This window comes from Pseudomonas sp. WS 5532 (assembly GCF_012985445.1).
Classification (GTDB): domain Bacteria; phylum Pseudomonadota; class Gammaproteobacteria; order Pseudomonadales; family Pseudomonadaceae; genus Aquipseudomonas; species Aquipseudomonas edaphica.
Map to the genome: position 1 here is coordinate 1 of NZ_JAAQWK010000013.1, position 57,671 is coordinate 57,671.

Annotated in this window: 46 protein-coding genes (1 of these 46 running past the window's edge); 31 read left to right on the forward strand and 15 right to left on the reverse strand. The window is 60.4% G+C overall.

What is annotated here, in order from left to right:
* Positions 1 to 257 precede the first annotated feature (257 nt).
* From HBO23_RS21180 to HBO23_RS21190, 3 genes are all read right to left on the reverse strand, one after another.
* Entirely contained in the window at positions 258 to 1,904 is a 1,647-nt protein-coding gene (locus HBO23_RS21180) for a SulP family inorganic anion transporter (protein ID WP_170039589.1), read from the reverse strand.
* Positions 1,894 to 2,511, reverse strand: coding sequence for a ParB-like protein (locus HBO23_RS21185; protein ID WP_017136633.1), 618 nt, complete (start codon positions 2,509 to 2,511; stop codon positions 1,894 to 1,896). Before HBO23_RS21185 ends, HBO23_RS21180 begins: the two co-directional genes overlap by 11 nt.
* A 125-nt stretch (positions 2,512 to 2,636) precedes the next feature.
* On the reverse strand, positions 2,637 to 3,914 hold the full coding sequence (locus HBO23_RS21190) for a serine/threonine transporter (RefSeq protein WP_170039592.1): 1,278 nt from the start codon (positions 3,912 to 3,914) through the stop codon (positions 2,637 to 2,639).
* 415 nt (positions 3,915 to 4,329) lie between these two features.
* On the opposite strand from HBO23_RS21190, the gene HBO23_RS21195 reads away from it, so the two are divergent.
* The 7 genes from HBO23_RS21195 to HBO23_RS21225 all read left to right on the forward strand — a co-directional run bounded on the left by HBO23_RS21195 (position 4,330) and on the right by HBO23_RS21225 (position 11,132).
* Positions 4,330 to 4,830, forward strand: a complete 501-nt coding sequence (locus HBO23_RS21195) for a DUF4822 domain-containing protein (protein ID WP_170039595.1) — start codon at positions 4,330 to 4,332, stop codon at positions 4,828 to 4,830.
* Positions 4,831 to 4,887: 57 nt separating this feature from the next.
* Positions 4,888 to 5,334 (forward strand): hypothetical protein, encoded by a 447-nt coding sequence (locus HBO23_RS21200; protein ID WP_138453228.1) that lies wholly within the window; start codon positions 4,888 to 4,890, stop codon positions 5,332 to 5,334.
* A gap of 255 nt (positions 5,335 to 5,589) precedes the next feature.
* Positions 5,590 to 6,114, forward strand: coding sequence for a cysteine hydrolase family protein (locus HBO23_RS21205; RefSeq protein ID WP_170039598.1), 525 nt, complete (start codon positions 5,590 to 5,592; stop codon positions 6,112 to 6,114).
* Positions 6,115 to 6,210: 96 nt separating this feature from the next.
* The gene (locus HBO23_RS21210) at positions 6,211 to 7,161 is read left to right on the forward strand and encodes a 2-hydroxyacid dehydrogenase (protein ID WP_170039601.1); all 951 of its coding nucleotides are present in this window, start codon (positions 6,211 to 6,213) and stop codon (positions 7,159 to 7,161) included.
* Positions 7,162 to 7,251: 90 nt separating this feature from the next.
* Positions 7,252 to 9,144 (forward strand): pilus assembly protein TadG-related protein, encoded by a 1,893-nt coding sequence (locus HBO23_RS21215; RefSeq protein WP_170039604.1) that lies wholly within the window; start codon positions 7,252 to 7,254, stop codon positions 9,142 to 9,144.
* Between the two features lie 130 nt (positions 9,145 to 9,274).
* A complete protein-coding gene (locus HBO23_RS21220; protein WP_170039607.1) occupies positions 9,275 to 10,342 on the forward strand; it encodes a phosphotransferase family protein in 1,068 nt (355 codons plus the stop codon).
* Between the two features lie 22 nt (positions 10,343 to 10,364).
* Positions 10,365 to 11,132, forward strand: a complete 768-nt coding sequence (locus tag HBO23_RS21225; protein WP_170039609.1) for an SDR family oxidoreductase — start codon at positions 10,365 to 10,367, stop codon at positions 11,130 to 11,132.
* Positions 11,133 to 11,275: 143 nt separating this feature from the next.
* Here HBO23_RS21225 and HBO23_RS21230 read toward each other — a convergent pair whose 3' ends face one another.
* Complete coding sequence (locus tag HBO23_RS21230; RefSeq protein WP_170039612.1) at positions 11,276 to 11,905, reverse strand: DNA-3-methyladenine glycosylase I; 630 nt, start codon at positions 11,903 to 11,905, stop codon at positions 11,276 to 11,278.
* A gap of 217 nt (positions 11,906 to 12,122) precedes the next feature.
* Between HBO23_RS21230 and HBO23_RS21235 the strand changes: the two genes are divergently transcribed.
* The 3 genes from HBO23_RS21235 to HBO23_RS21245 all read left to right on the forward strand — a co-directional run bounded on the left by HBO23_RS21235 (position 12,123) and on the right by HBO23_RS21245 (position 14,938).
* Positions 12,123 to 13,448, forward strand: a complete 1,326-nt coding sequence (locus HBO23_RS21235) for a C4-dicarboxylate transporter DctA (protein ID WP_169986452.1) — start codon at positions 12,123 to 12,125, stop codon at positions 13,446 to 13,448.
* Positions 13,449 to 13,532: 84 nt separating this feature from the next.
* Positions 13,533 to 14,234, forward strand: a complete 702-nt coding sequence (locus HBO23_RS21240; protein WP_017136644.1) for a FadR/GntR family transcriptional regulator — start codon at positions 13,533 to 13,535, stop codon at positions 14,232 to 14,234.
* Positions 14,235 to 14,251: 17 nt separating this feature from the next.
* Positions 14,252 to 14,938, forward strand: coding sequence for a GntR family transcriptional regulator (locus HBO23_RS21245; protein ID WP_170039615.1), 687 nt, complete (start codon positions 14,252 to 14,254; stop codon positions 14,936 to 14,938).
* Between the two features lie 195 nt (positions 14,939 to 15,133).
* Here the strand turns inward: HBO23_RS21245 and HBO23_RS21250 are convergent, their stop codons facing one another.
* The gene (locus tag HBO23_RS21250) at positions 15,134 to 20,002 is read right to left on the reverse strand and encodes an NAD-glutamate dehydrogenase (RefSeq protein WP_017136646.1); all 4,869 of its coding nucleotides are present in this window, start codon (positions 20,000 to 20,002) and stop codon (positions 15,134 to 15,136) included.
* A 470-nt stretch (positions 20,003 to 20,472) separates the two neighbouring features.
* On the opposite strand from HBO23_RS21250, the gene HBO23_RS21255 reads away from it, so the two are divergent.
* From HBO23_RS21255 to HBO23_RS21300, 10 genes are all read left to right on the forward strand, one after another.
* Positions 20,473 to 22,191 carry a DUF6543 domain-containing protein gene (locus HBO23_RS21255; RefSeq protein ID WP_170039618.1) on the forward strand — a complete coding sequence of 573 codons (1,719 nt, stop codon included), beginning with the start codon at positions 20,473 to 20,475 and terminating at the stop codon, positions 22,189 to 22,191.
* A gap of 126 nt (positions 22,192 to 22,317) precedes the next feature.
* A complete protein-coding gene (locus HBO23_RS21260; RefSeq protein ID WP_017136648.1) occupies positions 22,318 to 22,668 on the forward strand; it encodes a hypothetical protein in 351 nt (116 codons plus the stop codon).
* A 279-nt stretch (positions 22,669 to 22,947) separates the two neighbouring features.
* Complete coding sequence (locus HBO23_RS21265) at positions 22,948 to 23,907, forward strand: MoxR family ATPase (protein ID WP_003174327.1); 960 nt, start codon at positions 22,948 to 22,950, stop codon at positions 23,905 to 23,907.
* 5 nt (positions 23,908 to 23,912) lie between these two features.
* Positions 23,913 to 24,845 (forward strand): DUF58 domain-containing protein, encoded by a 933-nt coding sequence (locus tag HBO23_RS21270; protein ID WP_017136649.1) that lies wholly within the window; start codon positions 23,913 to 23,915, stop codon positions 24,843 to 24,845.
* Entirely contained in the window at positions 24,842 to 25,336 is a 495-nt protein-coding gene (locus HBO23_RS21275) for a DUF4381 domain-containing protein (protein WP_017136650.1), read from the forward strand. Before HBO23_RS21270 ends, HBO23_RS21275 begins: the two co-directional genes overlap by 4 nt.
* Positions 25,329 to 26,417, forward strand: coding sequence for a VWA domain-containing protein (locus HBO23_RS21280; protein ID WP_170039621.1), 1,089 nt, complete (start codon positions 25,329 to 25,331; stop codon positions 26,415 to 26,417). Before HBO23_RS21275 ends, HBO23_RS21280 begins: the two co-directional genes overlap by 8 nt.
* Positions 26,414 to 28,153, forward strand: coding sequence for a tetratricopeptide repeat protein (locus HBO23_RS21285; RefSeq protein ID WP_099549322.1), 1,740 nt, complete (start codon positions 26,414 to 26,416; stop codon positions 28,151 to 28,153). Before HBO23_RS21280 ends, HBO23_RS21285 begins: the two co-directional genes overlap by 4 nt.
* Positions 28,150 to 29,790, forward strand: a complete 1,641-nt coding sequence (locus tag HBO23_RS21290; protein ID WP_170039624.1) for a BatD family protein — start codon at positions 28,150 to 28,152, stop codon at positions 29,788 to 29,790. Before HBO23_RS21285 ends, HBO23_RS21290 begins: the two co-directional genes overlap by 4 nt.
* A 627-nt stretch (positions 29,791 to 30,417) precedes the next feature.
* Entirely contained in the window at positions 30,418 to 30,717 is a 300-nt protein-coding gene (locus tag HBO23_RS21295; protein WP_170039627.1) for a hypothetical protein, read from the forward strand.
* A 616-nt stretch (positions 30,718 to 31,333) separates the two neighbouring features.
* On the forward strand, positions 31,334 to 31,633 hold the full coding sequence (locus HBO23_RS21300) for a hypothetical protein (RefSeq protein WP_170039629.1): 300 nt from the start codon (positions 31,334 to 31,336) through the stop codon (positions 31,631 to 31,633).
* 303 nt (positions 31,634 to 31,936) lie between these two features.
* On the opposite strand, the gene HBO23_RS21305 is transcribed toward HBO23_RS21300, so the two are convergent.
* Complete coding sequence (locus HBO23_RS21305; protein ID WP_170039632.1) at positions 31,937 to 32,857, reverse strand: hypothetical protein; 921 nt, start codon at positions 32,855 to 32,857, stop codon at positions 31,937 to 31,939.
* A 271-nt stretch (positions 32,858 to 33,128) separates the two neighbouring features.
* Here HBO23_RS21305 and HBO23_RS21310 point away from each other — a divergent pair, with 271 nt between their 5' ends.
* Genes HBO23_RS21310 through HBO23_RS21320 form a run of 3 tightly spaced genes read left to right on the forward strand, consistent with a single transcriptional unit; the run spans position 33,129 to position 38,595 of the window.
* Entirely contained in the window at positions 33,129 to 34,370 is a 1,242-nt protein-coding gene (locus tag HBO23_RS21310; RefSeq protein ID WP_138449805.1) for an exonuclease SbcCD subunit D C-terminal domain-containing protein, read from the forward strand.
* Positions 34,367 to 38,005, forward strand: a complete 3,639-nt coding sequence (locus tag HBO23_RS21315; protein WP_170039635.1) for an AAA family ATPase — start codon at positions 34,367 to 34,369, stop codon at positions 38,003 to 38,005. The genes HBO23_RS21310 and HBO23_RS21315 overlap by 4 nt, the downstream gene beginning before the upstream one ends.
* Entirely contained in the window at positions 38,002 to 38,595 is a 594-nt protein-coding gene (locus HBO23_RS21320; RefSeq protein WP_170039638.1) for a glutathione S-transferase, read from the forward strand. The genes HBO23_RS21315 and HBO23_RS21320 overlap by 4 nt, the downstream gene beginning before the upstream one ends.
* Before the next feature lie 126 nt (positions 38,596 to 38,721).
* Here the strand turns inward: HBO23_RS21320 and HBO23_RS21325 are convergent, their stop codons facing one another.
* The 3 genes from HBO23_RS21325 to HBO23_RS21335 form a co-directional block, all read right to left on the reverse strand.
* Positions 38,722 to 38,901 carry a hypothetical protein gene (locus HBO23_RS21325; protein ID WP_017138150.1) on the reverse strand — a complete coding sequence of 60 codons (180 nt, stop codon included), beginning with the start codon at positions 38,899 to 38,901 and terminating at the stop codon, positions 38,722 to 38,724.
* Positions 38,902 to 39,057: 156 nt separating this feature from the next.
* Complete coding sequence (locus HBO23_RS21330; protein WP_170039641.1) at positions 39,058 to 40,233, reverse strand: lactonase family protein; 1,176 nt, start codon at positions 40,231 to 40,233, stop codon at positions 39,058 to 39,060.
* Positions 40,220 to 40,516, reverse strand: coding sequence for a DUF5629 family protein (locus HBO23_RS21335; RefSeq protein ID WP_099549315.1), 297 nt, complete (start codon positions 40,514 to 40,516; stop codon positions 40,220 to 40,222). Before HBO23_RS21335 ends, HBO23_RS21330 begins: the two co-directional genes overlap by 14 nt.
* A gap of 186 nt (positions 40,517 to 40,702) precedes the next feature.
* On the opposite strand from HBO23_RS21335, the gene HBO23_RS21340 reads away from it, so the two are divergent.
* The gene (locus tag HBO23_RS21340) at positions 40,703 to 43,669 is read left to right on the forward strand and encodes a DUF6543 domain-containing protein (protein WP_170039644.1); all 2,967 of its coding nucleotides are present in this window, start codon (positions 40,703 to 40,705) and stop codon (positions 43,667 to 43,669) included.
* A 102-nt stretch (positions 43,670 to 43,771) separates the two neighbouring features.
* Here HBO23_RS21340 and HBO23_RS21345 read toward each other — a convergent pair whose 3' ends face one another.
* A complete protein-coding gene (locus HBO23_RS21345; protein WP_017138146.1) occupies positions 43,772 to 46,147 on the reverse strand; it encodes an RND family transporter in 2,376 nt (791 codons plus the stop codon).
* A gap of 15 nt (positions 46,148 to 46,162) precedes the next feature.
* Positions 46,163 to 47,200 carry a YCF48-related protein gene (locus HBO23_RS21350; protein WP_170039745.1) on the reverse strand — a complete coding sequence of 346 codons (1,038 nt, stop codon included), beginning with the start codon at positions 47,198 to 47,200 and terminating at the stop codon, positions 46,163 to 46,165.
* Positions 47,201 to 47,500: 300 nt separating this feature from the next.
* Between HBO23_RS21350 and HBO23_RS21355 the strand changes: the two genes are divergently transcribed.
* The gene (locus tag HBO23_RS21355) at positions 47,501 to 48,616 is read left to right on the forward strand and encodes a Gfo/Idh/MocA family oxidoreductase (RefSeq protein ID WP_170039647.1); all 1,116 of its coding nucleotides are present in this window, start codon (positions 47,501 to 47,503) and stop codon (positions 48,614 to 48,616) included.
* Between the two features lie 35 nt (positions 48,617 to 48,651).
* Here the strand turns inward: HBO23_RS21355 and HBO23_RS21360 are convergent, their stop codons facing one another.
* Entirely contained in the window at positions 48,652 to 50,277 is a 1,626-nt protein-coding gene (locus HBO23_RS21360; RefSeq protein ID WP_170039649.1) for a methyl-accepting chemotaxis protein, read from the reverse strand.
* A 234-nt stretch (positions 50,278 to 50,511) separates the two neighbouring features.
* Here HBO23_RS21360 and HBO23_RS21365 point away from each other — a divergent pair, with 234 nt between their 5' ends.
* From HBO23_RS21365 to HBO23_RS21375, 3 genes are read left to right on the forward strand one after another with little or no spacing between them, the layout of a single operon-like run.
* Positions 50,512 to 51,939: a nucleobase:cation symporter-2 family protein gene (locus tag HBO23_RS21365; RefSeq protein ID WP_170039651.1), complete on the forward strand. Its 1,428-nt coding sequence runs from the start codon at positions 50,512 to 50,514 to the stop codon at positions 51,937 to 51,939.
* 13 nt (positions 51,940 to 51,952) lie between these two features.
* On the forward strand, positions 51,953 to 52,414 hold the full coding sequence (locus HBO23_RS21370; RefSeq protein WP_017138141.1) for an LEA type 2 family protein: 462 nt from the start codon (positions 51,953 to 51,955) through the stop codon (positions 52,412 to 52,414).
* Positions 52,415 to 52,419: 5 nt separating this feature from the next.
* Positions 52,420 to 52,971 (forward strand): GNAT family N-acetyltransferase, encoded by a 552-nt coding sequence (locus HBO23_RS21375; RefSeq protein WP_138454087.1) that lies wholly within the window; start codon positions 52,420 to 52,422, stop codon positions 52,969 to 52,971.
* 108 nt (positions 52,972 to 53,079) lie between these two features.
* Here the strand turns inward: HBO23_RS21375 and HBO23_RS21380 are convergent, their stop codons facing one another.
* On the reverse strand, positions 53,080 to 54,006 hold the full coding sequence (locus tag HBO23_RS21380; RefSeq protein WP_138453733.1) for a carbon-nitrogen hydrolase family protein: 927 nt from the start codon (positions 54,004 to 54,006) through the stop codon (positions 53,080 to 53,082).
* Between the two features lie 81 nt (positions 54,007 to 54,087).
* Between HBO23_RS21380 and HBO23_RS21385 the strand changes: the two genes are divergently transcribed.
* On the forward strand, positions 54,088 to 54,996 hold the full coding sequence (locus HBO23_RS21385; protein WP_017138138.1) for a LysR family transcriptional regulator: 909 nt from the start codon (positions 54,088 to 54,090) through the stop codon (positions 54,994 to 54,996).
* Here HBO23_RS21385 and HBO23_RS21390 read toward each other — a convergent pair.
* Positions 54,989 to 55,243, reverse strand: coding sequence for a hypothetical protein (locus HBO23_RS21390; protein ID WP_170039653.1), 255 nt, complete (start codon positions 55,241 to 55,243; stop codon positions 54,989 to 54,991). The two genes, HBO23_RS21385 and HBO23_RS21390, sit on opposite strands and share 8 nt — an antisense overlap.
* A 163-nt stretch (positions 55,244 to 55,406) precedes the next feature.
* Between HBO23_RS21390 and HBO23_RS21395 the strand changes: the two genes are divergently transcribed.
* On the forward strand, positions 55,407 to 55,727 hold the full coding sequence (locus HBO23_RS21395; protein ID WP_017138137.1) for a DUF883 family protein: 321 nt from the start codon (positions 55,407 to 55,409) through the stop codon (positions 55,725 to 55,727).
* Between the two features lie 33 nt (positions 55,728 to 55,760).
* Here the strand turns inward: HBO23_RS21395 and HBO23_RS21400 are convergent, their stop codons facing one another.
* Positions 55,761 to 56,798: an Ldh family oxidoreductase gene (locus HBO23_RS21400; protein WP_170039655.1), complete on the reverse strand. Its 1,038-nt coding sequence runs from the start codon at positions 56,796 to 56,798 to the stop codon at positions 55,761 to 55,763.
* A 183-nt stretch (positions 56,799 to 56,981) separates the two neighbouring features.
* Here HBO23_RS21400 and HBO23_RS21405 point away from each other — a divergent pair, with 183 nt between their 5' ends.
* A protein-coding gene (locus HBO23_RS21405; protein ID WP_170039657.1) for a DUF6543 domain-containing protein crosses the window boundary here: on the forward strand, positions 56,982 to 57,671 show its 5' end (the start). It continues 4,455 nt past the right edge of the window; the window shows 690 of its 5,145 coding nt (coding positions 1–690); it begins with the start codon at positions 56,982 to 56,984; the stop codon falls past the right edge of the window.

Here is a 57,671-nt window from a genome sequence, read left to right on the forward strand (position 1 = left end):
TGGTCTGTTCGACGTCTATTTCTGCCATCACTTTTTGCGAACAATCGACATTAGTAAGCCTGATTATGGTCAATAATGTGTCCACCATGTCCCCGCACATGTGTCAACCATGTGTCCGGTCCGTACATGTCTTTACAAAAGTGACCCGCTGTAAGAGCGGAACCAATAGAAGCCGTTACCGCAGCAACGGATATGTACACCACCAACAACCCGCCATCGCAGGCAAGCCAGCTCCCACATTTTTTGATCATTGGCACTCACGGCCTGGCGTGCAACGCCAACTGCACCGCACCATCAACACTCAAGGCACTCAGCAAAACCTGTGGCGCAACGGCTTCGGGCAAGGCTTGCAGTACTTCCATCGCCGCATGCCGCACCCGCGCCAGTACCAGCCGCTTGCCCTCCCCGTGCACCTGCGCAAAAAACGCCGCCAGCGCCTCGATACTGGTGCCGTCAAGGTCGGGCGATTCTTCCAGGCTCAACACCACCGCCTCGACCGGCGACTGACGCATCAAGCGCAACGCCGCGCCCAGGATGCGTTCGGCATTGGCGAAAAACAGCGCCTCACTGGGCCGCACAATCAGCAAGCCAGGCACCTGCACCGCATCCGCATGGTGTTGACGGTCAACAAAGTCATGACTGTCGCCCAGGCGCCCCAGCACTTGAATATCCGCCGAAGACATCTGGCGCAGCATCAACACTACGCTGATCGCCACCGCCACCAGCAAGCCATCCAGCACGCCCAGCACAAGCACTGCCGCCACAGCGCAGATCACCAGCAACCGGTCGCGGCGCCACAGGAAGTAACGGCCCAGGGGTTGCAGGCTCAAGCCACGGCCCAGCGCGTAGATGACGATGGCTGCCAGCACCGGCTCCGGCGTTAACGCCACATACGGCAGCACCGTCAACACGATCACCAGCACCACCAGCGCCGCAACGATGCCCGCCAGGCGCGAACCGGCGCCGGCAGCCTCATTCGCCGACGTGGCCGAATAGCCCGCGCCGGCGGGCATGCCGTGGAACAACCCGGACACCAGGTTCGCCGCGCCCAGCGCCAACAGATCGCGATTGGATGAAACCCGGTCGCCATGTTTAAGTGCGAACGAACTGATAGAGCCGTAGGACTCCGCATACAGGATCATGACCAAGGCAAACGCCAACTCGCCCAGGCGCAACCAATCCGCGAACGGCAGCACGGGAAAGTGCCCCAGCTCCAGGCGCAGATCAATCATGCCGATCAAGGCCACGCCATGGGCCTGCAAGCCCAGGTACTGCCCGGCAACAATCCCCAGGACCACCACCAGCAAGCCGCCCGGCAAGCGCGGGATTCGCGCGCACAGCCATAACACCGCCAATGCTGCCGCTGCGACCAGCGCCGCCGGCCAGTTCCAGTGCGCTAATTGCTCCAGTAACTGCGGCAGGAAGCAGATCAGGTTGTTATCGGTCAGGTGTACGCCCACCACACTGGCCAGTTGCTTGAGGATGATGGTCAACGCCAGGCCGAAGGCAAAACCGCGCAACACCGGCTTGGCGATAAACGACGTCACACCGCCCAGCTTGAACAAACCGGCCAACACAAACAGCACGCCGGTGATCAGCACCAGCCCGAAGGCCAGGGACAGTCTCAGCGCCGGATCATCCCCGGCCAGGCTGGCGGTAGCTGCCGCCAATACCGCCGCAGAAGAGGAAGTGGCCGAGACAATTGCAAAACGGCTGGTGCCCAACAGGCCGTAGCACACCAGCCCGGCAAACAAGGCGATCACACCGGCCTGCGGCGGCAACGCAGCGATGCTGGAATACGCCACAGCCTCCGGCAGCAGTAACCCGGCGATGGACAACCCGGCCAGGATGTCCTGGGTACGATTGGGGGGTACGGCAACGGGCGTAACGGTTTCAGTTTTCAATCGGCCCAACCCATCCTGGCAAATAACGAGCTTCCTGGCTGCGCGCCAGAGTCATGGCCTTGCCCAACAATTTGGCATTTGGCTGGCTGACAACATCGCTGCCGATACGGCTGCGAAAGAAGTCCGCCCACAAAAACTCGCTGAACGGTGTTGCGTCCTTGGCGTAACCGCCGGCGGTACGCAGCAGGCCGGCAAGGCTGCGGTAAGGGTCGTCCTGCAGGTCGGTTATCTTGCGGGGAATGGCCTCATAGGTACGCCGCAAACCGCGCGCGTCGTAGGGGTGGACCCATTGATTGAATGCCATGACATTCCAGAAGGTGCTGCGCTCCACGAAAGACAGGTCCTTGAGCATCAGCAGCGACACACTCTTGACCTCTTCCAGAATCAAAGCCATACCGAAGTGGTGATGGTCGGTGATGTAGTAGCGCTCGTCCGGCCCCAGCACACAAGGGAACCAGTGCTTGTCGAGGGCGGCGGCGCGCTCCTTGCGCTTGAGTTTGGTCCAGGCGTCGCGCTTGGCAGCGACTTCCGCCATGCCGACCGTCAATTGTGTAGGGTGCAGTTTTTCCAGCTTGCCTGTGACCAATTGCGGGCGGGGCCGAGCCATGGGTATCTCCAAAGGGAACCAACACGTCGACAGCTTAGCCCTCATTGGCATGGGGATTTTTTCGGACACAAAAAAAAGCCGATTCACGCAGTGCGCGAATCGGCTTTGTTACCCGGCGTCTGTCATCAGGACAACAGCGAGTAAACCAACGCAGTAATCGCGACCAGGCCCACCGCAGTGACAAACACATTGGATGCTTGCCCACGGTACTTGGCCATGGCCGGCACCTTGCGGATCGCGTACATCGGCATCAGGAACAGGATCGACGCGATGATCGGGCCGCCCAGCGTTTCAATCATGCCGAGAATGCTCGGGTTGAGCGTGGCGACCAGCCAGCACACTACCAGCATGAACGCGGCGGTCATGCGGTCCAGGGACTTGGCAGCCGGACGACGCCCGGTTTTCAATACCAGCCCCTTGAGGCCTTCACTGGCACCGATGTAGTGGCCCAGGAACGACTTGGCAATCGCCACGAACGCAATCAACGGCGCGGCGAAGGCGATGGTCGGGTTGTCGAAGTGGTTGGCCAGGTACGACAGGATCGACAGGTTCTGCGCTTTTGCTTCGGCCAGCTGTGCCGGCGACAGCGTCAGCACGCAGCTGAACACGAAGAACAGCACCATTACCACCATCAACAGGTGCGCGCGGCACAGGATCTGCGAGCTGCGCTCATCGGCATTGGCGCCGTACTGGCGCTTCTGATCAACCGCGAAGGCCGAGATGATCGGCGAATGGTTGAACGAGAACACCATCACCGGAATCGCCAGCCACAGGGTATTGAGCAGCGCGGACGGCGCCGGGACTTCGCTGGCAGTGCTGAGGATGCCGCCGGTCCAGTGCGGGATGAGGTACACCGCCAGGAACAGCAAGGCGACGATGAACGGATACACCATCAGGCTCATGGCCTTGACGATCACTTGCTCGCCGCAACGCACCACGGCCAGCAAGCCGAGGATCAGCACAAAGGCCAGGATCGCCCGTGGCGGCGGCATGATGTGCAGTTGGTGTTCCATGAAACTGCTGACGGTGTTGGTCAGGGCCACACTGTAGATCAGCAGGATCGGGAAGATGGCGAAGAAGTACAGCAAGGTGATCAGTGCACCGGCCTTGAGGCCGAAATGCTCTTCAACCACGTCGGTGATGTCAGAGCCGGCACGGCCGGACAGCACGAAGCGCGTCAGGCCACGGTGAGCGAAGAACGTCATCGGGAACGCCAGCAATGCCAGGATCACCAGGGGCCAGAAGCCGCCCAGGCCGGCGTTGATCGGCAAAAACAAAGTACCGGCGCCAATGGCGGTGCCGAACAGGCCGAGCATCCAGGTGGTGTCCTGGCGGCTCCAGCTTGTGAGGGTTGCAGGTGTCGTTGCATAGCGTTCGTCGACGCTATTGGCCTGATCATTCATCCGGTCGGATCTCCGCATTTACACGGCCGGGGCGAGTCAGAAAAACCTGACAGGCAGCGCCTCGACCATAGAAGGGGCCGGATTGTCCGGGATTCTCTCGAATAAGCAAAGACTTAGCTGAGGAATGGTTGAGCGGCGCAGCAATTCAAGGAGGGTGGCGGACGGCAGCTTTCGTGGGCTGCGAAAGGTTATGGCGTTGCCAAAAATCCGTCAAAAGAAGCAACTTCCAAGAAGTATCCGACATTTAAAGCAGACACAGCCTACATCTAAATAATATTTCCACTGAGATAGACCATTAACTATTACAAGACCATACATAACCATTGAGCCGCCGCCAGAGCACACACTAAGATCGCCGCGTCCCTCGCACAAACATCATGCCGCGCTCTTAGCCAGCAGCCTCAGGAATTCAAGAATGAAAACACTCAGTATTGTATTAACTGGTCTGTGTCTTATCGGCCTATTTAAATCCAGCGAAAGTTACGCAACGCCAACCGTGCCTGAACGGGATATCCAGGCGCTGGCCTCTTCCCCACAATGGTTGACCACCAAAGTCTATATCGAGGGTGCCCCGGATAAGGATGTCAAGGCCAACTACCCCGGTGTGGTGGGCATTTCAATGTGGGACCCACAGCGCAACCGTTATGAGTTCTTCTATGCTGACACCGGGCTTTCAAAATACGCCGATGGCGGTGGCGGCTACTTCCTCGTCACAGGCGACCAAAATACCCATATTCTGGTGCCCGATGTGGGACCGATCAAAACCGTGGTCAGGCGACTGGAAAAACTGGATAAGAACGAGTTCACCTACTCGCGCGAAGTACCTCGCGACATGATTGCCAACAACCCTCCTGTTCGAATCTATGTCGTCCATGCGCCTTATATCGGCCCGATAAAAACTGCGCTGTCGAACTAGTCAGCCCTCACGCCTGACGCTACGCCGCTTGAATTAATAGACTGCAAGGTGCCCAAGATGAAGCCATGTAACGCCCTCACATCATTGTTAATACCTGTGCTGTTGACTGTTGCTCTGTTGCCCGCAGCAGCCACTGCCAACACCGCCGCTCCCTCCAGCGTAAGCACTGTGGCGGCCACAGCTGATAACGCCGTCATGTTAACGGTGTTTCTCAAACATGATCAGTCGCGGCCCTTGAGCGAGTTGAAGACACAATTGGCGAAGCAAGCCTTTCACAAGGTATTTCCTCCTGCCGGGGTTGAAGTGGTCAGTTGGAATGTCACCATGGGCATCGGACAGATCGTCGTGCTACGCCTGCCGGCTTCGCGCCTGGTAGAGGTCAATCTGGCGATAGAGCGCACTGCCTGGGGTGCCTACACAACAGAATTCTATCCTACCTACGATTTCAGGCCGATCGCGCAAGCAGAGCAAATCCAGGCGCAGCAGGCGGATTCTGCCCAATAATGGCAGTGTGGCGGCGGCCCTTTGAGGAAGCTATGGCAGCGCCGTTGACAGCCACGCGCCCGCCCCAGCATGATCGAGCCATGAATCTCATTCAGCGCCGCCTCACCCGCACCACCACCACGACCGCTTATGGCGGGTCGGGCGGTGGCTGTGGGTGCGAAAGCTAAAAACATCCCGAAACACCCCAAGGCCCCGCCAGCAATGGACGGGGCCTTTTTCTTGCCCCGCCCGCTGGCCACTGCAAGGAGCAAGACCATGGCTAACGCCCTGTTGATCATCGATATGCAAACCGGTTTATACGACGGGCCGCAACAGCCCTTCGAGCGTGAGCGCGTGCTGGGCACCATCAACCAGCTTATCCAGCGCGCACGCAGGGCCAACGTGGCTATCTTCGTCGCTCGCCACACCGGCCCGGCAGGTTCGCCGATCGAAGCTGGCAGCCCGTTATGGCAACTGTGGCAAGGCCTCAACGTCGACGACGTTCACGATCACCTGTTCAACAAAACCCGCCCCAGCTGCTTCCTGGGCACTGACCTGGCGCAACAACTGGCGGCGGCACAGGTCGATGAATTGGTGGTGGTCGGCATGAAAACCCAGTTTTGCATCGACACCACGTGCCGAGTAGCGGCCGAGCTTGGGTTTTCGGTGATACTGCCCGAGGACGCTCATACTTGCATGGACACCCCGACCTTGCCGGCCAAGGCGATCATCGAGCATCACAATGCGACCTTGGCGGGGGCGTTTGTGAAGCGGGTGAAAGCTCAGGATGTTGAGTTCTAGAACTGCCTGTGCGGGATTTTTTCTGACCGAACAAATCGTTCCGTCTTACAAATCCCGCATACTCCTCCTATCAAACCCTTCAGGAAGAGCCTTCCGATGTCCACCACTGTTCTGGTCCTGGTTGAAACCATCAACGAATACCTGCAAATCATCGAGAGTAACGACTTCCATGTGATTCTGGCGCCGACACCGGCCGAGCGTGCCCAGGCGATCAAGGCCCACGGCGCGCAGATCAAGGCGGTACTCACCCGTGGCCCGCTGGGGTTGTATGCCGAGGAAATCGCGGCGCTGCCGTTGCTCGAGATTATCTGCGTGATCGGCGCCGGCTATGAACACGTGGACCTGCAAGCGGCGAGCAATCGCGGGATCGTGGTAACCAACGGCGCCGGCGTAAACGCGCCGTCAGTGGCTGACCACGCCATGGCGTTGCTGTTGGCACTGGTGCGTGGCATTCCCCAGACTGACGCGGCGGTGCGGCGCAGCGAATGGCCCAAAGTGATGCGCCCTTCCCTGGGCGGCAAGCAACTGGGCATTCTCGGTCTCGGCGCAGTGGGCATGGAGATTGCCAAACGTGCCGCCCTCGGCTTTGGCATGGAAGTGAGTTACCACAACCGCCAGCCCCGCGACGATGTGGACTACACCTATTGCGCAACCGCCGTGGAGCTGGCGCGCACCTCGGACTTCCTGATCCTGGCCACGCCGGGCGGGGCCAGCACCCGCCACCTGATTGATCGCCATGCCCTGGATGCGCTGGGGCCGAACGGTTACCTGGTGAACATCGGACGCGGCAGCGTGGTGGTGACTGCGGACTTGGTGGCTGCGCTGGAGCAACGGCGTATCGGCGGTGCCGCGCTGGATGTGTTCGACGATGAACCGAAAGTGCCCGACGCCCTCAAGCGGCTGAGCAATACCGTGCTCACCTCCCATGTCGCCGGCCTGTCGCCGGAAGCGGCCCACGACACCGTGCAACGCGTGGCCGATAACCTGGTGGAATATTTCGCCGGCCGCCCAGTGCTGACACCGGTTACCCTGCCGCCGCGCAACTAGTAGCGATTAGCCAGCGCCGACGCAAAACCTGACTACACTGCTTGCGGGGATGCTCAGGACGTCGGTGCAGGACCGGCGAAGGAACGCACAATGATTGGCCATGGACTCGGCCCGGCCCGCCAACGCGGCGCCATCGGCCTGATAGGCGCGGTAACCCTTGGTATTGCGCTGCTGTTTCTGCTGCTGGTGGTCGACAGCGGTCGCCTGTACCTGGAGAAGCGCAAATTGCAGCGTGTGGCCGATACGGCTGCGCTGGAAGCGGTGAGCCGCAGCGGCACATGCGCGGCGCCCGCTAACAATGCCGCACAATTTGCGACCGAAAGCGCCGCACGCAACAACTTTAGCCTTGACGACAATCGCACGCTGGCGACCGCCTGCGGCACCCTGGCCACCGGCGCAGATTTTATGCGCACGTTCAGCGCCGACCCGAGCAAAACCGATGCCATCCGGGTGATTGCTACCCATCGCGTGCACACCAGCCTTGCCCATGGCTTGCTCACGCTGTTCTCGGGCCAGCCCGTCAACCTGACAACGCTGCTCAGCGCCACCGCCGTCGCCGCCGCCCCCACCCCAACGGTTGCCCAGCTCACGGTTCGCAGCACCTTGTTAACGGTGGACAGCACCCAGTCTGTCGCCCTCAACGCCTTGATCGGCGGCCTGCTGGGCGGCAAGTTGCAGTTGGACGCAGTCGGCTGGAATGGGCTGCTCAATACCGATATCAGCTTGCTCAAGTACCTGGATGCGCTGGCCATCCAATTGAAAGTCAGCGCCGGTAACTACGACCAACTGCTCAAGACCGACGCCACTGTAGGCCAACTGATCCAGGCGGCCATTGATGTGCTCAAGCTGGGCGGTGACGCGGTCAAAGTGGTGATCAACAACCTGGAAGCCATCAAGCTGATTGCGCCGGGCACGCAGATCCTGCACCTGGGCGACCTGATCAATATCCAGAACGGCACCGACAAAAGTGCGCTGGATGTGAACCTGCAACTGTTCAACCTGATCCAGGGCTTTGTGCAGCTGTCGAACAAGGCCAGCGCAGTTGCCGTGGAGCTGCCGGTGGATGTGCTGGGCCTGCTCGGCGTGACCGTGTCGACCAAAGTGATCGAGCCCGGGCAGGTTTCCAGCATCGGCAACCCCAAGGATATCGCCAAGCAGCCCATTTATGTGCGCACCGCCCAGGTGCGCACTTTGATTTCGGTAAAACTGCCGATCGTCACGCTGGTGAATAACCTGCTGGGTGGCACGGTGCAAGCGCTCAGTGACCTGCTGGGCGGCCTGTTTGGCTTACTCGATCCCAATTGTTGCCTGGTCGTCAGCCTGGAAATCGGCGACACCCTCGACATCGCCCTGGAAGCCGCTGGCGGCAGCGCTATGGTCACTGGCTACAGTTGCGACAGCGGCAAAAAGTCGTTGTCGGTACTCGGCGAAACCTCGGCATTGCGCGCGATGATTGGCCAGGTTGACCCCAAGAATCTGTACTCGTCCACAGAAAAACTCAAGGTAGACGAGTACCCGGTGGTGGATATCGGCACTAAAACCTGCAAGCGCGGCACCGGCGTGTGTAGCGACAGGCAGGCCTTTGCGGCGGGCGGCCTGGGCATCCGAATCGACAGCGACGTGTTGAAAACCCAGCGTGCGCACACCTACACCGAGCCGCCCGCTATCAACCAGCAACCGCTCTATTACGCATTCGCCAGCTCGAACGCGGTCAGCAGCCTCAAGCAAACACTCACCGGCATCCAACTGATCAACCACCCGCCCAAAATGGCCAGCCTGTTGGGCGCCGTGTTGGGCCTGGTCACGGGCGTGGTCAACGGCTTGCTCACCACCCTGGGCGGCTTGATTGCCGGGCTGCTCGGCCCGCTGCTCGACCCCATCGTCAACAACCTGCTCGCCGGCCTGGGCATCGACCTGGCAAAAGTCGAAATCGGTGCCAATTTGTCGTGCAACCCCGGTGGCCGGGCCATGCTGGTCATTTGAGCACATCAGGCCCGCTGATCATCGTCCAACACGCTAACCTATTAAGCCGCCCCGACCTTGTCGCTGGGCGGCGGTGCGCATTAGATTAGCCAATAGTCCAAGGCCTTTAGAATAAGCAGAAGGGATAAGCATGGCGCTTAACGACCAATCGACCCAGATTCGCCCCGGCGAAGAACTTGATGCCAGCCTCATCGATCCCTACCTCAAGGCGCATATTCCGGGCCTTGCCGGCACGGTCAAGATCAGCCAGTTCCCCGGTGGCGCATCCAACCTGACTTACCTGCTGGAATACCCTGGCCAGGAATTCGTGCTGCGCCGCCCGCCATTTGGCCACAAAGCCAAGTCCGCCCACGACATGGGCCGCGAATACCGCATTCTCAATCAGCTCAAGGACGGCTTCCCGTATTGCCCCAAAGCCTATGTGCACTGCCTTGACGAGTCGGTGATCGGCGCCGAGTTCTATGTGATGGAGCGCGTCAACGGCATCATCCTGCGCTCTGACCTGCCGGCCGAACTGGGCCTGGACGCGGCCAAGACCGAGGCGCTGTGCAAGAGCTTTATCGATAAATTCGTCGAACTGCACCAGGTCGACTACGCTGCCTGCGGCCTGGCCGACCTGGGCAAGCCCGAAGGTTATGTAGCACGCCAGATCCGCGGTTGGAGCGACCGCTACGAAAAAGCCCTGACGCCCGACGCACCCAGCTGGGAAACCGTGCGCGCGTGGCTCAACGACAAGATGCCGGCCGACCACCCGACCTCCAGCATCGTGCACAACGACTACCGTTTCGACAACGTGATCCTCGACCCGCACAACCCAATGCAGATCATCGGCGTGCTGGACTGGGAACTCACCACGTTGGGCGACCCGCTGATGGACTTGGGCAACACCCTCGCCTACTGGATCGAAGCCGCTGACCCTGCGCCCGTGCAACTGATGCGCCGCCAGCCCAGTAACGCGCCGGGCATGCTGACTCGTCGCCAATTCGTCGACTATTACGCCGAGCGCTCCGGCATCCAGATCGATAATTTCGACTTCTACTACACCTACGGCCTGTTCCGCCTGGCCGGCATTGTGCAGCAGATCTACTACCGCTTTTTTCACGGCCAGACCCAGGACAAACGCTTTGCGCAGTTCATCCATATGAACAAGCTGCTGGAGCAAATGAGCCTGAATGTCATCGCTAAATCAGCCCTCTGACTACAAGAGCAAGGAACCCAGCATGTCCAAGACCCACCTGTTCGACCTCGACGGCAAGATCGCTTTCGTTTCCGGCGCCAGCCGTGGCATCGGTGAAGCCATCGCCAAGCTCCTGGCCCAGCAAGGCGCCCATGTGATCGTCTCCAGCCGCAAGCTCGAAGGCTGCCAGCACGTGGCCGACGCGATCATCGCCGCGGGCGGCAAAGCCACCGCCGTGGCCTGTCATATCGGCGAAATGGAGCAGATTACCCAAGTGTTCGCCGGTATCCGCGAACAGTTTGGGCGCCTGGATATCCTGGTTAACAACGCTGCAACCAACCCGCAATTCTGCAACGTACTGGACACCGACCTGGGCGCCTTCCAGAAGACCGTTGACGTGAACATCCGCGGTTACTTCTTCATGTCGGTGGAAGCCGGCAAGCTGATGCGCGACAACGGCGGCGGCAGCATCATCAACGTGGCCTCGATCAACGGCATCTCCCCGGGCGTGTTCCAGGGCATCTACTCGGTGACCAAGGCCGCCGTGATCAACATGACCAAAGTGTTTGCCAAGGAATGCGCGGCGTTCGGCATCCGTTGCAACGCCTTGCTGCCGGGCCTGACCGACACCAAGTTCGCCTCGGCGCTGGTCAAGAACGACTCGATCCTGAAGGTGGCCCTGGCGCAGATCCCGCTCAAGCGCGTAGCCGACCCGAGCGAGATGGCCGGTGCGGTGCTGTTCCTGGCCAGTGATGCGTCCAGCTACACCACCGGTGTGTCGCTGAATGTGGACGGTGGCTTCCTGTCCTGACCTGACCTTCCAGGCACCGCAAAATCCCTGGGGTAGCAAGCTTACTGTGGCGAGCAAGCTTGCTTGCGCTGGGGTGCGAAGCGCCCCCAAAAATCGGGAGACTGCTGCACAGTCCAACGGGAGCAAGCTCCCTCGCCATACACTCAAGGGCGCTTGAACTGTTGGCGTAGCGCCTCTATGCGCGGGCGGCAAACGCAGCCCTCCAAGTGATCATTGACCATCCCCATCGCCTGCATCAGCGCGTACATCGTGGTGGGGCCAACAAAAGTCCAGCCGCGCTTCTTCAAGGCTTTGGACAAACGCAGCGACGCCGGTGACGTCGGGTTGCCGGTCCAGTAAGCCATGTCCACCACCGCCGGGCGTTCCTCTGGCGTGGGTTCAAACGCCCACAACCAGCGCGCCAGCGAACCGGTTTCGTCCACCAACTCACAGGCCCGGCGTGCGTTATTGATGGTCGAGACGATCTTCGCGCGGTTGCGCACGATGCCTGGGTCGTTCATCAGCCGCTCAATGTCGGCCTCGCCGTATTGCGCAACGCGGCGAAAATCAAACCCTTCGAACGCCGCCCGAAACTGCTCGCGCTTACGCAAAATGGTGATCCACGCCATGCCCGCCTGGAAACCTTCCAGGCAAATTTTCTCGTACAGCTGGGTATCGTCTGCCACCGGTACGCCCCACTCGTGGTCGTGGTAACGCGGATATTCAGGTGCGGCAGTGCGCCAGGTGCAGTGCGTCAGCCCTGCTGCGTCGGTGGTCAGCCCGGGTCTATCCATGTGTCACCTCGCCAATCAAGGCGCGGATGATAAGCGAAAAAAAATATTACCTGCCAACCGCTCAAGCATCACCCTTACCGACCAACTGGTCAGACCGGGACCTGACAACCGTCGAATATTTACTTGTGATTTGAAAAAAACCCAGCGTAGACTGGCCGCGCACTGGACATACCGGTAAGACCACAACAATTAAGCCCTGGAACCACCAGGGCACCGAATAGAGATCCCTCCCATGCTCAGATGGTGCTCGCGTTCGATTTTCCTGCAAGTCGTGATTGGCCTGATGTTAGGCGTTATCTGCGGCCTGGCCCTTCCCGAATTCTCCTCACAACTCAAACCCCTGGGTGACGGCTTTATCAAGCTGATCAAAATGCTGATTGGCCTGATCGTATTCTGCGTGGTGGTCAGCGGGATCTCCGGCGCCGGCGACCTGAAGAAGGTCGGACGCATTGGCTTGAAGTCAGTGATCTACTTCGAAGTGCTGACCACCGTCGCCCTGGTGATCGGCCTGATCATGGCCTTCAGCACGGGTATCGGCCAAGGCGCCAATATTCACTTGGAGCAACTGTCGTCCGCCGGTCTCAATGAGCTGGCCGACAAGGGCCAGCACATTCGCGGCACCAGCCAGTTCCTGATGGACCTGATCCCCAATTCGGTGATCGGCGCCTTTGCCGACAACAATGTGCTGCAAGTGCTGCTGTTTTCGGTGCTGTTCGGCAGCGCGCTGAACCTGGTGGGCGAAGCCGCTTCCGGCATCTCGCGGCTGATCAACGAGCTGAGCCATGTGATCTTTCGCATCATGGGCATGATTGTGCGTCTGGCGCCGATCGGTGTATTCGGCGCCATCGCCTTTACCACCAGTACCTACGGCCTGGATTCGCTGCAACACCTGGGCAGCCTGGTGGGTTTGTTCTACCTGACCTGCTTTGCTTTTGTCGGGCTGGTGCTGGGCCTGGTGATGCGTTTGTCCGGCCTGCGCATGCTGCCGCTGCTCAAGTACCTGCGCGAAGAGCTGCTGATCGTGATGGGCACCGCCTCCTCCGACGCGGTATTGCCGCAGATCATGCGTAAACTCGAGCACTTGGGCATTGGCAGCTCCACCGTCGGCCTGGTGATTCCGACCGGTTATTCGTTCAACCTCGACGGTTTCTCGATCTACCTGACCCTGGCCATCGTATTTATCGCCAATGCCACCGGGACACCGCTGTCGATGACTGATTTGCTGACCATCCTGCTGGTGTCGTTGATCACCTCCAAAGGTGCCCACGGCATTCCGGGCTCGGCGCTGGTGATTTTGGCGGCCACGCTGACCGCGATCCCGGCAATTCCGGTGGTGGGGCTGGTGCTGGTGTTGGCGGTGGACTGGTTCATGGGCATCGGCCGCGCGCTGACTAACCTGATCGGCAACTGTGTCGCTACCGTGGCCATTGCCCGTTGGGAAAAAGACATTGATATCCAGCGCGCCAACAAGGTGCTCGATGGCGAGCAAGGGTATGCCTTCCAGGCCAAGAAGCCGGTGCTGCCGGCGCATCAGGAATTCTAGCAATACGATCCAACTGTGGGAGCTGGCTTGTCGGGTCCCACATGGAATCGCGACCCTATTGGCAACATCCAAGGAGACGTAGACGTGATCAGCACTTCAACCGTCGTCAACTCAGTCGTAGAAAAACTGCGCGCCGCACTCAAGCGGGGCCAGTGGCGCCAGGGCGACATGCTCCCCGGCCAGCGTGAACTGGCCGAGCAGATGGGCATCAGCCGCCCGAGCCTGCGCGAAGCCGTGATCGTGCTGGAAACCCTGGGCCTGGTGCGCTCGATGCCCGGCAAAGGCGTGGTCGTGCTGGAAACCAGCGTCAGCGAGCCACAGTCCAGCGATGCCGTGGCCGACGCCAGCCTCGAAGATATCCTGCAACTGCGCTACACCCTCGAACCCTTCATTGTCGGCCTGGTGGCCCAGTCCATCAGCAGCAAGGAAGTCGGCCAATTGCGCCTGACCTTGATGGACATGCGCGAAGCCCTGGATGCCGGCGACGCCGAAGCGGGCATGAACGCCTACATCGGCTTTCACGAAGAGCTGTTCGCGCTGACGTCCAACCCGATCTTCCAGAACGTGGTGCAACAAACCAGCAACGCCCTCAAGCAAAGCGCCCAGGTACTGCGCAATTCACCCGAGCACTTGGCCGAACGCCTGCAGGAAAACGACGCCGTGGTGCGCGCCATCCGCAACAAGAACAGCGCCCTGGCCAGCGCCGAAATGCGCCGACATATCCTCCAGGAAGGCCTGCGCATGGGCATTCGTTTGAATATCCCGGACGACCATCTGGGCAGCTGATTTTTTGGAGACCGACCATGAGCGCCCCCGCCCTGCAACGCAATGCCGTCCTCCCTGCCCTGCGCCTGGTTGGCGGTAAAAAACTTTCGGTGGATGACATCTACCCACGCCTGTTCGATGCCATCCTCGAACAACGCATCGCCCCGGCCAGCCGTTTTACCGAAGAGAGCCTGGGCGAAACCTTTGGTGTGAGCCGCAGTGTGATTCGCCGTGTGCTGGCCAAGCTGTCCCATCAGCAAGTGATCATCCTGCGCCCCAACCAGCGTGCCCAGGTGGCGGCGCCGGATGCGCAGCAGGCGCGTCAGATTCTGGAGGCGCGGCGGATGACCGAGATCACCGTGGTGCAGTTGGCCTGCGCCCAAGCGACCACCCCGCAGATACGCCAGCTGCGCGAGTTGATTGCACGGGAGCGCGACTGCATCGTACGCGACCAGCGTGGGCCAGCGATTCGATTATCGGGGGAGTTTCATCTTCAATTGGCGCAGATGGCAGGCAACGCACCGTTGGCGCAATTCCTCAACAGCCTGGTGCCGTTGACGTCATTGATCATTGCGCAATATGAGGCGAAAGCCTGCACCTACTGCGCCTGGCAGGAGCATCTGGGGATTGTCGATGCGGTGGAGCAACGCGATTCAAGTGGCGCCGTGACCCTGATGACTCAGCACCTGGATCATCTGGAAAGCAAATTACTCAAACACCACTGAGTCCAAGTGGATGAACATCAAACTGTGGGAGCTGGCTTGCCTGTGATAGCGGTGGGTCAGCAGCCTTCCTGTTACTGAAAGACCGCTATCGCAGGCAAGCCAGCTCCCACATTGGGTGTGTGGGGTTTGATGAATGTGGCGCCAACAAAAAGCCCCCGCATCTTACGATACGGGGGCTTTTGTTTTACCGAGGGATCAAGCCGGTTGCAGCACCGACTGACCGCTCAACGCCAGGTCGAGCAACTCACGGTTGGCGACCGCATACATGGCGTAGTCCGTGCCGACTGCTGCACGGATTTCGACCATCATTGCGCGCCAGCGATCGGCCATGTCCTGGTGCTGCTCAAGCCACAGGGCCACGCGGGCTTCCATGTCTTGTGGCGCGTCGGCCATTTGCAGTACCGAGATGGTGATCGCCCGTTGCTGCCAGTCCACATCGTCGCGGAACGCTTCGCGGGCCTGGGCCTGCCAGTTGTTGGCCACCGGCAGATCGCTGATCTGCTGCAGGTACCACGGCAGGTCCAGCGCGCTGCCGACGGCGAAGTAGGCCTTGGCCACTTCGGCGGCGTCATGCCCGGTCACGTCGGCGGCTTCGATAATCGGCAGCAAGGTGTACAGGTGAGTCGTGCCTGCAACCATGCGCGCCAACAATTCCGGTACGCCGGCTTCGGTATAGGCCTGGTAGCGGTTCTGCCAGCCTTCGCGGGTCGGGCCTTCCAGCAATTCGTCGAGCTTGAGGCCCAACGCCGCCAGGTGCGGACCGAAGTGCGCGGTGTCGCGGCCAGCGTCCTGCTCGTTGCGACGGCTGCGCAGGAACCAGCGCGTGGCACGACGGCCCAGGCGCATCAGCTCATCCATCAGCTCCAGTTGCACGTCGGCGGACACCTGGTGGTCCAGGGCTTCGATCTGACGGAACCAGTGCGGGAGGTGGAAGATGTCACGCACGATCACGTAAGCACCGGCCACGTTCGCCGGGCTCATGCCGGTCGACTCTTTGAGTCGTTGAACGAAGGTAATGCCCATGTGGTTGACCAGGTCGTTGGCGATCTGGGTGCTGACGATTTCGCGCTTGAGGCGGTGACGGCGCATGGCTTCGCCGAACTTGGCCACCAGGCTCGGTGGGAACGCGGTCTCCATGTCACGGGTCAGGTAGTCGTCATCCGGCACCAGCGACTTGAGCAGGGCTTCCTTGAGGTCGATCTTGCTGTAGGAGATCAACACCGACAGCTCAGGACGGGTCAAACCCTTACCGGTGGAGGCACGCTCCACAAGCTGCTCTTCGGTCGGCAGGTACTCGATGGCGCGGTCCAGCTTGCCACGGCCTTCCAGGTCGCTCATCAGGCGCTTGTACTCGGCAGCACGCTCGTAAGCCTTGCGCGCGGCCAGGGACAACGCCTGGGTCTGCTTGTAGTTGTTGCCCAACACCAGGTTGCCGACTTCGTCGGTCATGCTCGCCAGCAGCTGGTTTCGCTGCTTGTCGGTCATGTCACCGGCCTGCACCACTTCGTTGAGCAGGATCTTGATGTTCACTTCGTGGTCGGAGCAGTCCACACCACCGGCGTTGTCGATGAAGTCAGTGTTGGAGCCGCCGCCATTGAGGCCGAATTCCACACGGCCCAATTGGGTCATGCCGAGGTTACCGCCCTCGCCCACTACTTTGCAGCGCAGCTCATTGCCATTGACGCGCAACGCGTCGTTGGCCTTGTCGCCCACGTCGGCGTGGCTTTCAGTGCTGGCCTTGACGTAAGTGCCGATACCGCCGTTCCACAACAGGTCCACCGGCGCCTTGAGCAAGGCGTTGAGCAGTTCGGTCGGGGTCAGCTTGTCGGCCTGGATGTCGAAGCGTTCTTTCATCTGTGGCGAAATAGCGATGCTTTTGGCACTGCGCGAGAAGATCCCGCCGCCTTCGGACATGATGCTGGTGTCGTAGTCGGTCCACGCCGAACGCGGCAGCTCAAACATGCGCTGGCGCTCGACGAAGCTGGTCGCCGGGTTCGGGTTCGGGTCGATGAAGATATGCAGGTGGTTGAAGGCCGCGACCAGTTGCAGCTTGTCGGACATCAGCAAGCCGTTACCGAACACGTCACCGGCCATGTCGCCGACGCCCACCACGGTGATGCTGTCTTCCTGCACGTTGATGCCGCGCTCACGGAAGTGACGCTGTACACCGACCCACGCGCCCTTGGCGGTGATGCCCATTTTCTTGTGGTCGTAACCTGCCGAACCACCGGAAGCGAACGCATCGCCCAGCCAGAAGCCGTAGTCGATGGCAATGCCGTTGGCGATGTCGGAGAAGGTCGCAGTGCCCTTGTCCGCCGCGACGACCAGGTACGGGTCATCGTCGTCATGACGCACGACGTTGACCGGTGGCACCAGGGCGCCGTCCTTGAGGTTGTCGGTAATGTCCAACAGGCCGGAAATGAAGATGCGGTAGCAGGCGATGCCCTCGGCCGCGATCTCGTCACGGGTGCCGCCCAATGGCAGGCGACGCGGCAGGAAGCCGCCCTTCGCGCCCACCGGCACGATGACCGAGTTCTTGACCTGCTGGGCTTTTACCAGGCCGAGCACTTCGGTACGGAAGTCTTCTTCACGGTCGGACCAGCGCAGGCCGCCGCGCGCAACGTTACCAAAGCGCAGGTGCACGCCTTCAACGCGCGGCGAGTACACGAAGATTTCAAACTTCGGCACCGGCTTGGGCAGCTCAGGAATCGCACGCGGGTCGAACTTGAAGCTGAAGTACGACTTGTTCTGGCCGTTGGCGTCGGTCTGGTAGAAGTTGGTGCGCAGGGTAGCCTTGATCAGGTCCAGGTAGCGACGCAGGATGCGGTCTTCGTTAAGCACCTGAACATCGTCCAGGGCCGTGAGAATCGCTTGTTCCAGGCGTTGCTGCTTGTCTTCGAGGTCATCGGCGGTGAGCTTGCGCGCCAGGTAGAAGCGGGTCTTGAACAACCGGGTCAACTCGCGAGCGATGTCGGTGTGGTTGTTCAGGGTGCTGGCGATGTAACCCAGGTCGAAGCCCAGGCGGATCTGCTTGAGGTAACGCGCGTAAGCACGCAGCAGCGCCACGTCGCGCCAAGGCAGGCCGGCGGTAAGTACCAGACGGTTGAACGCATCGTTTTCGGCATCGCCATGCACGATGTGCACGAACGCGTCCTGCAGGGTGTCGTTGAGCTGCTGGATATCCAGGTTCACGCCTTCGGCGGCAATGAACGCAAAATCATGGATCCAGAACTCACGGCCATTGGCGTGACGCAGGCGGTACGGGAACTCGCCCAGCACGCGCAGGCCGAGGTTTTCCAGGATCGGCAGCACGTCGGACAGCGCCAGTGGCGTGTCGGCGTGGTAGAGCTTGCAATGCAGCTCACGCTGGCCGGAGACCTGGCCCAGCGGCTGATAGAAGCTCATGACCAACGGGTTGGCTTCGGTCAGGCTGTTGAGGTGCTGCATATCGACCACAGCCGAATGCGCAGCAAAACGCTCGCGGTAACCTGCCGGGAAGCCTTTCGGGAAATCCGCCAGCACGTTGGTGCCCTGGGCTTCGCCGAAGCTTTCCACCACCAGGCTGGCGTAGTCGTCCTGCCAGCTGCGGCAGGCCTGCACCACTTCTTTTTCCAGCTGAAGCGGGTCGATGTCCAGGCGGTTCTTCGGGTCAACCCGCAGAATCAACTGCACACGGGCCAGTACGGATTCGGAGAAGAAGGTCCAGAATTCGCAGTCCGAGGCTTTCAGGCGATCCATCAGCACTTGCTGGATCTTCTGGCGCACTTCGGTGGAATAGATGTCGCGCGGCACGTAGGCCAGGCAGTAGCAGAAACGACCGTACGGGTCTTTGCGCAGGAACACGCGAATCTTGTTGCGCTCCTGGATCTGCACGATCGACATCACGGTGTTGAACAGCTCGTCGACCGGGGTCTGGAACAGGTCATCACGCGGCAAGACTTCAACCACCTGGGCCAGCTCTTTGCCCAGGTGTGCCTTGGCCTGGAAGCCCGAGCGGCGCTCGATTTCCGCGACTTTACGGCGGATGTAAGGGATCACTCGCACGCTTTCGCCGTACACCGACGAGGTGTAGAGGCCCATGAAGCGGTGTTCCTTGATCACCTTGCCGTCGGCGCTGATCTCACGGATCGACACATAGTCCGGGTACGCCGGACGGTGCACGCGGCTTGGGTGCGCGGCCTTGGCGAACGACAGCACGGTCGGTTCACGCAGGTAAGCCACGGCGTAGTCTTCGATGCGCGTGTCTTCGGCGGTGAGGCCGGCACGCAGCAATTTGGTCAGACCGAGGAAGGAGCCGGTGTCATATTCGATATGACCGCCGTCCGCCTCGTCACGTACCACAAACTCTTCATAGCCAAGGAAGGTGAAGTGGTTGCCCACCAGCCATTCCAGGAAGCTCTTGATCTCGGCTTTTTCTTCGCCGTCGATGCTGAACTGGCTCGCGTCGATACCGGCCAGCAGGTCCTGGACCTTGGCTTTCATCGGTTCGAAATCGGCCACGGCCACGCGCACTTCGCCCAGCACTTGCTCAAGCTCTTTGCTCAGCACGTTGAGTTCGGCGGCATTGGCGCAACGGTCGATTTCCAGGTACATCAGCGATTCTTGCAGAATGCCTTCGCCCTGGGTGCCTTTGGGCAGGATTTCCAGCAACTCGCCTTTTTTGCCGCGACGCACGCTGAGCACGGTGGTTTGCAGGGTGTGGATGCTGTAGCCACGGCGATTCAGCTCGGTGCGTACCGAGTCGACCAGAAATGGCAGGTCATGGTGCAGTACTTCGACCGCGGTGTGGGTCGACTGCCAGCCATGACGTTCGTAATCGGGGTTGTAGACCCGCACTTGCGGTTGGGTGTGATCAAAGCGCTCAAGCAGGCGCCAGGCAGACAGGGTGCAACCGGCCAGGTCGGAAAGGCGACGTTGGGTCAGTTCGTCCAGGGAAATAATGCCGAAGAATTGCTCAGCGAACAGCGCCACTTGTGGCAGTGCCTGTTCACTGATGTGCTGCGCCAGTGCCGCTTGCAGTTGATGCTGGAAGTCGGACTTGCTGGCTGCGGTGAAGAACGCCATCTGTGGTACTCCGCTTGGGCTTGTTATTGATGGAAGCGTCGCGTGTTATCCCCTTGCGGGGAGACCGTCAGCTCTGTTCGTCAATAACCTTATAACGAATCGAGGTGACAGGTGGGTGAAGCTGCGCAAGGCGATCAGGTCACATCGGATGCGCCGTTTGGCAAGTGACGGTACGACGGGCAGGTCAACGGCCTGACGGTGGCGCATCCACTGCGCAGCTTAACGAGTGTAGGAAGACGGTTGCTTTCCGTACGGCGACATATTCGGTCAAGCGCAGGCAGCGCTGAACATTCTCTAGCGCCCTGCACCTGGGCGAGTAGGACGATAGTTTTTTTCTGTGTAGGCCATAGGCATTTTGAATGGAGTGAATACAGCTCATTCGACCAATTAAAACTGACTCGATGCACACAGCATCGATTGCGCAAACACACCACGGACGGCCCACTGATTAATTGAAGTGAGCGTTTAGTATGACCAGCATAACTGCAACTGTAAGTCAGGGTATTATCAGTGCCTCGACGAATGTACCGAATGGCGTTCCCACTTACCCAACACCGCGCCAAGCCCATAATAAGCCTCCCCTCCCTGAATTAAACTGGGATCGCCCGGAGTTGAAGTGGGGCGAGCAGACCGTACGGCCAGAACAACCTGCCGTGCAACACGATAGCTGGCCAGCCTCTTATTTTTCCGAGCCATTAAAAAGAAACAACGCGCTCGACAGGTATGCAGCCGACAAGTACAAACCCTTCATGTCCGCCACTCAACATACCTCAGAACATGTGGCAGCCCAGATTAAACAAAAGTGGGGGATCGACGCCGATCCGGAAAAAACCTTTCTGGTCACCTTTGCTTATGACAAAAACACCACGCCTCACAAGGCGGTCATTACACAAAAAATCTCCCTGGCGGATGCGGCATGCCTGAATATTCAACACACGCCACGGCCCAAGGGGATGACTGGAAAACAAGAGGCTCCCAAAGGGCAACCTACCGAACCCTTCGACATACAGCCTAATTCCCGCCACACGGAAAAGCCCAATTGGGACGGCACTTTCCCACGTCCACTCGTGGGCAATTTCAATACTTATTATCACGGTATTGTGACTGAGCCCTCGCCCGACGCACCCACTACTTACGGTGCGGGCCAGCATGTTCAGATCCCCCCGGCCGACTTCAAAAAAATGGTCTGGGACCATGCCTATAAAAAACCCTACGACCAGTACCTGAACTTCAAGTGGTCGCCTGAAACCCGTGAGTCCTATACCGCACTTGCCAAAATTAGCTACCTTAATGCTGCGCACGCGCAACATCATGAGCGCTCGCTGGACGAGGAAGGCCGAAAGATCGCCATGAGCCTCGTCGGTGTACCCGCCAACCAGACTTATCTGGATGCAGGGCTGGAAACACTGGTTAAACCGCACACGCCAGACGCAAGCCTGGAGACCAAATTTCTGAGTTTCAATGGCTTCCACTCCACTGACATTTTCTATACCAGAGACGTCAATACTCAGAAAACGCTTCTATACATTCCAGGCAATTCGTCCCCCATCCACTCGTTCGATTCGCCCCAAGCAATGAATAAATGGCTGGCTACCCAATTGATTGACGAAGATAAAGCCGCCGCTTTCAAAAAACATTTCTCCCCAAAAGATGCTTCGTCTTCATTATTTAAAAAAGGCTTCGATGCGCGATTGGAGCTGATTCGACAGCACATCAAAGAGCCAGGCGCTGTGGACTTCCTGGAACGGCAAGGCTTTTGGGAAGAGGGTGGCGTATTTGATGGCAAAAAGATCACGGACGACCCTTTCAGCGAGGTTCAAGAGCGCACAGAAAAAAGCATGAAAGCCAGTACCAACCAGGAGTTCGTGCTGAACACAGACCACAACAAGCAAACAATTCTTAAGGCAAAAAAATGGTTGGATGGAGCGCTTCTGCTTGCAACCCCCATTGGCTTGGCACTGCCCCCCGTGGGCATCTTGCTGACGGCGCTGAGTGTGGGCTCCGGATTGCTGGAAGTGGGCGTGGGCATTCACGACAACGCCAACGACCGCGCAAACGCCGATGACAGGATTACGTTCGGTGTATTCAATGCGCTCAAGCCAATACTGACTGCGGGGGCTGGCAAGGCTTCAGAGCCCATCACCGGGCCGATCAAAACAGTGTTAAAGGCCACTATTTTGGCGAAATAACCCACTGCAAGTGCGATACCAGTAGTGGCAGGGGCAGTCCCATCCACTTAAGAGCAGCGTAAACGTTTGTACGATGGCAAAATTAGCCGCCCGTCGTTCAAGTACGCTGCTTTTAGAGGACTGCCCATGCAACTGACCACTCCCCACCTGATCGCCACACCCTGTGACGAAGAAGAAGACAACATGGCCATGCTGTGCTGCCACGGCAATAATGGCGAAATGTTCATGCTCAGCCGTTACCCGGACGAAGATGAGGTTGAGCTGACCTGGGATTACGAACCGTCGACCCTGGATGGGCTGAAAGTGACCTTGAGTGACACCACGCTGGTGATTGAACTGGCGGCGGGTGATGCCGATGCACTGGGCGGCAAGGACCACTTGCGGATCAACCACACCACCGCCGCGTCGGATTTGGCTGAAGTTGAAGAAACCTTGCAGAACATCCTCAAGGGCACCGGCACCTTTAGCCGGATTTAGGCTGTTCCAAGGATCAAATGTGGGAGCTGGCTTGCCTGCGATGCAGGCACCTCGGTGTATCAGGTCACTCCAGTTGATGCCATCGCAGGCAAGCCAGCTCCCGCAGGGGCCGAGCGACCCTCAGTGGAATTTGTGCTTTCCACACAAAAATCCTACAAGTTTTGCTAAAAATACCCGCCGCGTCGTTAGTCGCTATACCCTGCGATGCATTAAAGTAGATGCCCCAGGCCCGGCGGTTTTTTTCGACGTTGGGGCTCATCTCTCCAGGAACCGTCATCGATGGAACATCGTGAAGCGCTGCTTGCGCTGCGAACCTTTCTTTCTACGCAGATTCTCGGCCAGGAAAAACTCATCGATCGCTTGCTGATCGCCCTGCTCGCCGACGGCCATATGCTGGTAGAAGGCGCACCGGGCCTGGCCAAGACCAAGGCCATCAAAGAGCTGGCCGAAGGCATTGAAGCGCAGTTCCATCGTATCCAGTTCACCCCCGACCTGTTGCCGGCCGACATCACCGGCACCGAGATCTATCGCCCGGAAACCGGCAGCTTCGTGTTCCAGCAAGGCCCGATCTTTCACAACCTGGTACTGGCGGACGAAATCAACCGCGCGCCAGCCAAGGTGCAGTCGGCATTGCTCGAAGCCATGGCCGAGCGCCAGGTCAGTGTGGGTCGCAGCACCTACGACCTGTCGCCGCTGTTTTTGGTCATGGCCACGCAAAACCCCATTGAGCAGGAAGGCACCTACCCGCTGCCCGAGGCCCAGCTCGATCGCTTCTTGATGCACGTCAAAATCGGTTTCCCGGACGCGGCGGTCGAACGACGCATCCTGCAGCAAGCCCGTGGCGAGGCGCTCAATGGCGAAACCAAGCCCGAGCGCCGCGTGAGCCAGCAGGCGATTTTTGCCGCGCGCAAGGAAATCCTCGGCCTGTACATGGCCGATGCGGTGGAGGAATACCTGGTGCAACTGGTCATGGCCACGCGCACCCCGGCCAAGTTCGACCCGGAGATGGCCGAGTGGATCGCCTATGGCGCCAGCCCGCGCGGCTCCATCGCCCTCGACCGCTGCGCCCGCGCCCATGCGTGGCTGGCCGGGCGCGACTTTGTCAGCCCGGAAGATATCCAGGCAGTACTGTTTGATGTGCTGCGTCACCGCATCATCCTGTCGTTCGAGGCCGAAGCGGCCGGCATTGACCAGGACCGCGTGGTGCAACGCATTCTCGACGTCGTTGCCGTCGCTTGAACCCCATGAATGCCGGCGATGGAATCCGCGTCACGCTCAGCGAATTGATTGAGATGCGCCACCGCGTGCGCGAAGTGCAGCTGTTTTCCACGCCAAGCCAGCGCAGCCCGCTGATTGGCCTGCACCACTCCAAGCTGCGTGGGCGCGGTGTCGACTTCGACCAAGTTCGCGTGTACCAGGCTGGCGACGATGTGCGCACCATCGACTGGCGCGTGACGGCCCGCACCCAGGAGCCGCACACCAAGCTATTTCATGAAGAACGTGAACGGCCGATTTTCATCATGGTTGAGCAAAGCTGTCGGCTGTTCTTCGGCTCCGGGCAAATGTTCAAATCGGTACTCGCCGCCCAAGCCGCCAGCTTGATCGGCTGGGCCGCGCTGGGGCACAACGACCGCGTCGGCGGGTTGGTGTTCGGCGACAGCGAGCACTACGAAATCAAGCCCCGGCGCAGTAAACAAAGCCTGCTGCAATTGCTTAACCGCCTGGTGCGCGTGAACCAGAGCCTGAATACCGAAAGCCGCCCCGAAGCCGACGCGTTGGGCATGGCGCTGCGCCGTGGCCGCGAAGTGTTGCGCCCGGGCAGCCTGGTGATTGTGATCTGCGATGAACGCGCGTTGACCGAAGGCGCCGAGCAACAGCTGAGCCTGCTGTCACGCCATTGCGACCTGTTATTGTTGCCGATCTCCGACCCACTGGACCACGCCCTGCCCGCCGCCGGGCTGCTGCGTTTCGCTGAACGTGGCGCGCAATTGGAACTGGACACGCTGAATTTCGATTTGCGCCAAGCCTATAAAGCCCAGGCTGAGGAACGCATTGCGCGCTGGGAACTGCTGGCACAGAAGCTGCGCATTCTATTGATGCCCCTGAGCACCCAAAGCGAGATGGTCGAGCAATTGCGCGAATACCTCAACCCGCAACGCCCGGTTAAAAAGCAATGAGCAGCCTCGACCAACTGCAGCCACTGATCGCCCCGCCGGCCATCGGGTTCTGGCCGCCTGCGCCGGGTTGGTGGCTGCTGCTGCTGGTGATCCCGCTGCTGGGCTGGGGCCTATGGTGGTTGCGCCGTTTCCTGCCCACCCGACGCCCCGTGGCCCGCGCCGAACAACCGTTGGACCCGCTGCGCATCGCCGCCCTGGCCGAACTTGCGCTGATGCCCAAACCCTACGACGGCGCGCCCGCCGGTGCCTGGCTGCAGCAGCTCAATGGCCTGCTCAAGCGCCTGTGCCGCAACGACTACCCCTACAGCCAGAGCCACACATTAAACGGGCGCAAATGGTTGGCGTTCCTCGACAACCGTTGCCCGGCCGCCGGGCTTACACGCTGGATGGTGTTGGTCGAAGGCGCCTACAAACCCGAATGCAAACTCGACGACAAGGCCATCGCCGGCCTGACCCAAGCGGTCGATACCTGGATTCGCAAACATGTTTGAGTTCGCCTGGCCGTGGATCTTCGCCCTGTTGCCCTTGCCGTGGTTGATGCGCTTCATCCTGCCAGTGGCCGACAGCGGCGAACCCGCGCTGAAGGTCAGCTACCTGGCCGACCTTGAGGGCCTGGCGCGCCGCCGTGCGCGGGTCAACCTGCCCGGCTGGCGCCAGCAAGCGCCGTTCATGGTGCTGTGGCTGCTGCTGCTGACCGCCGCCGCGCGCCCGGAGTGGCTTGGCGAACCGCTGCCCATTGCCGCCAGCGGCCGTGACTTGCTGGTGGCCGTGGATGTGTCCGGCTCCATGGATTTCCCTGACATGCACTGGCAGGACGATGACGTCAGCCGCCTGAGCCTGGTGCAGCATTTGCTCGGCGACTTCCTGGAAAGCCGTGAAGGCGACCGCGTGGGCCTGATCCTGTTTGGCAGCCAGGCTTACCTGCAAGCCCCGCTGACCTTCGACCGGCGCACCGTGCGCACCTGGTTGGATGAAGCACGTATCGGCATCGCCGGCAAAAACACCGCCATCGGCGATGCGATTGGCCTGGCCTTGAAACGCCTGCGCCAGCGCCCGGCGCAAAGCCGTGTGCTGATCCTGGTCACCGATGGCGCCAACAATGCCGGGCAGATCGACCCGCTGACCGCCGCACGCCTGGCGGCCGAAGAAGGCGTGAAAATCTACCCGATCGGCATCGGCGCCGACCCGGAGCAAACCGGTTCGTTGGGCATCCTGGGCGTCAACCCGAGCCTGGACCTGGATGAACCGGCCTTGAAGGCCATCGCGGACGCCACCGGTGGCCGCTACTTCCGCGCCCGCGACGGCGACGAGCTGCAAAAAATCAAACAAACCCTGGACCAGCTTGAGCCCGTCGCGCAACAGCCGACCCAGGCACGCCCGGCCCAGGCGCTGTACAGCGCACCGCTGGCGCTGGCGTTGATCCTGAGCATGTTGCTGGTGGTTCAAGAACGCTGGCCCAATAACCCCTTGCAACGCACCTTCAACAAACTCTCGACCAAGGGCATTTTCCTGCAACAGCACCCGCAATGGCGCCAACGCCTTAAACGCCTGCGCTTGCGGAGGCGTCGATGATCGACCTGTGGCCACACTGGTTTCGCCCTTGGTGGTTGTTGCTGCTGCCGTTGCTCGGCTGGCTGCTGTGGCAGCTGTGGCACCGACAAAAGCGCGCCGGGCGTTGGCAAATGATTTTGCCGCCGGCGTTTCATGCGGTGCTGCTCAGTGGCGGCAATGGCCGCGAAAGTAAATCGCCCTGGGTGGTGTTGGGCATCGCCTGGCTGCTGGCCGTGCTGGCATTGCTTGGCCCCAGTTGGCAAAGGGTTGAACAGAACAGCCAGAAACCGGCCGACCCGGTGGTGGTGCTGTTGGAGCTGACCCCGGAAATGCTCGCCACCGACAGCCCGCCCAATCGTTTGGAACAGGCGCGGCGCAAGCTCTATGACTTGCTGCAGGCACGCGACAACGCGCCCACCGCCATCGTCGTGTATGCCGGCAGCGCCCATACGCTGGTGCCGCTGTCGGATGATCTGGCCACCAGCCGCAACCTGCTCGAAGCCCTGCGTCCCTCGATCATGCCCGAGCCAGGCCATCGTGCCGATCTGGCGGTGGAAAAAGCCCTGGGTTTGCTCAAGCAAGCCGGTCTCGGCCAGGGGCGCCTGTTGCTGGTCGGCTCGTCGCTGTCGAAACAGGAGCGTCAAGGCATTCGCCTGCAGTTGCAGAGCGCCCAGGCCCCCAGCTTGTCGATCCTCGGCATCGGCAGCCGCGAAGGCACGCCGGTGACCCAGGAAAGCGGTGAGTTCCTTAAGGATGACCAGGGCGCCATTCTGGTGCCGCGCCTGGACGGCCCGACGCTCAAGGCGTTTGCCAGTGAAATGGGTGGCCGCTACCGCGCCGCGCGCCTGGATGACAAAGACCTGCGCCAGCTCAACCTGCTCGATGGCCCGCAGGCCCTGCGCAACGACGGCCAACTGCTGCACCTCGACACCTGGGCCGACCAGGGTTACTGGCTGCTGCTACCGTTATTATTGCTCGCCGCCTGCGCCGGGCGTCGCGGCTGGCTGTTCTGCGTGCCGTTACTGTTACTTGGTGCGCCGCAGCCCAGCTATGCCTTTGAACTTCAGGACCTGTGGCTGCGACCCGACCAGCAAGGCCAATATCTGCTGAAGAAACAACGCCCCAACGAGGCCGCCAAACACTTCGAAGACCCGCAATGGCAAGGCGTGGCACTGTATGAGGCGGGCAACTACGCCGAGGCGATCAAGCGTTTTGCCCAAGGCAATGACGCGTATTCCCACTACAATCGCGGGAATGCGCTGGCCAAATCCGGCGAACTGGAAGCCGCCATCGACGCTTATGAGCAAGCACTCGAAGCCCAGCCCGACCTGCAACCGGCGCTGAAAAACAAAGCGCTGGTCGAAACCCTGATCCAGGAAAAGGCCCAGCCCGAGCCGGCCAAGCCTGTCAAAAATGAGGATGACGAAACCACCCAACCCGGCCAAACTGCGCAACCGGGCAGCAGCGGCCAAAGTGCCACGGGGGGCGAGCAATCACCCCAAGGCCAAGGCCAGGCCAGTGCCGGCGATAACCAGACGGGCGCCACGCCCAAAGCCGGCGGCAACGACGTACCGGGCAGCGAGCTAGGGGACGAACACACCACCACCCCGCCCTTGCGCCCCGCCGATGCCAGCCTCGATGGCGAGCACCGCCAGGCGCTGGAGCAATGGCTGCAGCAGATCCCGGACAACCCCGGCGAACTGCTGCGACGTAAATTCTGGTACGAACAGCAACAACATCAGGACAAGACTCGATGAGCCGCCGCACCACCCTTCTGCTCCTGCTCGCCCTGTCGGCAAGCCACGCCCAGGCGGCCAACCTGGTGGCGAGTGTCGACCGCAGCCGCGTCAATTCCGGGGAAACGGTGGAGTTGACAGTGGAATCCAGCGACGTCACCCAGTTCGGCAAACCCGACTTGTCACCTCTGGATGCGCAGTTTGAAGTGAGCGGCACGCGCCAGATCAACCAGCTGACTACCTTGGGCGGCGATAACCACGCCACCACGCGCTGGATCATCACGTTGCTGCCCAAGGAAAACGGCACCGTGGTGATTCCGCCGCTGCAAGTGGGCGAACTCAAGACCCAGCCGATCAGCCTGCAAGTGCTGGAAACCGCCAGCCAGAACACCAGTGCCGAACTGGCCCCGGTGTTTATCGAAGCCAATCTGGACCAGAGCAGTGTGTACGTTCAGGCCCAGGTGCTGTTGACCGTGCGCGTGTACCACTCGGTGTCGCTGTATGACGACAGCAGCCTCACGCCGTTGCAAATCCCCGATGCGCGCATTGAACAATTGGGCGAGTCGCGCACTTACGAGAAGGTCATCAACAGCATTCGCCACGGCGTAATCGAAACCCGCTATGCGATTTACCCGCAGCACAGCGGTGCCTTGGTGATTCCGGCGCAGACTTTCAGCGCCACCTTGGTGGAATCGCGCCCGCCCCAAGAGAACACGCTGCAGGGCACCAAGCCGGGCAAGTTGATTCACGCAAGCTCTGCCCAATTGCCGCTGACCGTCAAGCCCAAGCCGGAGTTCTACCCCGCCGACGCCGCCTGGCTGCCCGCGCGCAGCTTGACCCTGAGCGAAGTCTGGAATCCCGAGCCTGATCACGTTCAAGTGGGCGACTCCCTGACCCGCAGCCTCACGGTCAAGGCCGAAGGCCTGTCCAGCGCCCAGTTGCCGGCCCTGCCCAGCAGCGACATCAATGGCCTGCGCCGCTACCCGGACCAGCCGGTGCTCGGCAACCAAAACAGCGACCGTGGCCTGATCGGCAGCCGTGAGGACCGCGAAGCTCTGGTGCCAACCCGCGCCGGTGCCGTGGAGTTGCCCGCCGTGGAAGTGGTGTGGTGGAACACCCACGAAGATCACCTGGAACGCACCAGCCTGCCCGCACGCACGCTGCAAGTGGCGACCAACCCAAGCCTGGTGGTGGACACGCCCGCCACACCAACGGTCATTACCGCACCGGACGATAGCCGCCTGTGGCTGTGGCAACTGAGCACCTTGATACTTGCCTGCACCACGCTGTTGGGTTTCGGCCTGTGGTGGCGCGCACGTCGCCAACCCGCCGTGCAACGCGCCGTACAAACCGGCCCGAGCCCGCGCTCGCTGTTGGACGACCTCAAGCGCGCCACCCAGGCCAACGACCCGCAAGCCACGCGCCAGGCACTGGATGCCTGGGCGCGGCAACAGCCGGAAACCCTGGCCGACATGGCGGCGCGGTTCGTGCCGCTGTCGGATGCCTTGGATGGGTTGAACGGCGCGCTGTACAGCGAGAGCGGCCAATACTGGCTGGGTGAAGATTTATGGCGTGCGGTCAAGGCCATCCCGATGGTTGAGCGCGCCCAAGACCCGGCAACGGACACCACCAGCTTGCCGCCGTTGTATCCCAAGTAAATCTCTCTCTACCTGACAGCACAAAACCCATGTGGGAGCTGGCTTGCCTGCGATGGCCATAGGTATGCCGCTTTTTCCTGTGGCGAGCAGGCTTGTCCTGCGTTGGGCCGCGAAGCGGCCCCAGTAAAGGCACTGCAATTTTCCTGAAAGAACTCAGTGTCTGGGTTTGGGGCTGCTTCGCGGCCCAACGCAGGGCAAGCCTGCTCGCCACAACAGCACACTTGCCACAGGCTTCGTGTTGCTGAAATACCGAGGTGTCTGCATCGCAGGCAAGCCAGCTCCCACAGATGATGGGTGTTGCCTGGGCGACATGCATTGTTAAAGGCCAGCAGTCCATATCCCTTTAATTTGCGGGAAGTTTCCTAGACAATCCTTCGGCCTTGCGCCTGCTCACTTCACTGGCTAGCCTTCGCTCCGTCGCTGCATATCAGCGATCGGGAGTGAGATCCTGTGAACGGAGTGCCAAGTGCCACAACCGCGAGCAACATGCTCTATGGCGGCTGTGTGCGGGCAGACCTAGGTCTGGCCGGGTGCTCCTGACCGGTTATCTCACCCCGCACATAGCTGCCACCTTTTGTCGAGTGAGATCTGCAAAAGAATGGCTCCCAACTTTTAGGAGTTTCATTCATGACCAAAATCGTCCCAGACCCACCCCGTTTCACCCCCGACCGTAAAATCTTCGAACGCGCCCTGAGCCACTACCTGCAACCCACCCCACCGCCATCCTTCACCGTGCATCACGACCTCAGCTTCGAAGACGCCCTCGCCCAAATCTGCGATTTGCTGCGCTGTGCAGCCGCCACTGCCGCAGACACGCGCCAAACGCTGACAGGCGATGAACACCACATGGCCGGCGCCACCGAGCACTTGATCAACCAAGCCAAAACCTTTGCCGACCGCGCGCTGGAGTGCATGAACGCCGCGTAACCCTCTGCCGGAACTGGCTTATGTGGGAGCTGGCTTGCCTGCAATGGCCATAGGTATGCCAATTTCTCCTGTGGCGAGCAGGCTTGTCCTGCGTTGGGCCGCGAAGCGGCCCCAGTAAAGACACTGCAATTTTCCTGAAAGAACTCAGTGTCTGGGTTTGGGGCTGCTTCGCAGCCCAACGCAGGGCAAGCCTGCTCGCCACAACAGCCCACTGGCCACTAACCGGTTGTGTAGATACCTATGGCCATCGCAGGCAAGCCAGCTCCCACAGGTGATGGGTGTTGCCTGGGTGACATGCATTGTTAAAGGCCAGCAGTCCATATCCCTTTAATTTGCGGGAAGTTTCCTAGACAATCCTTTGGCCTTGCGCCTGCTCACTTCACTGGCTAGCCTTCGCTCCGTCGCTGCATATCAGCGATCGGGTGTGAGAACCTGTGAACCAGTAGGCGCCAAGCGCCGCAACCGCGAGCAACACGCTCTATGGCGGCTGTGTGCAGGCAGACTTCGGTCTGGCTGGAGTCCTACTGTCCGGTATTCTCACCCTGCACGTAGCTGCCACCCTCTTGTCGAGTGAGACCGACATCCGGATGGCTCCTTTTTCAGTAGGAATATCCGCATGACCAAAATCGCCCCAGCCCCACCCCGTTTCACCCCCGACCGTGAAATCTTCGAACGCGCCCTGAGCCACTACCTGCAACCCGCCGCACCGCCATCCTTCACCGTGCATCACGACCTCAGCTTCGAAGACGCCCTCGCCCAAATCTGCGACTTGCTGCGCTGTGCAGCCGCCACCGCAGCAGCCACCCGCCAGGCGCTGAGCGGTGATGAACAGCACATGGCCGGCGCCACCGAGCACTTGGTCAACCAGGCCAAAACCCTTGCCGACCGCGCCTTGGAGTGCCTGCACGCCGCCTAACCCTCTGTAGGAGCTGGCTTGTGTGGGAGCTGGCTTGCCTGCGATGGCCATAGGTATGCCAATTTCTCCTGTGGCGAGCAGGCTTGTCCTGCGTTGGGCCGCGAAGCGGCCCCAGTAAAGGCACTGCAATTTTCCTGAAAGAACTCAGTGTCTGGGTTTGGGGCTGCTTCGCAGCCCAACGCAGGGCAAGCCTGCTCGCCACAACAGCCCACTGGCCGCAGGCTTCGCGTTAACCGGTTGTGTAGATACCTATGGCCATCGCAGGCTTGCCTGCTCCCACTGGTCAGCGTCTACGCGTGAACGTCAGGTCTTTGCGCGACTGCGCTTGTAGACATAGGCGATGTTTTCAATATCGAACCGGCCGTCCTGCTTACCTGGCCCATCGTCGCCAATCCCGATATCCAGCGCCAGCAGCAACTCCGGGCGGGCCAGAAGTTCCAAAGCGCTCTCTTGTGCCTGTGCCGAAAAAGTCCGGGTGCTGGGCACCATGCCGGCGGCTTCTTTCAACTCATGAATATTCACAAAACGGTCGTTTTTACCGGCGGCAAACTCGCGCAAGTGATAGGCGATGTGCCGCAATAAGTATTCGTTGCTCCAGAACGGCTGTGGGCCGACCTTATGCGGCGCGTCTTCGCGGGAAGCCAGCCATTGCTTATCGCTGAGAGCGCCATACCCCTCCTGGGTGAAGGCTTGCCACATGCTTGCCGGTGTTTCGGCCACCGCATAGCCGCTGCCGGTGAACCCTTCGAGTACACCGTTGTTTGCATCCTCACCGCGAGTTTTGCCTGCTGCACTCAGAGACGCATCAATCCAGTTAAGTACTCTGGCCGCGTTGTAGGCCGCATCCGCTCTAGACTGGGGGTAAGGGTTACTGGAGGTCCAATCGCCCAATTGCCTATAGGCCATTTCAAAGTAAATATTATTTTCACGCACGGGTTGTCTCACCACTATTTCGCCGTTCACTTTACCGACCCAGTCACGACGTATTCCTCGTTGGCTGTCCAGCCATTTGAGTATGGGGTTGTCATTAATGATTTGCTCAGCGGATCGAGTATCGCCCAGGGGGCGCTGGAGATTTTCCCTCGGGACAACATGCTGATTTTTCTCGCCGCGCAGCGGGTCGATGGGGCCGCGCACAGGCGTTGGCACATAGATTGGAAAGAGTTCCCCTGCGCTAAAGCCCCGTCGTTCATGTTCGTGCTGATCAATATTACCCAGAGACATTGTGTAGTGACTCCAAAAGGAAAAAGATGCCTCGCAGAATTCGGGAGGTCATTCTTAATTAACGCAGGTCAGAACTCTGGTTCCCTTACAGGGATCACCGAATGGGGCTGCATTCGTCGGCAAATGTTTCCACTGTGGTGTTGCGTAGATTCCCCGGCCTCCCCCCGACAAGCCCGCATACCAGCGGTTTTTACAGGTAAACTCCCTTCTTTTTCACCGCCCTTCTCTGTTCACGGCGGCCATTCACCTCTTGTATTTAACGGAGTTCGCCTTGCGTCTGTTCCACACCTCCGACTGGCACCTTGGCCAAAACCTGCACGGCCAGGAACGCGACTTCGAACACGCCTGTTTTCTCGACTGGCTGCTGGGCCAATTAAAAGCCGAGCAGCCGGATGCGCTGCTGATCGCCGGCGATATCTTCGACACGGTCAACCCGCCGCTCAAGGCACAGGAGCGCCTGTACGACTTCATCATCAGCGCCCACGAACAAAACCCCAAGCTGACCATTGTGATGATCGCCGGCAACCACGATTCCGGCTCGCGGATCGAGCTGCCCGCGCCGTTGATGCGCCGTTTGCGCACCCATGCATTGGGCCGCGTGCTGTGGCTGGACGACGGCCAATTGGACGCCGAGCGCCTGCTGATCCCGCTGCCCGACGCCAAAGGCAAGATCGCCGCCTGGTGCCTGGCGCTGCCGTTTTTGCGACCGGCGGAAGTCACGGGTGCGCACTTGGGCGACGACTATCTGCGGGGCATTGGCCAGGTGCATGAATGGCTGATCGCCGCCGCCAATGCCAAACGCAAGAAAGGCCAGGCGCTGATTGCCATCAGCCATGCGCACATGGCCGGTGGTTCGGTGTCGGAAGACTCCGAACGCAGCCTGATCATTGGTAATGCCGAAGCACTGCCTGCCAGCCTGTTCGATGCCAGTGTGAGTTATGTGGCGCTGGGCCATTTGCACAAGCCGCAGCAGGTCAACGGCGAAGAGCGCATTCGCTACAGCGGCTCGCCCATTCCCTTGTCGTTTTCCGAAATCGGCTACAAGCACCAGATTCTCGATGTGACCTTCCAGGGCCAACGCCTGGTGGGCGTCGAGCCACGCCTGATCCCACGCTCGGTCAACCTGCAACGCCTGGACGCTGCGCCGCTGGCGGATATCCTCGCACAGCTCGCCGACCTGCCCGACATCGACCTGCTCGCCGAAACCCAGCGCCACCCCTGGCTGGAGGTACGCGTGCGCCTCGACGAGCCGCAGCCGGACCTGCGCCAGCAAATCGAGACTGCCCTGCAAGGCAAGGCCGTGCGCCTGGTGCGCATCGCCGCCGAATACGCAGGCAAACGCGGCAGCGACGACACGGACGAAGCCGGTCTGGTCGAACTTGACCAGCTCACGCCCCAGGAACTGTTCAGCCGCGCCTGGCACGACAACTACGGCAGTGAGGTGGATGAACAGACCATGAAGGATTTCGCCGTGCTGCTTCAGGAAGTGCAACAGGAGGGCGAACAGCCATGAAGATCCTCGCCATCCGCCTGAAAAACCTCGCCTCCCTGGCTGGCCCGTTCGAGATCGACTTTACTGCCGAGCCCCTGGCCAGCGCCGGGTTGTTCGCGATTACCGGCCCAACCGGCGCGGGTAAAAGTACCCTGCTCGATGCCTTGTGCCTGGCACTGTTTGGCGCCGTGCCACGTTTGGGCGATACCGGCCAGGCCAAAATGCCCGATGCCGACAGCGATATCTCCATCGGCGACCCACGCACGCTGATTCGCCGCGGCACCGGCGGCGGGTACGCCGAGGTGGATTTTGTCGGCGTCAACGGCCGCCGTTACCGCGCCCGCTGGGAAGCCAACCGCGCCCGCGACAAGGCCAGTGGCAAGTTGCAGAACAGCCGCCAAAGCCTGACCGACCTGGACAGCGACCAACTGCTGGCCAGCCAGAAAACCGAATACAAGACCCAGCTGGAACTGGCCCTGGGCTTGAATTTCGAGCAATTCACCCGTGCCGTATTGCTGGCGCAAAGTGAGTTCAGCGCGTTCCTCAAGGCCAACGACAATGAGCGCAGCGAACTGCTGGAAAAGCTCACCGACACCGCGCTGTATACCCAGCTCGGCCGCCGCGCTTTCGACAAGGCCAAGGATGCCAGGGACGCGCATAAACAGCTGCAAGACCAGGCCACCGGCCTGGTGCCACTGGCGCCTGAGGCCCGCGCCGAACTTGACCAGCAGTTGGCCGAGGCGCAGCAGCACCTCAAGACCCAGCAGGCGCAACTCAAGCAGTTGGAGCTGCAACACACCTGGCTCAAGGAGCTACGTGAGTGGCAGGAGCGCCAGCTCAGTGCCACCGAACAATTGCAGCAAGCCCAACAGCTCTGGGACAGCCAAGGCCAACAGCGTCAGGACCTGAGCCGCCTGGAGCAGTTAGCGCCACAACGCCATCAGTTCGCGCGGCTGGCTGAACTCGACACCCTGCTCACCCCGCTGGCGGCGCAGATTCAACAGCACATCGAGCAGCAAACCGCGCTGCAAGCACGCCAGGAGCAGGCGCAACAACAGCAGGCCGCCGCCCAGGTCGCCTTGGCTGACGCCTTGAAACACCAGGCCGACGCCGTGCCCTTGCTGCGCCAGGCGTTCGAACAGCAGAGCACCCTCGCCCATCTGAGCAAAGACCTGGCCAAACGCAGTGACGACAAGCAACAACAGGAAACCGCCTGCGCCGAAGGGCAGTCGTTGCTCAATGGCTTGCTGGAGAAACAGGCCCAGGTTGCCGGGCGCCTGCAACGCCTGGCCGCTGAGCTTGAGCGCAGCGCTGCCTTTGCACCGCTGAGCGACGCTTGGACCGCCTATCGCGACCGCCTGCAACAGCTGATGCTGATCGGCAACCGCCTGAACAAGGGCCAGGCCGAACTGCCGCAGCTTGAACACAAAGCCGCCACCGCTGCCGAAAAATTCACCCAGCAGCGCGAGGCGTTGGACCTGCTGTACCAGGAAGCCGGCGCCGAACCGCACGCCGTCGCCGAGCAGGTCCAATTGCTCGCAAGCCTGCTGCAGGACAATCGCAAGCAGCAACGCGCCTTCGAAGACCTTACGCGCTTGTGGGACAGCCAGCAGCAGCTGGATATACAGAGCGCCGCGCTGACGCAAAAACTCGCAGACGCCCAGCAACAGCGCGAACAGTTGAACCAGACCGGCCTGCAAACCAAGGCCGAACTCACGGTGGCCGAGCAAACCCTGTCGGTGACCAAGCAACTGCTGGAACGCCAGCGGTTGGCGCGCAGTGCCAGTGTCGAAGAGCTGCGCGAGCAGTTGCAGGACGACCAGCCGTGCCCTGTGTGCGGCAGCCATGAGCATCCGTACCATCAGCCCGAAGCCTTGCTGCAAAGCCTTGGCCGCCATGATGAAAACGAAGAAGCCACGGCGCAGAAGGCCGTCGATACGCTGAAGGAAAAACTCACCGAGCTGCGTGGCGAAGTGGGCGGCTTGATCGCCCAGCAAAAGGAGTTCCTGCAACAGCAAGAGCTGTTGGCGACACAACAACAGGGCCTGGCCCCCAGCTTGCAAGCACATCCATTGTCGGCCTCGCTGTTTAATCAGGACGCCACCCAGCGCAGCGCCTGGCTGGCCCAGCAGTTGGCGCAACTTACGCAAAGCATCGCCCAGGATGAGCAACGCCAAGGCGCCCTGCTCAACCTGCAACAAAATGCCGGGCGCTTGCAGCAACAACTGCAAGCGGCCCAGGATGCCAGCCAGCAAGCCCGCCAGCTGCTGGTGGACCAGCAACGCGAACTGTCCAATGACCGTGAGCGCCTGGACGAAGAACTGCAGGCCTTCGCCGGCCTGCTACCGGCCGACACCCTCGACGGTTTGCGCCGTGAACCGGCAGCGACCTTTATGCAGCTGGACCAGCACGTCAGCCAGCGCCTGGAACAGCTGGGCCATCAGCGTGATGAGTTGGCTGAACAGCAAGAACGCCAGCAGGCCATCGAAAAAGAGCAGACCCATCAGCAGCATCGCCAGCAGCAGGTGGAAGCCTTGCAACAGCAAGTCACCGAGCTGACCACCCAGCAACAGGCCGCCCAGGCAATACTCACCGCCTTGCTCGGCGAGCACACCAGTGCCCAACAGTGGCAACACCGGCTGGATGAGGCCGTGGCGCAAGCTCGCCGAAGCGAGACAGACGCCAACCAACAGCTGCAAGAGCTGCGCGATGCCCTGATCCAATTGGCTGCCGACCTCAAGGCCCAGCAGGAACGCGTACAGGCGCTGACCGCCGAGCAGCAGACCCTCGATGCGCGCCTGGGCGAATGGCGCGCGCTGCACCCGCAACTGGATAACGACGGTCTTACGCGTTTGCTGGCCTTTGATGACAGCCAAGTCAGCGCCTTGCGCCAGCAGTTGCAGCACAGCGAAAAAGCCGTCGAGCAAGCCAAGGTGTTGTTGCAGGAGCGCGAACAGCGCCTGGCCGAACACCAGGCCTTGCACAATGGCAACCTGGACGCCGAACAGCTGGACAGCAGTCTCGCCGCGCTTAATCAGCAATTGGCCGAGGGCGACAGCCGCTGCGCCGAATTGCGTGCGCGTCAGTCCGAAGACCAACGTCGCCAGGACGCCAACCATGTCCTGGGCGAGCATATCGCCAAGGCTTATGACGAGTGGCAGCGCTGGGCACGCCTGAATGCGCTGATCGGCTCGGCCACCGGCGACACGTTCCGCAAGATCGCCCAGGCCTACAACCTCGACTTGCTGGTACACCACGCCAACGTGCAGTTGCGCCAACTGGTGCGCCGCTATCGCCTCAAGCGCGGCGGCAGCATGTTGGGGCTGTTGGTGATGGACACAGAGATGGGCGACGAATTGCGCTCGGTGCATTCGCTGTCGGGTGGCGAGACGTTCCTGGTGTCGCTGGCGTTGGCGTTGGGGCTGGCGTCGATGGCGTCCAGCACCTTGAAAATCGAGTCGCTGTTTATCGACGAAGGTTTTGGCAGCCTGGACCCCGAATCGCTGCAATTGGCGATGGACGCGCTGGACGGCTTGCAAGCCCAGGGCCGCAAGGTGGCAGTGATCTCCCACGTACAGGAAATGCATGAGCGCATCCCGGTGCAGATCCAGGTCAAGCGCCAGGGCAATGGTTTGAGCACGCTGGAGGTCAAGTGAGCGAGGCGCTGCTGTATTCGTTTCGGCGCTGCCCGTACGCGATGCGGGCGCGCCTGGCCGTGCGCTATTCGGGCCTGCCCGTGCAGATCATCGAAGTGAGCCTCAAGGCCAAGCCGGCCGAGATGCTGGCACTGTCGCCCAAGGGCACGGTGCCGGTGCTTTGCGTGGGCTGCCAGGTGATCGAGGAAAGCCTGGAAATCATGCATTGGGCGCTGGCGCAGCACGATCCTGATGATTGGTTGCTACAAGGCGACCCGAGGGTTCAGGAACTGATCGCTGAGAACGACCAGGTGTTCAAACATCATTTGAATCGATACAAGTACGCCGAGCGCTACCCCGAGCAGCCGATGGAACATTATCGGGCCGAGGGCGAGGTGTTTTTGCAGAAGCTGGAAGCGTTGCTGGCGGGGAATGATTACTTGCTGGCCGAGCATTTGAGCCTGGCCGATATGGCACTGGCGCCGTTTGTGCGTCAGTTTGCGCATGTCGACCGCGAGTGGTTTGCTTGTACCCCGTATCACCGGTTACAGACCTGGCTACAGCGCTTTCTGGAATCGCCGCTGTTTGTGGCGGTCATGGCAAAATCCTGAGGTCCACACAATCAAATGTGGGAGCTGGCTTGCCTGCGATGCCGACGACTCGGTGTAACTGATCCACCGCATCGATTTCATCGCAGGCAAGCCAGCTCCCACATTTGACCGTCGCTTGGCTCAAGCTCAGTGCTGGGCTTTGTGATCCAGTGCGGCATAGAAGTTGGCGCTTTGTTGCAGGTATTTCTGGGTGTAGGCGGTGGTGGTGGATTTTTTGCCGGTGACTTCCACGCTGGCGGCAGCAGGCAATGCCACGGTGGCGGAAACAGCGGAAGCAGCGATGATGGAGAAGAGGTTCAAGTTCATGGCGGTAACCCTTGTGTTCGTTTGGTTAGGTGGCCAGGGAAGGCCTTGGAACCAAACTTACGCCCGAGGGTTAAACCTTAGAAATGCTTTGAAACAGTAGCCGCTATTAATAGAATTAATACAAAGGGTCAGGCCCCGCACTGCGGGGCCTGTGGCTTATTGACGCACCAGGAACTTGAGGTCGCTGGGCGCATCGATCGACTGTTTCTGCACGGTTTTACCCAGCAGGCCGGTCTTGGGGTCGCGTTCGACCACCACGATTTCATTGCTTTTCTGGTTGGCGATCAGCAAAAACTTGCCGCTCGGATCCAGGCTGAACTCGCGCGGGTGGTCACCTTCTACCGAACGGCGCTGCAGTTCCTTGAGGTGCGCGGTGGCCGGGTCGATGCTGAACACCAGCACCTGGTTGGCCGTGCCACGGTTGCTCACGTACAGGAATTTGCCGTCGCTTGAGGCGTGTACGGCCGCACCGGCCTTGTCGGAAACCGGCTGCCCGGCGGCAAAATCGACCAACTGGGTCTGGCTGAGCTTGCCGTCGTTGTAATCGAACACAGCCACCTGAGCGCTCATTTCAGTGGTCAGCCAGGCATGCTTGCCATCGGCGCTGAACAACAGGTGACGCGGGCCGCTGCCCGGTGGCAATTGCACAAAGGCGGGGTCGGCCGGGGTCAAGGGCAGTTCGTGGTTGGCCTTGGGATCGTAGTGGTAGGCAAACACCTTGTCGGCGCCCAGGTCCTGTACAAACACATACTTGCCATCCGGCGACGACACCACCGAGTGCACGTGGTTGGAGGCCTGACGCTCAGGGTTCACGCGGCTGGCCGGGTGCGCGCTCAGTTGCACCGGCGACGACAGCTTGCCATTGGCGTCAACCGGCAGCACGGCCAGGCTGCCGCCCGGGTCTTCCAGCACCGAATAGTTGGCGACGAACAGGTAACGGCCATCAGCGGCCAGGCTGGAATGGGTCGGTTCGTTGCCCAGGCTCTGCACCTGGTTGATCAGGCTGAGCTGATGATTCTGCGGGTCGATGCTGTAGCTGCTGATGCGGCCGACCGGATCTTTTTGCCCTGGGCCGTTCTCGTTGACCACAAACAGGTGCTTGCGGTCTTTGGAAATCGTCAGCCACGAGGGGTTGGCCGCTTTGGCCGCCAGCACGGGTTTGCCGCTGAATTGGCCGGTGCGGCTGTCAAATTGCAGGCGGTAAATACCTTCGCTGGTGCCGGCGGTGTAGCTGCCCACCAACAGTTCATAGGTGTCGGCCGGCGCGGCTTGCACCGACATCGCACCGACACTGCCCGCCATCAACAGGGGCCAGAATTTACGCATCATCATCCGCTTCGTCCTCGTCGTTATTGTTGCCGGTGACGCCGCTCATGCAGACCAGGCGATGCTCGCCCGAGTCACCGGTAAGGGTCCAGCTTTGCAAGGTGGGATCAAACACTGCTGCTTTGACTTGCTCCAGGCTGAAGCTCCAGCGCTTTTCGGCGCGACCGTCCATGCAAATGACCAACAGTTTCTGGTCATCCAGGCTGAAATCAAAGGTGTGCAGCCCATCGATTTCAACCATCTGGCAGTCTTCAAAAGCATGCAGCAAGGTAGCGGTGTCGGCAGTCATAGACATCAATCATCAAGGGGAAAGCGCTCATGATAGGGCAAATTACTGCATCAGCCTAAAACCCTGCCTCAAACACACCAACGCGCATCATGCAGTACCCAGATACCGCTCCTTTACCACGAGATCGACGTTAACTCGCCATGACACCTGTGATGTTCGATTAACCAATCGTGGAGACCTCAAAAAATGCTACCACCGTCCATCAACGAGCCGCCTGCCAGCGATGTGATGCTCGCGCAATGCCCAAGCATGGGCGCTACCGTCAGCGCGCAGTTCGCAGACCGCCCCAGGCTTGAAGCCGTCGTAGAGCAAATGTTGGCGACAACCCTTACGCAAAAATACCCGGGCATGGCGCTGGACCTTTCCCGCACCCAACTGGCGACGCCCCAGGCCGATGGGCGCTATACCTTCGAGCGACTCACGACAAAAGCGCTGGACTATCTGGCCGATGGGGCCGCCTTGGACTTTAGTGCGGTAGGCTCGCACGCCTTTTTCCTCACTGAGCAGGCACCCACGCCCATCACCACCCCCGCCGGTGACGCGCTGGACATGATGCAGGTCGAGGCACTGATTCGCGAACTGGCCTGGTCGCTGCCGATCGGCCTGCAAGATGCCTTGACGGCCTATTGGAACCCGGCCGGCGAGCTACCCAGCCGTTGGAGTTTACTCAGTGAGAGCTTGGTGCAAGCGCTGCAGATTTCAGTGCTGACCCAGCCAGGCTTGAGCGATATTGAGCGCGAGACGGTACAACAGGTCATTGACTTCCCTGACAGTTATCCGCGTCAGCAAAATAACGACAGCAACACCCTTGTCTACGAACTGGAAACCTACCTGAACAGCGCCAGCGGCAACTCGGTTTTATTCGCCCCCGAGCTGTTGCTGGAGCGTACCGTCAATACGCATACGGTCGTTCTGTTATGCCATCCGGGTGGAAAAATCGAAACATTTAGCTCAATGGATGCCTTTAACCAGCATTGGGGCAGCGCCCTCACCGCTCAATACAGCGTCGATTCGCTGAGCTGCAAACGTTACGAGGTTTATGGCGATGCGTTCGGGCATCAAGCCGAACTGATCCTGAATCAACAATTACTCAACATTGAAGCCGTGAAACTGCCCTGCTCCTTCGGGAAGGCTAAGCTGCAAGCGCTTTACCATGAGCTCAGTGACCCGACGCCCTGCTTTGCCAACACGACCCAAGTCCAGGCACAGTTTCAGAACGTGCTGAGCCCGCAACTGCCAGACTGGCTCCAAAACGCCTCGCACATCCCCAAAAAAAACTACTCCCGCTACAGTTTGGGGTTGGCGAACAGTAAGCGGCTCAGCAGGGGCCATACCTTTCTCAGCGGCATTACGGACATCAACGCCTTCACCACCGCCGCCTTGTCAAAGGCGCTCGACGCCGAGCAGCAAAGCCTGCCCGCGAGCGACGAAGAGGCTGCGCTACCCGAGACCTATGCGCCCGACAAAGTGCTTGTCACGGTGACCCCTGCTGCTGACGCTGAAGACACCGCACAGGGCATTTCCACTGAGTCGATGAGCCTGACAGACCTGGTGATCACCTGCCTGAAAGGCCGCCCTGCTGGCGCCTTTACCCTGGCGCACCGTGACGGCCTGACCCTGCCTGGATGGTTGACGGCGGACTTCATCACCCGCAACGGCGGGCTAATTGAGAGACTCGACATCGGCAAGGCTTATTCCGACTACCTCGAAACACAGTTATTGAATCACACGCCAGAGTCTTTCGCGCGCAAGCGCCAGCTCGTCGCCCAGCTATGTTATCAACTACCGTTGCAGGCGCTGGAGTTGCATCTGAAACAACCGAGCAGTGTCAGCGCACTGGCCGCCGGATACGTTGCCACGCTGCTGCAGCACAACGCCAACGAAGCCTCCATTGGCAGCAAAGGCTTCGTCGACACCCCATCGGTGATCATTCAACCGTTGGCACTGTTGCGCGCAGCGCAAGCGGAACCTGACGTCGTCAGCGCTATGTTCATCATCGAAGCGCAGGACAAGAGCAAAGGCCCCCATCTGCTTTACCGCCCCTTTTATGCACACGCCTTATGTGAGTTCGCCACACGCGACGCGCTGCTGAATGCTATCTCGCAGCCAGGAGAACTGCACGACAGTGTGCTGGCCTGGATGTCCGATGAAGCCCGGGCTGTCTATGACAACGGTGGCCTCCTGGCACCCCATCCCCTGGATGTTGGCCTGAATGCCGAGTCTGTACCCGATTCACCCCTACCCACGGCACAACTGGCCGATCAACGCGAGGTCGACAAATCGCTGACAAGCATGAACTTCTCCAGCGCCCAGTCCTTCCTCTACTTCTACATCGTAGAGGCGCTGACCAATGTGGGAGGTGATGGCGCGCCGCTGAATAAAACAAAACGCTGGGCAGCATTGCTGGAAATGAGCGGCGGCCCGTTTGATGCGTTACTGCAGCCGCAACAGCGAGCACCGGTTTTGCTGACCGCCTGGCTAGGCACACTGGTGAATCAATTGACGCCTGATCTGCCTGCACTCAATAGCAATGACCCCATCACACGCGAAGTGGCCATAGCCGACATGACACTCAACCTGGCTATCCTGCTCGCTGAAAGCATGCCGGTTGCCTCGACCACCGAGCCTGTGGACGCCACGCTCAAAGACCAGGCGTTACGCCCGCCCGCGCCGCGTCAATCCCAAGAGGGACGGCAGCTCTCCAGCAACGTGGTACTGACGGAAAACGTCATTGGCTACTACTACGGAGCCAACAAAAAGCTCGATTCAGCACTGGAATTTGGATACACCTTTTTCCAAAACAGAATGCCGTACGGGCATTGGGCGAACGTCACCAGCTTTTTCGGCGTTGCCTGTTTTGAAGCGCTGCCTGAAGCTTCGTCTGACGGCCCGTACCGAGGGCTATACCGGATCGACAACGCCTGGCACTTGAACGTCTATGGGATTCTTTTCAAGGTCATCATGCTCGACGACGAGCGTGTGTCGATCGTTCGCGCGAGTTCAGGCACCCGCGGACCTCGCTTAAAAGTCGACGAGCAAGGCAATTGGTCGTTCGATATGAGCCTACGCGTAAAAGGCGGTAGCGTGCTCAAGCGCCTGGCTACCGAACGCACCCGCAGGGCCCAAATCCCGCCAGCCGTGGCAGGCCTGTAGCGTGCAAAACAAGGCACGGCTTCGCCATCGGTAGGCACACAGTAAAACGCCCGACGGGTCAGGTCGGGCGTTTGTTTCCAAATTGCCTGTGGTCAAGCATGCTCAGTGCGCAAACAATGAATTGCCCTTCTGCCCCGCCAGCTTCTCGGGTTTGATCAGGAACCGCGCCAGTGCCGGCAACAGCCACAGCGCACCGAACATGTTCCACAGCAGCATGAAGGTCAGCATCAGGCCCATGTCGGCCTGGAACTTGATAGCCGAGAAGATCCAGGTGCACACACCGATGGCCAGGCACAGGCCGGTGAACAGCACGGCTTTACCGGTGGACTTGAGCGTCTGGTAGTAGGCCTCTTGCAACGGCAGGCCGGCGCGCAGGAAGCTTTCCAGGCGGCTGTAGATGTAAATGCCGTAGTCCACGCCAATCCCCACGCCCAGCGCCACCACCGGCAAGGTTGCGACCTTGACCCCGATGCCCATGAACGCCATCAGGGCATTGCCCAGCACTGAGGTCAGCACCAGCGGCAACACGATGCACAGGGTCGCCGCCCAGGAGCGGAAGGTGATCATGCACATGGTGGCCACGCACAGGTACACCAGAATCAGGATGGTCAGCTCCGACTCCTTGATCACCTCGTTAGTGGCAGCTTCGATCCCGGCGTTACCGGCGGCGAGGATAAATTCCAGGCCGTCCTTGTTGTTTTCCCTGGCGAAGTCCTGCACCGCATGCACGGCGCGGTCGAGGGTTTCGGCCTTGTGGTCGTTGAGGAACACCAGCACCGGCGCCAGTGAGCAATTGTTGTTGTACAGGCCGTCGGCGCGGGCAATGGAGTTGTTCAGTACGTCGGGGTTACGCGACAGGGTTTCCCATTTGAGGTTGCCCTCGTTCATGCCCTTGATCATCTGCTTGGACACGGTCACCAGCGAGATCGCCGACTGCACGCCCTCGGTGTTCTGCATCTTCCACATCAACTGGTCGATGGGCGCCATGGCTTCATAACGCGAGCAGCCTTCGGCCTTGGTCTTGACCATCACCACCAGCACATCGGAGCTGGTGGAGTAGTTACTGATGATGAAGTTGTTGTCTTTGTTGTAGCGCGAGTCCGGGCGCAGTTCCGGCGCGCCCTGGTCGAGGTCACCGATCTTGAGGTTCTGGCTGTACCAGAGGCCGCCGCCGAAGGCGACCAGCGCGAGCAGGATCGAGACTGGCGCAACTTTCGCGCTGGCGAACTTGGACAGCAGGCGCCAGAACGGGTGTTCGCGGTGCGCGTCCTTCTTGCTCTTGGCGATCGCGCGCTTGCTGATGCCGACATAGGAGATCGCCACCGGCAGCAGGATCAGGTTGGTGAACACAATCACCGCCACGCCGATGGACGCGCCGATGGCCAGTTCACGGATCACGCCGATGTCGATGATCAGCAGCGTGATAAAGCCCACGGCGTCGGCGAGGATCGCAATCATGCCGGGCAGGAACAGTTGCCGGAACGTGCGCCGTGCCGCGGTCAGGGCGTTATCTGCCTCGCTGGATTGCAGGGCGATGCCGTTGATCTTCTGCACGCCATGGGAAATACCGATGGCAAAGATCAGGAACGGCACCAGCATCGAATAGGGATCCAGGCCGAAGCCGAAAAAGTGCATCAGCCCCAATTGCCAGATCACCGCCACCAGCGTGGTACTCAACACCGCGACAGTACTGCGCAGGCAGTTGGTGAACCACAGCAACAGGATCAAGGTGATCACAAACGCGATGCCGAAGAACATCACCACCATTACCAGGCCGTCGATCAGGTCACCGACCTTCTTGGCGAAACCGACGATATGGATCTTGACGTTGGGGTTTTGCGCTTCGAACTTGTCGCGGATCTTGTCTTCGAGTTCATGGGAAAACTTGCGGTAGTCCAGGGCCAGCAACTTGCCTTGGTCCTGCGGGTCCGGGTAGGACTCCAGCAAAGGAATATCGACGATACTCGACTTGAAATCGTTGGCCACCAGACGCCCGACCTGGCCGGACTTGAGCACGTTGTTGCGCAGTTGGTCGAGGCTTTGCGGCGAGCCGTTGTAGCTTTGCGGGATTACTTCACCGCCGGCAAAACCCTCTTCGGTGACTTCGGTCCAGCGCACGCTGGGGCTCCACAGCGACTTGAGGCCCGAGCGGTCAACGCCGGAGATGTAGAACACCTCGTCGTTGATCTGCCTCAGCGTCTCCATGTACTCCTTCGAGAAGATGTCGCCATCCTTGGCCTCCACCGAGATGCGCACGGTGTTGCCCAGGTTCGCCAGGTCGTTACGGTGCTCCATCATCTTTTCGATGAAGGGGTGCTTGAGGGGGATCATCTTTTCAAAGCTGGTGGACGGGCGGATCAAGGTCGCCTGCCAGAACAGGAAAATACTCACCAGCAGGCAGATAACGATCACTGCCGGGCGGTTGTTGAAGATCAGGCGCTCAAGAAAGGTCGCTTTATCGTTGTGATGACTGCTCATTCTTTCCCCGCCTTCTTATTGTTTTTCGAGTTCAGCGCCGGTTGCCTTGGCAACACGAACGCCGCCCTGCCCCGCCAGAATCAAGTTGCCATTGCCCGCCGCCGTGACCGAGGAGAGCGAAATGCGGTCCGGGCGGTTGAATACGCTGAAGGTCTGGCCGTCGTCGTGGCTGATCACCACGCTGCCGCCGTTGCCGACCACCACGATGGCGCCGTCATCGAGCAACGTCGCCCCCGACAAGCCAAACTCCAGGGCACCACGCGCCGCATTCAACTCCACTGGCTCCCACGTGCTGCCAAAATCGGTGGAGCGGTAGAGATTGCCGCGCAGGCCATACGCCAACAGGGTCTGCGGCTGGGCGGTGCCGATCACTCCGAACAGCGAGCCCTCATAGGGGCCTTCGAGTTTTTCCCAGGTCTGGCCGTCGTCGCTGGAGCGGAACATGCTGCCCTGCTCGCCGACGATAAACAGCCCGGCACCCTTGATAGCGGCGATGGCATTGAGGTGGAACTGGTCTTCGTTGTCGAGGCGATCACTCACGTCGTCCCAGGTTTTGCCGCCGTCGGTGGTTTCGATCAGCGCACCGTAGGCGCCCACGGCCAGGCCATGCTCGGCATCCTTGAACCACACGTCGAGCAATGGCGCTTCGCGCTTGAGGTCCTGGTATTGCTGAGCCCAGGTGGCGCCACCGTCGGTGCTGGCCAGGATCTGCGCGTCATGGCCCACCGCCCAACCGTGTTTGTCGTCAACGAAATACACCGCCGTGAGCAGTTGCCGGGTCGGCACTTTGGCTTGGGTCCAGGTGTTGCCCTGGTCATCGGAATAAAGGATGTGCCCGCGATCGCCGACCGCCACCAGGCGCTTGCCGGCATGCACGACATCGATCATCAGGCCTTTGGCGGCCTTGGGAGACTCAATTGCAAATACCGGCTGTGCGCTGCTGGTGTCGCCGGTTGCCAGCGCGGGTGTCGACAACGCCCCAAGCAGCGAGAGCGCTGTGGCCAGCATCGCAACCCTGCGTGCGGCGCGCGGGCGGCAAACAGCCCAACCCATGACAGGCTCACTCATAGACCTTTCTCCCCATTTATTATTGTTAGGTGGTCTCGCCTTCCCGGGCTCTGAAACCTGCAATCTAGAGCGCCTGGAGGAAGCAGGGGCCATCCTATCGGGCTTTGGAATCGTCTGACAATCGGCGCTACGTTATCTTTTGTTAACTGACGGGTTTTGGCGCTGGCCTGAATATGCCTGCATTACCCAGGCTGATTAATGAATTTTTATTCCATCTATTGAATTATGGGAATTTTTATTCCATTAATAGCCTTCCTGACAACAATAATCCAAAGGACCACGGCGATGCGTGAACTCGGAATCGGCTTGATCGGCACAGGCTTTATGGGGCGCGCCCATGCGCTGGCGTTCAACAATGCCCGCGCGGTATTCGAACTGCCGGTACACCTCAAGCTGGCGGCGCTGGCCGATGCCGACACCGAACGCGCCCAACGTTGCGCCACGGCCTGGGGCTTTGCCCAGGCCCACGGTGACTGGCAGGCGCTGGTCAACGACCCTAATGTCGATGTGGTGGCCATCACCACGCCCAATCACTTGCACTACCCCATGGCCATGGCGGCCATTGCGGCGGGCAAGGCGGTGTATTGCGAAAAACCCCTGGCGGTCAGCCTGGAACAGGCCGACGCCATGCGCCGTGCCGCAAGTGCTGCCGGCGTGGTCACCCGGGTCGGTTACAACTACCAGCACAACCCGATGATTGGCCTGGCCAGGCAGATGATTGTCGACGGCGAACTGGGCGAGATCATCAGCTTCCAGGGCGAGTTCAGCGAAGACTTCATGGCCGACCCGGCCTCGCCGTGGTCATGGCGCTGTGAAGTGGAACATGCCGGTGGCGCGCTGGCGGATCTGGGCAGCCATCTGCTGTCGATGGCGCGCTATCTGGTGGGCGATGTGGTGAGCGTGTGTGCCGACACACACACCGTGCATGCCCAGCGCCCTGCCGTCAAAGGCAGCAACGCGCTCAAACCCATTGCAGTGGATGACCAAGTGCATGCACTGCTGCGTTTCGCCAATGGCGCCCGTGGCACCGTGAGCAGCAGTTGGCTCAAGCAGGGCTACAAGAACCACCTGAGTTTTGAAATCAGCGGCACTCGCGGCACGTTGGCGTTCGATCAGGAACGCTTGAATGAGCTGCGCATATGCCGCGCCGGCCAGGACGGTTTCCAGCGTGTGCTCGCCGGGCCCGCCCTGCCCGGCTATGCCGCATTCAGCCCGGCTGCCGGGCATCAACTGGGTTACAACGAATTGAAGACCCTGGAAGTGCAGGAGCTGGTCATGGCGTTGGCGGGCCAAGGTGCAGCGGGCACTGACTTTGAAGCCGCCTGGGCGGTCGAGCGGCTGGCAACGGCGATTCGCCTGGCCGCCCGTGAGGAGCGCTGGGTCGACGTAGGTGAGGTCTGATCAAGGGGAGCGGCGTGCTCCCCCGTGTGCTCAATTCAGATAACGAACCGCGCGACCATCCCATTCAGATCCACCGCCAGGCGCGACAGTTCATGGCTGGCCGCGCTGGTCTGGTTGGCACCCGCCGCCGACTGAGTCGCCAAGTCGCGGATGTTGACGAGGTTGCGATCCACTTCACGGGACACTTGGGCCTGCTCTTCCGAGGCGCTGGCGATGACCAGGTTGCGCTCGTTGATCAAGCTGATCGACTGGGTGATCTGCTCCAGGGCCACACCGGCCGCGCGGGCCAGCTCCAGGGTGGTCTGGGTGCGTTGGTTGCTCTGTTGCATTGATTGCACCGCTTCACCGGTACCGCTCTGGATGCCGGCGACCATCTTTTCAATTTCCTGAGTCGATTGCGCCGTGCGGTGCGCCAAGGCGCGGACTTCGTCGGCCACCACCGCAAACCCACGCCCGGCTTCACCGGCGCGCGCGGCTTCAATCGCTGCGTTCAGCGCCAGCAGGTTGGTCTGTTCGGCAATCGCGCGGATCACGTCGAGCACCTTGCCGATATCACGGCCCTGGGTTGCCAGGCCTTCAATCATCAACGCAGTGTTTTGCACGTCCTGGGTCATGGTCTGGATTGCACCGACGGTTTCCACCACGCGGTCACGCCCTTCCCGCGCCGCCTGGTTGGACTGGCTGGAAGCTTCGGAGGTGGACACCGCATTGCGCGCCACTTCTTCGACGGCGGCGGTCATCTCGTTGACGGCCGTGGCGGCCTGGTCGATTTCGTTGTTTTGCTGTTGCAGGCCTTTGGAGGCTTCTTCGGTGACCGCACTGAGCTCTTCGGCGGCAGACGCCAGTTGCGTGGCCGAGCCGGCGATGTGCTGGATAGTCTGGCGCAGGTTGGTTTGCATCGCCGACAAGGCGCCCAGCAGGCGCGCAGGCTCGTCCTTGCCGGCATCTTCGATAACTTTGGTGAGGTTGCCACCGGCAATGGTTTCGGCCACTTCCAACGCTTTGCGCAGCGGCGTGACGATGCTGCGGGTCAGCAGCCAGGCGAGCAGTACCGTCATGAGCGCCGCCGCGACGGCCACAATGACGATGCCCGTCACCGCCTGCTGGTAGCTGCCTTCAGCTTCCCGGCCGGCCGTGTCGGCATCGGCACTGTTGATGGCGATCAGTTTGTTCAGTTGCTCGCCCATCAGGTCGGTGCCGTCCTTGATGCGCGTATTGATGAGGGTGCGCATGTCCTCGACTTTATTCTGCTGGGACAACGACATCATTTCAGCCTGGGCGGCCAGATAGCTGTCGAGCGTGGCGGTGAAAGACTTGTATAAAGCAGCCTCATCAGCACCCGCCGGCAAAACGGCATAGGCGCTCTGGGCCTGCTTGACCTTGTCGACCAGCACGGCCACGCGGGTTTTGGCCTCTTCGAGCGCGGCCGGCTCGCGGTTGATCAAGATGCGGAACGAGAGAATGCGCAAGCGCAGTACGTTCTCGGTCATGTTGCCGAGGAACTTCACGCTGGGTAACTGGTTGGTCCCCATATCCACTGAGGCCTGGCGGATCGTACCCATGCGGTTGACCGCAAACACGCCAAGAATCACAACGAGCAATGCAATGAACGCAAAACCGAGAAAAGCGCGAGGTGCAATATTCAGATTACGAAGGGACATAGCGGTGCTCTCAAGAAGTAGTGTTGGCGCGCATCCCTGCCGCGACACAATCCGTTAGCGGCAACGCGCGTCTCGGACCGTCAGGCGCCACTGTTTTAATTGGTGTGTGGGCCTATTCAGGCTATCGGCAGGCTTGAGAAATTAATCGGCACATTTCGAAATATTTTTTCACACTTCTGACAGCCGACACTTTCTGGCATCCTGCGCCTCCATTTTCTGACCCGAGCCTGCACTTTGTCTGACGCTCAAGCTCCCCGCCCCCGCTATAAATCCGACCTGATCTACGGCCTGGAAGACCGCCCGCACTTCACCGCGGCGATTTTTGCCGCGCTGCAACATGTGCTGGCCAGCTTCGTCGGCATCATTACGCCCACGCTGATCGTCGGCGGCGTACTCGGCCTGGAAAGCGAGGTGCCCTACCTGGTGAGCATGGCGCTGTTCGTGTCCGGGCTTGGCACCTTTGTGCAGGCGCGCACATTCGGCCCGGTGGGTTCCGGCCTGTTGTGCCTGCAAGGCACCAGTTTTTCGTTTATCAGCGTGATCCTCAGCGCCGGGTTCATGGTCAAGGCGCGCGGCGGTGGCACCGACGAGATTCTCTCGACGATTTTTGGCATCTGTTTTTTCGCCGCGTTTATCGAGGTGGTGCTCAGCCAGTTCATCGGCAAGCTGCGCAAGCTGATTACTCCAGTGGTCACCGGCACCATCATTACCTTGATGGGTTTGTCGCTGATCAAGGTAGCCGTCACCGACATGGCTGGCGGCTTTGGGGCAAGCGACCTGGGTGCAGCGGGCAACATGGGGCTGGCAGCTCTGGTGCTGTTGACCATCGTGGTCCTCAACCGCTTCAGCAACCCGTTCCTGCGCCTGGGCTCGATCGTGATCGGCTTGACCCTGGGTTTTGTCGTTGCCTGGATGATGGGCCGTGTGGATTTGGCCGCCCTGCCCCAGGTGCCGTTGATCAGCGTGCCGGTGCCGTTCAAGTACGGGTTCTCGTTCGATTGGGTGGCGTTTATCCCGGTGGCGGTGATCTTTTTGATTTCGCCGCTGGAGGCTGCCGGAGACCTGACCGCCAACTCGATGATTTCCCAGCAGCCGGTCAAAGGCCCGCTGTACATCAAGCGCATCAAGTCCGGCCTGCTGGCCGACGGCCTCAACTCGGCGATGGCAGCCACGTTCAACAGCCTGCCGATGGTGACCTTCGCCCAGAACAACGGCGTGATCCAGCTTACCGGCGTGGCCAGCCGCTATGTCGCGTACTTTATCGCCGCCCTGCTGGTGCTATTGGGGCTGTTCCCGATGATCGGCGCGGTGCTGCAACTGATGCCCAAACCGGTACTGGGTGGTGCCACGCTGATCATGTTCGGCACCGTGGCCGTGGCCGGGATCAAGATCCTCGCCGAAGCCGGGCTGCACCGGCGCAATGTGCTGATCGTGGCGATCTCCCTGGGGATGGGCCTGGGTGTGGCTGCCGTGCCGGAAGTGCTGCGCGACCTGCCCAAGGCGTTGCACAACATCTTTGAATCGCCGATCACGGTGGGCGCGTTCTGTGCAATCCTGCTGAACATTTTCTTGCCGGAGGAGTTCTTAGAGCTGGAAGAGGATGAATTTGATCCGGAGTCCTCTACCCTCAAGGTCATGCAGGATCCGGACGTCACGAAATAGGAGCACCTTTGTTATGCGCAAGCTCATGGTTCTATCGTTACTGCTGCTGACCTTGAGCGCCTGTGCGCTGTTCCCCAATCGCGACCCGGTCAATATCAGTGTGGTGGGTATCGAGCCGCTGCAAAGCCAGGACCTGGAAGTGCGTTTCGCCGTGAAGCTGCGGGTGCAGAACCCCAATGAAACGGCGATCGACTACAGTGGTGTGGCCTTGGACCTGGACGTGAATGGGCGCCCATTGGCGTCCGGCGTGAGCGATCAGGCCGGAAGCATCCCACGCTTTTCCGAGACAGTGCTGATGGTGCCGGTGAGCGTTTCGGCGTTTTCTGTGCTGCGTCAGACCTTGGGTCTCAGCCAGACCCAAAGCCTGAACAACCTGCCTTACACACTGCGCGGCAAACTCGCAGGTGGCCTGTTCGGTACCATGCGCTTTGTGGAACGCGGCACCCTGGACCTGCCCAACACTGCGACCTGGTAACGGCCATGCAACCGACGTTGTTTACTCAAAGACTGATCCTGCACCCATTGACCCTGGAGGATGCCGAGGACACCCAGGCGCAATTCGCGCACTGGGACGTGGTGCGTTACCTGTCTGCCGAGGTGCCCTGGCCGTACCCGGCGGACGGCGCTCGCCGCTACCTGGAACAGGTGGCCTTGCCGGGCATGGCCCGTGGCGACCAATGGCACTGGTCGATCCGCCTCAAACACGCGCCGCAACAGTTGATCGGCAATATCAACTTGACGGACGAGCAAGACGACAACCGAGGGTTCTGGCTGGGCCCGCAATGGCAAGGCCAGGGCTTTATGACTGAAGCCTGTGCGGCGGTGACGGAGTACTGGTTCGATGTGCTTAAACGCCCGCGAATGCGCGTGCCCAAGGCTGCGCCTAACCTGGCGTCGCGGCGGATTTCCGAGCGCACCGGGATGCGCCTGATCCGCACGCAGATGGGTGAGTTTGTAGAAGGTACGTTGCCACGCGACATTTGGGAGATTACCCGCGAAGAGTGGTTGGTATTCAGATCTTCCAAACGCTGAAGATCTGATGTGGGAGCTGGCTTGCCTGCGATGCAGGCACCTCGGTACATCAGGCACACCGAGTTGAGGCCATCGCAGGCAAGCCAGCTCCCACAGTTTTTACCGTGTTTAATCAGTCAGTGTGCGCACGCCCGGCTTGGCGCGTTCATCCACCACCAACTCGAATATGTCCGGCCGCGCGTAATGCCCCACCACATCGTAGTCATAGCGCGCCCGCACCAAATCATCGGTGTTGATCTGCGCGGTCAGCAACCCCTCTTCACCCACCAACGGCCCGGCCAGGATGTCACCCATCGGCCCGACAATCACACTACCACCGGCGATCAACGGACGCTCTGACGGCCAGTTGGCAACCTGCGTGCCCAGCGCCTCGGGCGAAGCCTGCACCTGGCAGGCACTCACCACAAAGCAGCGGCCTTCATGGGCGATGTGGCGCATGCTCACTTGCCACATTTCACGCTCATCGACCGTCGGCGCGCACCACACTTGCACGCCTTTGGCGTACATCGCCGTGCGCAGCAGCGGCATCATGTTTTCCCAGCACACCGCGCCGCCCAAACGCCCAACTTGCGCGTCGATCACCGGCAAGGTCGAGCCATCGCCCGTGCCCCATATCAGCCGCTCAGTGCCGGTGGGCATCAACTTGCGGTGCTTGGCCACCAGGCCGCCGGTGGGTTCGAAATACAGCACGGTGCAATACAGCGTGCTGCCACTGCGTTCGATCACGCCGAGTACCAGGCTGGCGCCGGTGCGTGCGGACAAGCCAGCCAGCGCCTCGGTCTCGGCGCCCGGCACATCGATGGCATTGGCAAAATAGCGTGCAAAGGCTTCGCGCCCCTCCGGCAAGCGGTAGCCCAACTGCGTGCCGAAGGTTTCGCCCTTCGGATAACCGCCGAGCAACGCTTCGGGCATCACCACCAATTGCGCGCCACTGCGCACAATCGCGTCCTCATAGGTAAGGATCTGCGCCAGGGTGTCAGCCTTGCCACCCGGCAAGGATCCGATCTGCAACGCCGCCACGGTAGAAATGGGCATCAGGTTCACTCCAGTTAAAGGGGTTGCCCATTCTCCGGCGAGGGGCAATCATGAATAAAGCCCCCATCAGTGCTAAATGATATGAGCCAAATAAATATCGCCCAGGTCGACTTGAACCTGCTGAAAACCTTCGAAGCCTTGCACGACGAGTCCAGCGCCAGCCGCGCAGCCTTGCGCCTGGGCGTCACGCAATCGGCGATCAGCGCCGGCCTGCGGCGGTTACGTGACGTGTACGGCGACCCACTGTTCGTGCGCACCGGGCGTGGGCTGGCGCCGACCTTGCGTGCCAATCAGTTGAAACCGGTGATCAGCGAGGCCCTGGACCGTTGTCGGCAGAGCCTGGCAATGATCAACCCGACCAACCCGAACTATCAGGGCCGCTCGGTGGTGCTGGGCTTGTCCGATGACTTCGAGATTGCCCATGGCCGGCGGCTGATGGCAGAAATTGCCCGGCGCGCGCCGAATCTGCGGGTGATTTTCCGCCAGACCCACAGCCAAATCGTGGCAGGCGCCCTGCTCGAGCGCAGCCTTGACCTGGCGATCACCGCAGGCGGCTTTGCCGAGCGCAGGTTGAGCCGGCACGTGCTGGGCGAAGGCGATTACCGCTGCCTGGTCGACCCACACAGCCTGGCGCCGGGCCAAGACGGCATCAGCCTGGAGGAATTCGTGGCACGCGAACATGTACTGGTGTCGTCGGGCGGGTTTATCGGGATTACCGATGAAGGGTTGGCGGCTAAAGGGTTGAGCCGCCAGGTGTGTGCGTCCACCAGTCACTTTGCCGGGCTGCCGTTTTTGCTCAAGGGCAGCGCGGCGGTGGCGACGATTCCCGGGCATGCTGCCGAAGCGATTGCGCAGATGACCGGCTTGCGCGTACTGACTTGCCCACTGGCGTTGCCACGCTACCCGGTGGAGCTGGGTTGGCGTACCCAGGCGCAGTTGGATCCGCTGTTACTCAAAGTGCGTGAAGCGATTGTGGCCAGCTTTACTTAGCGGCGGCCATCAGCTTGTTGACTTCGCTGCGCACCATGTTGGAAAACTCCGGCGGCGACATGCCGTCCAGCTCGGCACGGACCCATTCGGCCCACTTGCCCTTACGCTTGGCACGCTCGCCGAACAAACGCGTAGCTTCGCCCTTGGCCTTACCCAGGTTGGTTTGCCACAGATCGTAAAGGCGTGACTTTTCATCTTCCAGTTCGGCGCGTTCGGCAAGGGTTTTGTTGGCCAGATTGAAGCTCATGTTGAATTACCTGCTGCACAAATAGGTGACATCTTACACTGTAGGTCGAAATATCCTGATCCGGATTTTGCCCGTAAGCCGCTCACGGCAAAAAAACTGCAACTTTTAGCCAAGCCCGACACTCCATTGTTCACTGCCACATTCACTCGCAAGGAGTCACACAATGGCCCGCAAAACTGCCGCCCAAGCTGTCGAAGATCAAATCAAGGATCAAGCTTTCAGTGAACTGACGGCCTTGATCGAAGAGTCGGACAAGCTGCTCAAAAGCAGCGCTTCGCTGGTAGGCGAAGAAGGTGAAACGCTGCGTGAGCAGGTCGCTATCAAGCTCAAGCAAGCACTGGACTCGGTGTCCAACGTGCGTGAACGCAGCAAGCCGGTGGTGGACGCCACCGAAAACTATATCGGTGGCCATCCATGGCAGACCGTGGCCATTTCCGCAGGCTTTGGCCTGGTGGTCGGCCTTTTGTTGGGTCGTCGCGGCTAAACCACAGGGGCTGCGCTGATAGCGCAGCCCCTTTTATCCTTCTGCCAGTGCCTGCAACTGCTTGAGCTCCTGCGCATCAATCTCGATGCCTGTTTCCTGCGACTTCGCCCGTGCGCGATGACGTCGATCCCCCGGCAACCGCCGCAACCCCGCCGCATGCATCTGTCGCACCAGTTCCTGGCTGCGCTCGGCAAAGCCTTGCCCGGCGGTTTTGCCAGGGTCAATCACGATCAGCAATTGGCCGGTCCATGGTGTGCGCGCGCCGGGATGATCGGCCCAATCGAATTCGAACGAAAAATTGCCGCCCGTCAGCGCCGCCGCCAGCAACTCGACCATCATCGACAGCGCTGAACCCTTGTGCCCGCCAAACGGTAACAGCGCGCCGCCTTCAAGAATGGCTTTGGGATCTTGGGTCGGTTGGCCCAAGCTGTCCACGCCCATGCCCGGCGGCAAACGCTCGCCCTTGCGTGCTGCGATCTGCACGTCACCATGGGCAATGGCACTGGTGGCCAGGTCAAACACGATGGGTGGCCCATCGGCGCGCGGCGCGGCAAAAGCAATAGGGTTGGTGCCGAACAGCGGTCGATCCGCGCCATGGGGCACCACGCAGGTCATGCTGTTGACCACGCTGAGCGCTACCAGACCTTCTTCGGCAAAAGGTTCGACATCGGGCCATAAAGCCGCAAAGTGATGGGAGTTTCGAATCGCCAGCAGCGCGATCCCGGCGCTGCGCGCCTTGCGCACTAACAGCGAGCGCGCGGCCTCCAGTGCTGGTTGGGCAAAGCCGTTATCGGCATCCACACGCACAAAGCCTGAGGCCACATCCTCAACCACGGGCACCGCCTTGCCATTGACCCAGCCGCTGTTGAGCGTCGACACATACCCTGAAATGCGAAACACGCCGTGGCTATGCGCGCCGTCACGTTCAGCGCTGGCGCAATTGTGCGCAAGGATCGCCGCCACTTGCGGTGACGTACCGTGCCGCACAAAAACCTGTTGTAGCAGGGCCACTAACTCGGTGAAGCCGATTGCGGTTGAAGCCTTGGCAACTGTCGGAGACTGCGCAGACATTTGAAGCTCCGTTTTTATGATGGCGTTTTTATGATTAGGAGAGGCAACGAATGGACATTCAAGTGTTCGATTAAACACCACGCACTGTGCCTGCTGTCAACTTGCGACGGGCCTCAATAGTTACCCCCGCCCTCCGGTCACGCCTCCCTAGCCTGTCACTCCCCTACTTAACGGAGCAAGCCCATGACCGGCGTAACCCCCGCATATTTTTTTGACGAATTCCTGCTGCCGATTAAAAGAAACGCGCCGACCGACCGTGAGCGCGCGCTGGGGCTGACCGTCAAAGACCTCGATTGGCTGCACACGGTGTACCAAGCAAGCGATGCCGCACGTAACGACCCCGAACGGCAAACCTACCCCATGCGCGTCGAAAGACTGCTGATCAATGTATCGGGCCAGCCGCCTTTTCCACTTGCCGGCGCCTTTCTGATGAGCCCTGCCCCGGACGACGGCAAAGCACTGCTTTACACGCCTTATGGTGGTATTCAGGTGTTTGACGACCACGCCAGCCTGCTGGTCGACGTCGCCGAGCAACTGGCGGATGCGGTGCAGCGTGTCCAATTGTTGAGCTTTCTGTCGATTGCACAGCGCAACGCCTTGCCCGCCAGTACGCCGATAACGCTGACCGCCACCCTTGTCGAAGGCGCCGTCATGCAAGACCAGGAGCAAGCCCTGGAGGCCTGCCAGCAAGACAACGTGCGCGTCGTACTGGAGCAACTGCAGACGACGCCCACGCTGTACGGCATGCTCGACACGCTGCTCAGCATCATGGCGCGCTCGTACTTCCCCAACCTGGATCAACGCGATACACGGGTCGATTTTTTTATCCAGGACCCGGCAGGCGGTCAGCGACGCTGGGTCAATTCCCTGCCA

Bases quoted from the DNA above. Each gene is read 5' to 3' on its own strand.
- HBO23_RS21245 (WP_170039615.1), top strand. From the start codon at position 14,252: ATGAGCGCCCCCGCCCTGCAACGCAATGCCGTCCTCCCTGCCCTGCGC.
- HBO23_RS21270 (WP_017136649.1), top strand. From the start codon at position 23,913: ATGAATGCCGGCGATGGAATCCGCGTCACGCTCAGCGAATTGATTGAG.
- HBO23_RS21360 (WP_170039649.1), bottom strand. From the start codon at position 50,277: ATGTCCCTTCGTAATCTGAATATTGCACCTCGCGCTTTTCTCGGTTTT.
- HBO23_RS21390 (WP_170039653.1), bottom strand. From the start codon at position 55,243: ATGAGCTTCAATCTGGCCAACAAAACCCTTGCCGAACGCGCCGAACTG.
- HBO23_RS21370 (WP_017138141.1), top strand. From the start codon at position 51,953: ATGCGCAAGCTCATGGTTCTATCGTTACTGCTGCTGACCTTGAGCGCC.
- HBO23_RS21230 (WP_170039612.1), bottom strand. From the start codon at position 11,905: ATGGATAGACCCGGGCTGACCACCGACGCAGCAGGGCTGACGCACTGC.
- HBO23_RS21210 (WP_170039601.1), top strand. From the start codon at position 6,211: ATGTCCACCACTGTTCTGGTCCTGGTTGAAACCATCAACGAATACCTG.
- HBO23_RS21265 (WP_003174327.1), top strand. From the start codon at position 22,948: ATGGAACATCGTGAAGCGCTGCTTGCGCTGCGAACCTTTCTTTCTACG.
- HBO23_RS21190 (WP_170039592.1), bottom strand. From the start codon at position 3,914: ATGAATGATCAGGCCAATAGCGTCGACGAACGCTATGCAACGACACCT.
- HBO23_RS21255 (WP_170039618.1), top strand. From the start codon at position 20,473: ATGACCAGCATAACTGCAACTGTAAGTCAGGGTATTATCAGTGCCTCG.
- HBO23_RS21290 (WP_170039624.1), top strand. From the start codon at position 28,150: ATGAGCCGCCGCACCACCCTTCTGCTCCTGCTCGCCCTGTCGGCAAGC.
- HBO23_RS21315 (WP_170039635.1), top strand. From the start codon at position 34,367: ATGAAGATCCTCGCCATCCGCCTGAAAAACCTCGCCTCCCTGGCTGGC.
- HBO23_RS21280 (WP_170039621.1), top strand. From the start codon at position 25,329: ATGTTTGAGTTCGCCTGGCCGTGGATCTTCGCCCTGTTGCCCTTGCCG.
- HBO23_RS21380 (WP_138453733.1), bottom strand. From the start codon at position 54,006: ATGCCCATTTCTACCGTGGCGGCGTTGCAGATCGGATCCTTGCCGGGT.
- HBO23_RS21225 (WP_170039609.1), top strand. From the start codon at position 10,365: ATGTCCAAGACCCACCTGTTCGACCTCGACGGCAAGATCGCTTTCGTT.
- HBO23_RS21300 (WP_170039629.1), top strand. From the start codon at position 31,334: ATGACCAAAATCGCCCCAGCCCCACCCCGTTTCACCCCCGACCGTGAA.
- HBO23_RS21275 (WP_017136650.1), top strand. From the start codon at position 24,842: ATGAGCAGCCTCGACCAACTGCAGCCACTGATCGCCCCGCCGGCCATC.
- HBO23_RS21340 (WP_170039644.1), top strand. From the start codon at position 40,703: ATGCTACCACCGTCCATCAACGAGCCGCCTGCCAGCGATGTGATGCTC.
- HBO23_RS21375 (WP_138454087.1), top strand. From the start codon at position 52,420: ATGCAACCGACGTTGTTTACTCAAAGACTGATCCTGCACCCATTGACC.
- HBO23_RS21195 (WP_170039595.1), top strand. From the start codon at position 4,330: ATGAAAACACTCAGTATTGTATTAACTGGTCTGTGTCTTATCGGCCTA.
- HBO23_RS21215 (WP_170039604.1), top strand. From the start codon at position 7,252: ATGATTGGCCATGGACTCGGCCCGGCCCGCCAACGCGGCGCCATCGGC.
- HBO23_RS21220 (WP_170039607.1), top strand. From the start codon at position 9,275: ATGGCGCTTAACGACCAATCGACCCAGATTCGCCCCGGCGAAGAACTT.
- HBO23_RS21200 (WP_138453228.1), top strand. From the start codon at position 4,888: ATGAAGCCATGTAACGCCCTCACATCATTGTTAATACCTGTGCTGTTG.
- HBO23_RS21185 (WP_017136633.1), bottom strand. From the start codon at position 2,511: ATGGCTCGGCCCCGCCCGCAATTGGTCACAGGCAAGCTGGAAAAACTG.
- HBO23_RS21205 (WP_170039598.1), top strand. From the start codon at position 5,590: ATGGCTAACGCCCTGTTGATCATCGATATGCAAACCGGTTTATACGAC.
- HBO23_RS21400 (WP_170039655.1), bottom strand. From the start codon at position 56,798: ATGTCTGCGCAGTCTCCGACAGTTGCCAAGGCTTCAACCGCAATCGGC.
- HBO23_RS21355 (WP_170039647.1), top strand. From the start codon at position 47,501: ATGCGTGAACTCGGAATCGGCTTGATCGGCACAGGCTTTATGGGGCGC.
- HBO23_RS21305 (WP_170039632.1), bottom strand. From the start codon at position 32,857: ATGTCTCTGGGTAATATTGATCAGCACGAACATGAACGACGGGGCTTT.
- HBO23_RS21330 (WP_170039641.1), bottom strand. From the start codon at position 40,233: ATGATGATGCGTAAATTCTGGCCCCTGTTGATGGCGGGCAGTGTCGGT.
- HBO23_RS21350 (WP_170039745.1), bottom strand. From the start codon at position 47,200: ATGGGTTGGGCTGTTTGCCGCCCGCGCGCCGCACGCAGGGTTGCGATG.
- HBO23_RS21325 (WP_017138150.1), bottom strand. From the start codon at position 38,901: ATGAACTTGAACCTCTTCTCCATCATCGCTGCTTCCGCTGTTTCCGCC.
- HBO23_RS21395 (WP_017138137.1), top strand. From the start codon at position 55,407: ATGGCCCGCAAAACTGCCGCCCAAGCTGTCGAAGATCAAATCAAGGAT.
- HBO23_RS21285 (WP_099549322.1), top strand. From the start codon at position 26,414: ATGATCGACCTGTGGCCACACTGGTTTCGCCCTTGGTGGTTGTTGCTG.
- HBO23_RS21335 (WP_099549315.1), bottom strand. From the start codon at position 40,516: ATGACTGCCGACACCGCTACCTTGCTGCATGCTTTTGAAGACTGCCAG.
- HBO23_RS21295 (WP_170039627.1), top strand. From the start codon at position 30,418: ATGACCAAAATCGTCCCAGACCCACCCCGTTTCACCCCCGACCGTAAA.
- HBO23_RS21260 (WP_017136648.1), top strand. From the start codon at position 22,318: ATGCAACTGACCACTCCCCACCTGATCGCCACACCCTGTGACGAAGAA.
- HBO23_RS21385 (WP_017138138.1), top strand. From the start codon at position 54,088: ATGAGCCAAATAAATATCGCCCAGGTCGACTTGAACCTGCTGAAAACC.
- HBO23_RS21345 (WP_017138146.1), bottom strand. From the start codon at position 46,147: ATGAGCAGTCATCACAACGATAAAGCGACCTTTCTTGAGCGCCTGATC.
- HBO23_RS21250 (WP_017136646.1), bottom strand. From the start codon at position 20,002: ATGGCGTTCTTCACCGCAGCCAGCAAGTCCGACTTCCAGCATCAACTG.